The 57231-nt window shown below is 71.4% G+C and carries 52 protein-coding genes and 1 tRNA gene (1 of these 53 only partly in view); 18 read left to right on the plus strand and 35 right to left on the minus strand.

What is annotated here, in order from left to right; genetic code table 11:
- From scy to AB0917_RS08775, 6 genes are all read left to right on the plus strand, one after another.
- Positions 1–2226 (plus strand): polarized growth protein Scy (gene scy / locus AB0917_RS08750; RefSeq protein WP_366818782.1); only part of this gene is annotated, 2226 nt, incomplete at its 5' end.
- Positions 2227–2482: 256 nt separating this feature from the next.
- Positions 2483–3421 carry a cellulose-binding protein gene (locus AB0917_RS08755; protein ID WP_128851603.1) on the plus strand — a complete coding sequence of 313 codons (939 nt, stop codon included), beginning with the start codon at positions 2483–2485 and terminating at the stop codon, positions 3419–3421.
- Positions 3422–3503: 82 nt separating this feature from the next.
- Complete coding sequence (locus AB0917_RS08760; protein ID WP_366818783.1) at positions 3504–4529, plus strand: ATP-binding cassette domain-containing protein; 1026 nt, start codon at positions 3504–3506, stop codon at positions 4527–4529.
- A gap of 2 nt (positions 4530–4531) precedes the next feature.
- Positions 4532–5311, plus strand: a complete 780-nt coding sequence (locus AB0917_RS08765; protein ID WP_366818784.1) for an ABC transporter permease — start codon at positions 4532–4534, stop codon at positions 5309–5311.
- A gap of 162 nt (positions 5312–5473) precedes the next feature.
- On the plus strand, positions 5474–6670 hold the full coding sequence (locus AB0917_RS08770) for an ABC transporter ATP-binding protein (protein WP_366818785.1): 1197 nt from the start codon (positions 5474–5476) through the stop codon (positions 6668–6670).
- The gene (locus AB0917_RS08775; protein ID WP_366818786.1) at positions 6667–7527 is read left to right on the plus strand and encodes an ABC transporter permease; all 861 of its coding nucleotides are present in this window, start codon (positions 6667–6669) and stop codon (positions 7525–7527) included. Before AB0917_RS08770 ends, AB0917_RS08775 begins: the two co-directional genes overlap by 4 nt.
- 15 nt (positions 7528–7542) lie before the next feature.
- Here AB0917_RS08775 and AB0917_RS08780 read toward each other — a convergent pair whose 3' ends face one another.
- Positions 7543–7872: an ATP/GTP-binding protein gene (locus tag AB0917_RS08780; protein WP_366818787.1), complete on the minus strand. Its 330-nt coding sequence runs from the start codon at positions 7870–7872 to the stop codon at positions 7543–7545.
- Positions 7873–8097: 225 nt separating this feature from the next.
- Between AB0917_RS08780 and AB0917_RS08785 the strand changes: the two genes are divergently transcribed.
- Positions 8098–9147: an LLM class flavin-dependent oxidoreductase gene (locus AB0917_RS08785; RefSeq protein ID WP_366818788.1), complete on the plus strand. Its 1050-nt coding sequence runs from the start codon at positions 8098–8100 to the stop codon at positions 9145–9147.
- A 113-nt stretch (positions 9148–9260) separates the two neighbouring features.
- Here the strand turns inward: AB0917_RS08785 and AB0917_RS08790 are convergent, their stop codons facing one another.
- Positions 9261–9653 carry an SCO5389 family protein gene (locus AB0917_RS08790; protein ID WP_003966234.1) on the minus strand — a complete coding sequence of 131 codons (393 nt, stop codon included), beginning with the start codon at positions 9651–9653 and terminating at the stop codon, positions 9261–9263.
- 272 nt (positions 9654–9925) lie between these two features.
- Between AB0917_RS08790 and nucS the strand changes: the two genes are divergently transcribed.
- A complete protein-coding gene (nucS, locus tag AB0917_RS08795; protein ID WP_366818789.1) occupies positions 9926–10597 on the plus strand; it encodes an endonuclease NucS in 672 nt (223 codons plus the stop codon).
- Between the two features lie 69 nt (positions 10598–10666).
- On the opposite strand, the gene AB0917_RS08800 is transcribed toward nucS, so the two are convergent.
- From AB0917_RS08800 to AB0917_RS08815, 4 genes are all read right to left on the minus strand, one after another.
- Complete coding sequence (locus AB0917_RS08800; protein WP_366818790.1) at positions 10667–13228, minus strand: ATP-binding protein; 2562 nt, start codon at positions 13226–13228, stop codon at positions 10667–10669.
- A 379-nt stretch (positions 13229–13607) separates the two neighbouring features.
- Positions 13608–13931 carry an STAS domain-containing protein gene (locus tag AB0917_RS08805; protein ID WP_018492200.1) on the minus strand — a complete coding sequence of 108 codons (324 nt, stop codon included), beginning with the start codon at positions 13929–13931 and terminating at the stop codon, positions 13608–13610.
- A gap of 234 nt (positions 13932–14165) precedes the next feature.
- Positions 14166–15014, minus strand: coding sequence for a 3-hydroxyacyl-CoA dehydrogenase family protein (locus tag AB0917_RS08810; RefSeq protein ID WP_366818791.1), 849 nt, complete (start codon positions 15012–15014; stop codon positions 14166–14168).
- Positions 15015–15164: 150 nt separating this feature from the next.
- On the minus strand, positions 15165–15806 hold the full coding sequence (locus AB0917_RS08815) for a TetR/AcrR family transcriptional regulator (RefSeq protein WP_366818792.1): 642 nt from the start codon (positions 15804–15806) through the stop codon (positions 15165–15167).
- Between the two features lie 90 nt (positions 15807–15896).
- Between AB0917_RS08815 and AB0917_RS08820 the strand changes: the two genes are divergently transcribed.
- Genes AB0917_RS08820 through AB0917_RS08830 form a run of 3 tightly spaced genes read left to right on the plus strand, consistent with a single transcriptional unit; the run spans position 15897 to position 18025 of the window.
- Complete coding sequence (locus tag AB0917_RS08820; RefSeq protein ID WP_366818793.1) at positions 15897–16679, plus strand: ATP-binding cassette domain-containing protein; 783 nt, start codon at positions 15897–15899, stop codon at positions 16677–16679.
- A 10-nt stretch (positions 16680–16689) separates the two neighbouring features.
- A complete protein-coding gene (locus AB0917_RS08825) occupies positions 16690–17439 on the plus strand; it encodes an ABC transporter permease (RefSeq protein WP_366818794.1) in 750 nt (249 codons plus the stop codon).
- 13 nt (positions 17440–17452) lie between these two features.
- Positions 17453–18025 (plus strand): cob(I)yrinic acid a,c-diamide adenosyltransferase, encoded by a 573-nt coding sequence (locus AB0917_RS08830; RefSeq protein WP_366818795.1) that lies wholly within the window; start codon positions 17453–17455, stop codon positions 18023–18025.
- Positions 18026–18048: 23 nt separating this feature from the next.
- Here the strand turns inward: AB0917_RS08830 and AB0917_RS08835 are convergent, their stop codons facing one another.
- On the minus strand, positions 18049–18627 hold the full coding sequence (locus tag AB0917_RS08835) for a hypothetical protein (RefSeq protein ID WP_366818796.1): 579 nt from the start codon (positions 18625–18627) through the stop codon (positions 18049–18051).
- A 151-nt stretch (positions 18628–18778) separates the two neighbouring features.
- Between AB0917_RS08835 and AB0917_RS08840 the strand changes: the two genes are divergently transcribed.
- From AB0917_RS08840 to AB0917_RS08850, 3 genes are all read left to right on the plus strand, one after another.
- Positions 18779–19978: a histidine kinase gene (locus tag AB0917_RS08840; RefSeq protein WP_366818797.1), complete on the plus strand. Its 1200-nt coding sequence runs from the start codon at positions 18779–18781 to the stop codon at positions 19976–19978.
- A complete protein-coding gene (locus tag AB0917_RS08845) occupies positions 19975–20625 on the plus strand; it encodes a response regulator transcription factor (protein WP_366818798.1) in 651 nt (216 codons plus the stop codon). Before AB0917_RS08840 ends, AB0917_RS08845 begins: the two co-directional genes overlap by 4 nt.
- Positions 20626–20803: 178 nt before the next feature.
- The gene (locus AB0917_RS08850; RefSeq protein ID WP_366818799.1) at positions 20804–22678 is read left to right on the plus strand and encodes a glycoside hydrolase family 18 chitinase; all 1875 of its coding nucleotides are present in this window, start codon (positions 20804–20806) and stop codon (positions 22676–22678) included.
- Between the two features lie 371 nt (positions 22679–23049).
- Here AB0917_RS08850 and AB0917_RS08855 read toward each other — a convergent pair whose 3' ends face one another.
- The 25 genes from AB0917_RS08855 to AB0917_RS08975 form a co-directional block, all read right to left on the minus strand.
- On the minus strand, positions 23050–23496 hold the full coding sequence (locus AB0917_RS08855) for a DUF2550 domain-containing protein (protein WP_026241075.1): 447 nt from the start codon (positions 23494–23496) through the stop codon (positions 23050–23052).
- A 141-nt stretch (positions 23497–23637) separates the two neighbouring features.
- On the minus strand, positions 23638–24012 hold the full coding sequence (locus AB0917_RS08860) for a F0F1 ATP synthase subunit epsilon (protein WP_015611381.1): 375 nt from the start codon (positions 24010–24012) through the stop codon (positions 23638–23640).
- Positions 24013–24121: 109 nt separating this feature from the next.
- The gene (gene atpD, locus AB0917_RS08865; RefSeq protein WP_366818800.1) at positions 24122–25564 is read right to left on the minus strand and encodes a F0F1 ATP synthase subunit beta; all 1443 of its coding nucleotides are present in this window, start codon (positions 25562–25564) and stop codon (positions 24122–24124) included.
- The gene (locus AB0917_RS08870; protein WP_366818801.1) at positions 25564–26481 is read right to left on the minus strand and encodes a F0F1 ATP synthase subunit gamma; all 918 of its coding nucleotides are present in this window, start codon (positions 26479–26481) and stop codon (positions 25564–25566) included. The genes atpD and AB0917_RS08870 overlap by 1 nt, the downstream gene beginning before the upstream one ends.
- Before the next feature lie 3 nt (positions 26482–26484).
- Positions 26485–28056, minus strand: coding sequence for a F0F1 ATP synthase subunit alpha (atpA, locus tag AB0917_RS08875; RefSeq protein WP_366818802.1), 1572 nt, complete (start codon positions 28054–28056; stop codon positions 26485–26487).
- 130 nt (positions 28057–28186) lie between these two features.
- A complete protein-coding gene (locus tag AB0917_RS08880) occupies positions 28187–29002 on the minus strand; it encodes a F0F1 ATP synthase subunit delta (RefSeq protein ID WP_366818803.1) in 816 nt (271 codons plus the stop codon).
- Positions 28999–29535, minus strand: coding sequence for a F0F1 ATP synthase subunit B (locus AB0917_RS08885; protein ID WP_366818804.1), 537 nt, complete (start codon positions 29533–29535; stop codon positions 28999–29001). The genes AB0917_RS08880 and AB0917_RS08885 overlap by 4 nt, the downstream gene beginning before the upstream one ends.
- Before the next feature lie 41 nt (positions 29536–29576).
- A complete protein-coding gene (gene atpE, locus AB0917_RS08890; RefSeq protein ID WP_015611375.1) occupies positions 29577–29807 on the minus strand; it encodes an ATP synthase F0 subunit C in 231 nt (76 codons plus the stop codon).
- Between the two features lie 87 nt (positions 29808–29894).
- Positions 29895–30728: a F0F1 ATP synthase subunit A gene (gene atpB / locus AB0917_RS08895; RefSeq protein ID WP_366818805.1), complete on the minus strand. Its 834-nt coding sequence runs from the start codon at positions 30726–30728 to the stop codon at positions 29895–29897.
- Between the two features lie 200 nt (positions 30729–30928).
- Complete coding sequence (locus AB0917_RS08900) at positions 30929–31369, minus strand: hypothetical protein (protein ID WP_366818806.1); 441 nt, start codon at positions 31367–31369, stop codon at positions 30929–30931.
- Positions 31370–31636: 267 nt separating this feature from the next.
- On the minus strand, positions 31637–33028 hold the full coding sequence (locus AB0917_RS08905) for an MraY family glycosyltransferase (protein WP_366818807.1): 1392 nt from the start codon (positions 33026–33028) through the stop codon (positions 31637–31639).
- Positions 33029–33184: 156 nt separating this feature from the next.
- On the minus strand, positions 33185–34465 hold the full coding sequence (gene glyA, locus AB0917_RS08910) for a serine hydroxymethyltransferase (protein ID WP_366818808.1): 1281 nt from the start codon (positions 34463–34465) through the stop codon (positions 33185–33187).
- A gap of 149 nt (positions 34466–34614) precedes the next feature.
- Entirely contained in the window at positions 34615–35256 is a 642-nt protein-coding gene (locus AB0917_RS08915; protein WP_084749341.1) for a protein-tyrosine-phosphatase, read from the minus strand.
- Positions 35253–35900, minus strand: a complete 648-nt coding sequence (locus AB0917_RS08920) for an L-threonylcarbamoyladenylate synthase (protein WP_366818809.1) — start codon at positions 35898–35900, stop codon at positions 35253–35255. The genes AB0917_RS08915 and AB0917_RS08920 overlap by 4 nt, the downstream gene beginning before the upstream one ends.
- A gap of 52 nt (positions 35901–35952) precedes the next feature.
- A complete protein-coding gene (gene prmC / locus AB0917_RS08925; protein ID WP_366818810.1) occupies positions 35953–36798 on the minus strand; it encodes a peptide chain release factor N(5)-glutamine methyltransferase in 846 nt (281 codons plus the stop codon).
- Positions 36799–36843: 45 nt separating this feature from the next.
- Positions 36844–37920 carry a peptide chain release factor 1 gene (prfA, locus tag AB0917_RS08930; RefSeq protein ID WP_366818811.1) on the minus strand — a complete coding sequence of 359 codons (1077 nt, stop codon included), beginning with the start codon at positions 37918–37920 and terminating at the stop codon, positions 36844–36846.
- Between the two features lie 151 nt (positions 37921–38071).
- Positions 38072–38296: a 50S ribosomal protein L31 gene (gene rpmE, locus AB0917_RS08935; RefSeq protein ID WP_366818812.1), complete on the minus strand. Its 225-nt coding sequence runs from the start codon at positions 38294–38296 to the stop codon at positions 38072–38074.
- A 147-nt stretch (positions 38297–38443) separates the two neighbouring features.
- Positions 38444–39547: an LCP family protein gene (locus tag AB0917_RS08940; protein ID WP_366818813.1), complete on the minus strand. Its 1104-nt coding sequence runs from the start codon at positions 39545–39547 to the stop codon at positions 38444–38446.
- Between the two features lie 362 nt (positions 39548–39909).
- Positions 39910–41946, minus strand: coding sequence for a transcription termination factor Rho (rho, locus tag AB0917_RS08945; protein ID WP_366818815.1), 2037 nt, complete (start codon positions 41944–41946; stop codon positions 39910–39912).
- Between the two features lie 390 nt (positions 41947–42336).
- Positions 42337–43254, minus strand: coding sequence for a homoserine kinase (gene thrB / locus AB0917_RS08950; protein WP_366818816.1), 918 nt, complete (start codon positions 43252–43254; stop codon positions 42337–42339).
- Between the two features lie 545 nt (positions 43255–43799).
- Positions 43800–44870 (minus strand): threonine synthase, encoded by a 1071-nt coding sequence (gene thrC / locus AB0917_RS08955; RefSeq protein ID WP_366818817.1) that lies wholly within the window; start codon positions 44868–44870, stop codon positions 43800–43802.
- Between the two features lie 7 nt (positions 44871–44877).
- Entirely contained in the window at positions 44878–46179 is a 1302-nt protein-coding gene (locus AB0917_RS08960; protein ID WP_366818819.1) for a homoserine dehydrogenase, read from the minus strand.
- Between the two features lie 190 nt (positions 46180–46369).
- Positions 46370–47761, minus strand: coding sequence for a diaminopimelate decarboxylase (lysA, locus tag AB0917_RS08965; protein ID WP_366818820.1), 1392 nt, complete (start codon positions 47759–47761; stop codon positions 46370–46372).
- A 29-nt stretch (positions 47762–47790) separates the two neighbouring features.
- On the minus strand, positions 47791–49014 hold the full coding sequence (gene nrtL / locus AB0917_RS08970) for an ArgS-related anticodon-binding protein NrtL (RefSeq protein ID WP_366818821.1): 1224 nt from the start codon (positions 49012–49014) through the stop codon (positions 47791–47793).
- 55 nt (positions 49015–49069) lie between these two features.
- Entirely contained in the window at positions 49070–49504 is a 435-nt protein-coding gene (locus AB0917_RS08975) for a response regulator (protein ID WP_366818822.1), read from the minus strand.
- A gap of 152 nt (positions 49505–49656) precedes the next feature.
- Here AB0917_RS08975 and AB0917_RS08980 point away from each other — a divergent pair.
- Positions 49657–49728 (plus strand) — tRNA-Arg (locus AB0917_RS08980).
- A 150-nt stretch (positions 49729–49878) separates the two neighbouring features.
- On the opposite strand, the gene AB0917_RS08985 is transcribed toward AB0917_RS08980, so the two are convergent.
- Positions 49879–50358 carry a hypothetical protein gene (locus AB0917_RS08985; RefSeq protein WP_366818823.1) on the minus strand — a complete coding sequence of 160 codons (480 nt, stop codon included), beginning with the start codon at positions 50356–50358 and terminating at the stop codon, positions 49879–49881.
- Between the two features lie 304 nt (positions 50359–50662).
- Here AB0917_RS08985 and AB0917_RS08990 point away from each other — a divergent pair, with 304 nt between their 5' ends.
- The 3 genes from AB0917_RS08990 to AB0917_RS09000 all read left to right on the plus strand — a co-directional run bounded on the left by AB0917_RS08990 (position 50663) and on the right by AB0917_RS09000 (position 53617).
- The gene (locus AB0917_RS08990; RefSeq protein WP_366818824.1) at positions 50663–51253 is read left to right on the plus strand and encodes a CGNR zinc finger domain-containing protein; all 591 of its coding nucleotides are present in this window, start codon (positions 50663–50665) and stop codon (positions 51251–51253) included.
- A gap of 140 nt (positions 51254–51393) precedes the next feature.
- Positions 51394–52227, plus strand: a complete 834-nt coding sequence (locus tag AB0917_RS08995; protein WP_366818826.1) for an alpha/beta hydrolase — start codon at positions 51394–51396, stop codon at positions 52225–52227.
- A gap of 202 nt (positions 52228–52429) precedes the next feature.
- On the plus strand, positions 52430–53617 hold the full coding sequence (locus AB0917_RS09000; protein ID WP_366818827.1) for a transposase: 1188 nt from the start codon (positions 52430–52432) through the stop codon (positions 53615–53617).
- Here the strand turns inward: AB0917_RS09000 and AB0917_RS09005 are convergent.
- On the minus strand, positions 53554–55542 hold the full coding sequence (locus tag AB0917_RS09005; protein ID WP_366818828.1) for a helix-turn-helix domain-containing protein: 1989 nt from the start codon (positions 55540–55542) through the stop codon (positions 53554–53556). The two genes, AB0917_RS09000 and AB0917_RS09005, sit on opposite strands and share 64 nt — an antisense overlap.
- 1191 nt (positions 55543–56733) lie before the next feature.
- Positions 56734–57231, minus strand: partial view of a transaldolase family protein gene (locus AB0917_RS09010; protein ID WP_366818829.1) — the final stretch only. It continues 633 nt past the right edge of the window; only the last 498 of its 1131 coding nucleotides appear in the window; its start codon lies beyond the right edge, outside the window; it ends in the stop codon at positions 56734–56736.

Genomic DNA, 57231 nt, shown 5'->3' on the forward strand with positions numbered 1-57231 from the left:
CGTGTGCTCTTCCGCTCTGCCGCGCGGGCCGCGGCCGAGCTGCGTGAGGAGACCGCGCGCGCGGTCGCCGCCCGGCAGGCCGAGGCGGAGGAGGAGCTGGCCCGGCTGCACGGCGAGGCCGAGACCCGGCTCGCCGCCGCCGAGGAGGCGCTGGGCGAGGCGCGTACCGAGGCGGAGCGGATCCGCCGCGAGACCAACGAGGAGGCCGAGCGGCAGCGCGCCGAGTCCACCGAGCGGCTGCGCGTCCTCACCGAGCAGGCCGAGGCGGAGGCGGAGCGGCTGCGCGACGAGGCCGCCGCGGACGCCTCGCAGTCCCGTGCCGAGGGCGAGACCGTCGCCGTACGGCTGCGTACGGAGGCGGCAGCCGAGGCCGAGCGGCTCAGGACCGAGGCCAAGGAGAGCGCCGACCGGGTGCGGGCCGAGGCGGCGGCCGCCGCCGAGCGGGTCGGCGCCGAGGCGGCCGAGGCGCTGGGCGCCGCCCAGGAGGAGGCCTCACGCCGTCGCCGGGAGGCCGAGGAGATCCTCGGCGCGGCCCGTACGGAGGCGGGGCAGGAGCGCGAGCGGGCCCGCGAGCAGAGCGAGGAGCTGCTGGCCTCCGCCCGCAAGCGGGTGGAGGAGGCGCAGGCCGAGGCGCAGCGGCTGGTCGAGGAGGCGGACGCGCGGGCGGCCGAGCTGGTCGCGGCGGCCGAGCAGACCGCCCAGCAGGTGCGGGACTCCGTCGCCGGCCTCCAGGAGCAGGCCGAGGAGGAGATCGCCGGGCTGCGCTCGACCGCGGAGCACGTCGCGGAGCGCACCCGTACCGAGGCGCAGGAGGAGGCGGACCGGGTCCGCGCCGACGCGCACGCCGAGCGGGAGCGGGCCTCCGAGGACGCGGCCCGGGTCCGGCAGGAGGCCCACGAGGAGACCGAGGCCGCCAAGGCGCTGGCCGAGCGGACGGTCTCCGAGGCGATCACCGAGTCGGAGCGGCTGCGCGCGGACACCTCGGAGTACAGCCAGCGGGTCCGTACGGAGGCGTCCGACGCCCTCGCCTCGGCGGAGCAGGACGCGGCGAAGGCCCGTGCCGAGGCCCGGCAGGACGCCAACCGGATCCGTTCGGAGGCGGCGGCCCAGTCGGACCGGCTCATGGCCGAGTCGACGACCGAGAGCGAGCGCGTCCGCAACGAGGCGGCCCAGGCGTCCGAGCAGTTGGTCGTCGAGGCCACCACGGAGGCCAACCGGCGCCGCAAGGAGGCCACCGAGCAGGCCGACCGGATGCTGGCCGAGGCGGGCGAGGAGGCGGAGCGGCTGCGCGCCGAGGCCGCCGAGCGGCTCGGCTCCGCGCAGGAGCACGCCGCCCGCACCCGCGAGGAGGCCGAACGGCTGCGCACCGAGGCGGAGTCGGCCTCCGAGGAGCTGCGCTCCCAGGCCCGCCAGGAGGCGGACCGGGTGCTGGACGAGGCCCGCGAGGCCGCGTCCAAGCGCCGGGCGGACGCGGCGGAGCAGGCGGACCAGCTCATCAACAAGGCCCGCGAGGAGGCGCTGCGTACGGCCACCGAGGCCGAGACCCAGGCCGACACGATGGTCGGCGCGGCCCGCAAGGAGGCCGAGCGGATCGCCTCCGAGGCCACCGTCGAGGGCAACACCCTGGTGGAGCGCGCCCGTACGGACGCCGACGAGCTGCTGGTCGGCGCCCGGCGCGACGCGACCCAGATCCGGGAACGGGCGCAGGAGCTGCGGACCCGGCTGGAGAGCGAGATCGAGGAGCTGCACGAGCGGGCCCGCCGGGAGACGTCCGAGCAGATGAAGACCGCCGGCGAGCGCGTCGACAACCTGATGAAGGCGGCGACCGAGCAGCGCGACGAGGCCGAGGCGAAGGCCAAGGAGCTGATGGCCGAGGCCAATTCGGAGGCGAGCAAGGTCCGGATCGCCGCGGTGAAGCGGGCCGAGTCGCTGCTGAAGGAGGCCGAGACCAAGAAGGCCGAGCTGATCCGCGAGGCGGAGAAGCTGCGGTCCGAGGCGGCGGCCGAGGCCGAGAAGACGGTCGCCGAGGGCAAGCGCGAGCTGGATGTCCTGGTGCGCAGGCGCAAGGACATCAATACGGAGATCTCCCGTGTCCAGGACGTGCTGGAGGCGTTGGAGTCGTTCGAGACTCCGGCCGGGGGCGGGAAACCGGCGGGCGGATCATCCGGCGGCAAGGCTCCCGCGGCGGCGGGCACGCGATCGGGGGGCAAGTCCTCGGAGAGGTAGCGGTCGCACGGGGGAGGACGCGGAAGACGTACGGGGGAAGTACGGGGGACAACATCGGGACGTCCGGGGGAAGCAGGCGCACGGGGGCGTGTGCTTCGTCATGGACATTCAACCCTCCGAGTGGCAAGCGCTCCGGAGGTCAGCCACTCAAAAGGGGTGTCATTCTCCAGATCAAACCGGCATCTGCACGCTGACACGCCGCAAAGGCCCCTAGGATTCCCCTATCACCTCACCGGTCTCATTCGACAGGAACCCCATGAGTGACCCTTCCTCCCCCTTCGGCTTCGAGCTCGTGCGACGTGGTTACGACCGCGGTCAGGTGGACGACCGCATTACCAAGCTCGTCGCCGACCGTGACAGTGCTCTGGCCCGCATCACGTCTCTGGAAAAGCGCATCGAGGAACTGCACCTCGAAACGCAGAACGCCCAGGCCCAGGTGAACGACGCCGAGCCGTCGTACGCCGGGCTCGGTGCACGTGTCGAGAAGATCCTCCGCCTCGCCGAGGAGGAGGCCAAGGACCTGCGTGAGGAGGCCCGCCGCGCTGCCGAGCAGCACCGCGAGCTGGCCGAGTCGGCCGCCCAGCAGGTGCGCAACGACGCGGAGTCCTTCGCCGCCGAGCGCAAGTCGAAGGCCGAGGACGAGGGCGTCCGCATCGTCGAGAAGGCCCAGGGCGAGGCGAACACGCTCCGCACCGACGCCCAGAAGGACGCCCAGCAGAAGCGCGAGGAGGCGGACGCCCTCTTCGAGGAGACCCGCGCCAAGGCCGCGCAGGCCGCCGCCGACTTCGAGACGAACCTCGCCAAGCGGCGCGAGCAGTCGGAGCGCGACCTCGCGTCCCGTCAGGCCAAGGCCGAGAAGCGCCTCGCCGAGATCGAGCACCGCGCCGAGCAGCTCCGCCTGGAGGCCGAGAAGCTCCGCACGGACGCCGAGCGCCGGGCCCGTCAGACGGTGGAGACCGCGCAGCGCCAGGCCGAGGACATCGTGGCCGACGCCAACGCCAAGGCCGACCGGATCCGCAGCGAGTCGGAGCGCGAGCTGGCGGCGCTCACCAACCGCCGCGACTCGATCAACGCGCAGCTGACCAACGTCCGCGAGATGCTGGCCACGCTGACCGGTGCCGCGGTCGCCGCCGCCGGCTCCCCGGTGGACGACGAGCCCGCCCAGCGCGGTGTTCCGGCCCAGCAGACCCGCTGACCTGCCCCGGAACGGTTCCTTCCGCGCGCCCGGTTCCCCCTTTGTGGTGGCGCCGGGCGCGCGAGCGTTCTAGCGTGTCGGCATGATCGAGCTCGAAGGACTGACCAAACGATTCGGCAGCAAAGTCGCCGTGGACCATTTGACGTGCCAGGTCAGACCAGGCATGGTCACCGGCTTCCTGGGCCCCAACGGGGCAGGTAAATCCACCACCATGCGCATGATGCTCGATCTGGACAACCCGACCAGCGGTACGGTGCGCATCGACGGCAAGCCCTACCACGAGTTGCAGGAGCCGCTGAAGTACATCGGGGCACTGCTCGACGCCAAGTCGATGCACGGCGGCCGCAGCGCGTACAACAACCTGCTCTGTCTGGCGCAGAGCAACCGCATCCCGCGCGGCCGGGTCGACGAGGTGCTCGACACCGTCGGTCTGAGCGCGGTCGCGAAGAAGAAGTCCAAGGGCTTCTCCCTCGGCATGGGCCAGCGCCTCGGTATCGCCTCCGCCCTGCTGGGCGACCCCGAGATCCTGATGTTCGACGAACCGGTCAACGGCCTGGACCCCGAGGGCATCCACTGGATCCGCAACCTGATGAAGGCGCTCGCCTCCGAAGGGCGGACCATTTTCGTCTCCTCGCACCTGATGAGCGAAATGGCGCTGACCGCGGACCACTTGATCGTGATCGGCCAGGGCAAGCTGCTCGCCGACACCTCGATGGCGGACTTCATCCACGAGAACTCCCGCAGTTACGTACGGCTGCGCTCACCGCAGCAGGAGCGGCTGCGGGACGTGCTGCACCAGGAGGGCTTCACCGCCGTGGAGGCGGCCGGCGGCGCCCTGGAGATCGACGGCGCCACCTCCGAGGAGCTCGGCGAACTGGCGGCCCGGCACCAGGTGGTGCTGCACGAACTCAGCTCGCAGCGGGCCTCTCTGGAAGAAGCGTTCATGCAGATGACCGCCGGCTCCGTGGAGTACCACGCCCACTCCGGACCGAGCGGGGTGCAGCCTCCACCCACGGCGGGGGCTGCCTGGGGCGAGGGCTGGAACCAGCCGGCCGGCGCCCCCCAGCCCACCGAAGGCACCACCGGCACCGAGAACAAGGGGGCCTGACGATGGCTTCGGTACCCGCAGTCCTCAACTCCGAGTGGACCAAGATCCGTACGGTCTCCTCCACCACCTGGACGCTCATCTGCGCGTTCGGCGTCACGGTCGCCATGGGTGCGGCCCTGTGCGCCCTGCTGAACGCCACGTTCAACGACCTCTCCGAGGCCGAGCAGGTCACCTTCGACCCGACGCTCGTCAGCTTCTCCGGGACGGTTCTCGGCCAGCTCGCCATGGTCGTGTTCGGGGTGCTCGTGGTCGGTACGGAGTACAGCTCCGGCATGATCCGCACCTCGCTGGCGGCTGTGCCGCAGCGCGGGACGCTCCTCCTCAGCAAGATCACCGTGGCCGGGGTACTGGCCCTGGTGGTCGGCCTGCTCACGAGCTTCGTCTCGTTCTTCCTCGGCCAGGCGCTGCTGGGCGACCGGGGCACGGACCTCGGCGAGGAGAACGTGCTGCGCGCGGTGGTCGGCGCCGGTCTCTACATGGGGCTGATCGCGATCTTCTCCATGGGCGTCGCGGCGATGCTGCGCAGCTCCATGCTGTCGCTCGGCATCCTGATGCCGTTCTTCTTCCTGATCTCGCAGATCCTGATCTCGGTGCCCTACGCCAAGGACGTCGCCCGGTACTTCCCCGACCAGGCCGGGTCGAAGATCATGCAGGTCGTGCCGGGGGCCCTGAACAGCGATCCGGGGCCGTACGGCCCCTGGGCCGGGCTCGGGATCATGGCCGCCTGGGTGGCGGCGGCGGTGCTCGGGGGGTACCTGGTCCTGAAGAACCGGGACGCGTGAAGGACGCCGGGAGGCGAGCGCCGGTCCGTGTGACGGCCCGCTCGCAGGCTGTGCGGAACTTGGCCGGAACCGTGAAGGCCTGGTTATCCTCCTAACTCTTACGGGGGTGTGCGGCCAGGCGGCCCGACCCCGAACGACAGAGTGAGTCGATGGGGCTGGAGAATGATCGAGGCAGTCGGCCTGACCAAGCGCTACGGCGCGAAGACGGCCGTGGACGACCTTTCCTTCCAGGTGCGGCCGGGGGCCGTCACCGGCTTCCTCGGTCCCAACGGGTCGGGCAAGTCCACGACCATGCGCATGATCCTCGGTCTGGACCGGCCGACCGCGGGCCACGTCACCATCGGCGGGCACCCCTACCGGAGCCTGCCGAACGCCCCGCGCCAGGTGGGTGCGCTGCTGGACGCCAAGGCCGTGCACGGCGGGCGGACCGCCCGCACCCACCTGCTCTCGCTGGCCCAGCTGGCCGGCATCCCGGCCCGGCGGGTGGACGAGGTGCTGGGGGTCGTCGGACTCCAGGACGTCGCCAAGCGGCGCTCCAGCGGCTTCTCGCTCGGCATGGGGCAGCGGCTCGGGATCGCCGCGGCGCTGCTCGGCGACCCGCAGGTGCTGCTCTTCGACGAGCCGGTCAACGGCCTGGACCCCGAGGGCATCCACTGGGTCCGCAACCTGATGAAGACGCTGGCGGCCGAGGGGCGCACGGTCTTCGTCTCCAGCCATCTGATGAGCGAGATGGCCCTCACCGCCGACCATCTGATCGTGATCGGGCGCGGCCGGCTGCTCTCCGACATGAGCGTCACCGACTTCATCTCGGCGAACTCCGCCGACTTCGCCCGGGTCCGGGTCCCCCAGGACGCCTCCGAGGAGCGGGAGAAGCTGACGTCCTCGCTGATCGAGGCGGGCGGCAGCGTGATGTCCGAGCCGGACGGCGCCCTGCGCGTCACCGGCCTCGCGCTGCCGAGGATCAGCGACCTGGCCCACGGGGCCGACGTACGGCTCTGGGAGCTGTCGCCGCACCGGGCCTCGCTGGAGGAGGCGTACATGCGGATGACGCAGGGCGTCGTGGACTACCGCTCGACCGACGACGCCAAGGCCGGGCTCCTGGAGCCCCCGCCGGGGGCGTACGGGGAGGCTCAGGGCGGTTACGGGGCGGGCCCCGGCCACGGGCCGCCCCAGCCGGTGGAGGTCCCGCAGCAGAGCTGGTACGCCCCGCCGCCCCCCGGACAGAACCCGTACGCGACTCCCGGCCCGGCCACCGCACCGGCACCGGCACCGGGCCCGGCCACCGCGCCCGCCGCGCCCGCCCCCGAGCCCTCCCCCGCCTCCCCGGCCGGGGAGCAGACCAGCGAGGACCCCCGATGACGACGCCGGCCGCCCCGCAGGCCCACGAGCACCCGCGGCCGGAGCCGTCGCACGGCCTGCTGGGGTCCTACGAGTCGCCCATCCCGATCCGCCGCGCCACGCTCGGTGACGCGGTCGCGTCGGAGTGGACGAAGATCCGTTCCGTCCGCTCCACGCTGTGGACCCTCGGCGTGATGGTCGTGCTGATGGTGGCGATCGGGCTGATGTCCGCGCTGCTCGTCGCCGCCGCCGACACCGATCTGGCCGGCGAACCGGTCGTGGGCCTCGGCTTCTTCGGGGTGCTGCTGGGCTCGATCTGCGTGATCACCCTCGGGGTGCTGACCATCGGCTCCGAGTACAGCACCGGCATGATCCGTACGACCCTGACGGCCTGCCCGAGCCGGGCCCGGGTGCTGACGGCGAAGGCGATCGTCTTCTTCCTGCTCTCCTTCGTCATCACCACCGTGACGGCCACGGTCGTCGCGGTGGTCCAGACGGCGATCCTGAGCGGCGGCGTCGACGACTCCGGCTCCGTGTGGCTGCGCGCCACCGTGGGCGTCGGGCTCTACATCGCGGCCCTGGGCCTGGTCTCCCTGGCGGTCGGCGCGATCATCCGGCACTCGGCGGGCGCCATCACGGTCATGATCGCCGTGGTGCTGCTGCCGCTGGTCCTCGCGCTGTTCATGTTCTCCGACAGCCTGCGCGCCCTCCAGCGCTTCCTGTTCGAGTACTCGATCCCCAACCAGCTCGGCGCGCTGTACGGCTCGACGGTCACCCAGACCGGCCCGTCCGGCTGGGAGCCGGTGCTGCTGGTGCTGGGCGTCGCGGCCGTGGCCATGGGCGGCGCCTACCTGGCGCTGGACCGGCGCGACGTCTGAGGGGACGTACGGCTCTCAGTAGCGCGGCGCGTTCCGGGACCGCTGCACCCGTGTGGTGCGGCGGTCCTTCGCGTTCCAGCAGGCCTTGTGCCAGTGCCTGCGGTCCTCGATGCCGCCGAACTCGGGCCAGGCGACGAGGTGCGGGACGCCGGAGGGGATCTCCTGGTCGCAGCCGGGGCAGCGGTACCGCTTGCCCTGGGCGCTCGCACCGCTCACCGGGCGCACCGACCACTCCTCGCCCTGCCAGCTCTCGGTGGCCCCTCCCCCGCCGTACCGTCCCAGCGCCGTGCCGGGGTGTTCGACGGGACTCTCGCCGCCACGGGGGCGGTTGCGGCGCGGGGACACAGGACACCTCACGGGGGCGGCTCGGGCACGGTGGGAACCAAGCCTAGAGCCTGCCGCCGTGGGCCGACGCCGGGTGGGGCGGAGCGGCACGATCCGGCACGATCGGGCACGGGGGTGAGTTAGCGGAAAATCGCAACAACTTGGCCCCGGACCGTGCCTTTGGCACGTGTCAGACGTTGTTGCCAGTGGTGAAGACACGCGTCGGCCGCAAGGAGGCAACACGCGATGCGCATCGGAACATTCGTTCTGGCAGCTCAGTTCCCGGGCCAGGGGCCGGGCGAGGCCCTGCACCGGGCCGTCCGGTCCGCCGAGGCCGCGGAGGAGGCCGGACTCGACTCGGTCTGGCTGGCCGAGCACCACTTCGTGCCGTACGGGGTCTGCCCGTCCGCCACCACGCTGGCCGCGCTGCTGCTCGGCCGCACGCGCAGGATCCGGGTCGGCACCGCCGTCAGCGTCCTGCCCAACCACCACCCCGTCGCCCTCGGTGAGCAGGCCGCGCTGCTCCACCTGACCAGCGGCGGACGGTTCTCGCTCGGGGTGGGCCGGGGCGGGCCCTGGGTGGACCTGGAGGTCTTCGGCGGCGGTCTCGACGCCTACGAGAACGGCTTCCCCGAGGCGCTGGAGCTGCTGCTCGACTGGCTGCGGGAGCCGCGCGTCGCGGGGCGCGGGGAGCGGTTCGGCTTCCGCGAGGTGGCGGTGGTACCGCGCGCGGACGAGCTGCTGGAGGGGGCGGCGAAGGGGCCGGCCGGCTCGTCGGGGCCCGAGGTGATCGTGGCGTGCACCTCGCCGAGGACGGTGCGGCTGGCGGCGGGCCGGGCGCTGCCGATGCTGCTGGGCATGCACTGCGGGGACGCGGAGAAGGCGGAGATGGTTGCCCTGTGGCGTACGGCGGCCCGGGAGGCCGGCCATCCGCCGGAGGTGGTCGAGGGGGCCGCACATGTGTCCGCGGGGGTGGCCCAGATCGCGGACGGGACCGGGGACGCCGCGGAGGCGCTGGTCAAGGCGGCGCCCGGCTGGCTGCGCCAGGGGCTGGACGCCCATGTCACGGTCGACGACCGCCACCGCGTGATGCGGGACCCCGTCGCGTACACGGAAATGCTGTGCGGGCTGCACCCGGTGGGCCCGCCGGAGCTGGCCGCCGACCGGCTCGCGGCCACGGCCGAGCGGACCGGCATCACCCGCTTCGCGCTCCTGGTGGAGGGGTCGGGCGACCTCGCGGCGACCGAGGAGAACGTGCGGCGCCTGGGCGCCGACGTACTGCCGCTGCTCACCTGACCGGCGGCCGTGCGGGCGGAGTCGGCCTCGCGTGGAACGTGGTGCGGTGGTGCGGGAGCTGCCGCCCCGGAGCCAGTTGCACCTCCCGCGGCCCGAAGCGGCAGCAGAGGCGTTCAGCAGTCCCGTAGTTCGGGCGACTGGTTGAGCAACTGGCCCCTCACCGAAGTGAACTTGGCCAGTCGGTCGTCGACCGAGGCGTCCAGCGGGAACACCGCCACGCGGTGGCAGTTCTGGAAGGCGATACGCACCCCGAAGTGACGCTGGAGCGCACCGCGGATCGCATCACTCGCGAGCGCACGCAGCAGCTGGCCACGTGCCTGCTCGTCCGGCGGCGGCGTCTGGTTGTCGGCGAACTGACCGCCGTCGACCTTCAGCTGAGCCACCAGAGAGCTGATCATCTCCCATGCGAAAGGCAGGGAGGTCCGGACGCAGTCGACGAAGTCGGCTTCGTCGACCTCGCCTCGCTCGGCCTGTTCCAACAGAGCCGGTGAGACGTCGAGCGACATGGGTTCTCCTCTCGCGACCCCGGACAGTGACCGGGGCCTTACGGGCAGGGAAGAAGGGCGACGACGCAGCGTGCACGGGCGGCGACCTCCTGCTTCCACGTTAAGCGTGCGATGGGGGCCGCACCAGGAGATTGGGAACACAACCGGCCACGATCGAAGGTGCGCAAAGAGGGGCAAGCCCGCTTCGCCGCTCTCTGGTGGGGCGCGAGTGACGGGGGTTGACCGATGGGGAAATCGCGTCGGGCCCCCGTCGTCGAGTAGCGTTGCCGACCATGCGTCTCGTCATCGCCCGTTGCTCCGTCGACTACGCGGGCCGGCTCACAGCCCACCTGCCCTCCGCCCCCCGTCTGATCCTGGTGAAGGCGGACGGCAGCGTCTCGATCCACGCCGACGACCGGGCGTACAAACCGCTCAACTGGATGTCGCCGCCGTGCACCCTGAAGGAGGGCACCGGTGATGAGGCCGGTGTCTGGACCGTGGTGAACAAGGCGGGCGAAAAACTGATCATCACGATGGAGGAAATCCTCCACGACTCCTCCTACGAGCTGGGCGTCGACCCGGGGCTCATCAAGGACGGTGTGGAGGCGCACCTCCAGGAGCTGCTCGCCGACCGGATCGAGATCCTCGGCGAGGGCCACACCCTGATCCGCCGTGAGTACCCCACCGCGATCGGCCCGGTGGACATCCTCTGCCGGGACGCGGACGGGCGGACGGTGGCCGTGGAGCTGAAGCGGCGCGGCGACATCGACGGCGTGGAGCAGCTGACCCGCTATCTGGAGCTGCTCAACCGCGACCCGCATCTCGCCCCGGTCAAGGGCATCTTCGCGGCCCAGGAGATCAAGCCCCAGGCGCGTGTGCTCGCGACCGACCGGGGCATCGGCTGCGTGGTGCTCGACTACGACGCGATGCGCGGCATCGAGGACGACAAGCTGCGCCTGTTCTGACCGCCACCGCCACCGCTGGACGACCGGAGCCGGGTGCCCCTTTCCCGAGGGGCGCCCGGCTTCCGTGTGTCAGGCCGTCGCCTCGGTGGGGTCGTCGGCCTCCACCGGGGCCGCGGCACCGGCGGAGGCACTGGCATCGGCGCTGACGTCGGCACTGGCCGACGCGGCGGGGCCGCTGGCGGAGGCGGTGGTGTCCGGCGGCGGGCCCGAGGGATCGTCGGTCGGCGTCTCCGACGGGGTGGTGGGGTCCGGGTCCGGGTCCGGCTCGGTGGGCGTCACGCTCGGGCCGGTGCTCGTGGACTGCGAGGGGTCCGGCGAGCTCTCCGTCGGGGTCGGCGAACCCGGGGTGCTGCTGCTCGGCCCGCTCGACGGATCGTCCGTACCCGGCGCACTCCCGTCCGGCGACGAGGGGGACCAGGAGGGCGAGCCGGAGGTGCTGGGCTCGGCGGACTCCGAGGGGACCGGGGGCGCGGGCTCCTCGCCGACGGGTGCCCCGTCGGCCGGCGGGGGCCCGGTGTCCGGCTCGTCGGCGGGGACCCCGTCGTCGGTGGGGCCCTCGGGGGACGACTGCTCGGTGGTGACGTTGCGGCTGCCGGGCTCCTCGGGGTCGTTCGCGGTGAGGCCGAGGGTGACGACGGTGCCGAGCACGGCGATCAGCAGGGCGCCCGCGCCCGCGGCGGCCAGGTTGCGCCGGGCGCCGCCCAGGATGACGCGCCCGCCGCCCTGCTTCGGCAGGGGCGCCCGGGGGCCGGCGGGCACCGGTGAGACGAGGGTGGGGTCCCCCTCGGCCGCGTGCCGGGCGAACGGCGGCGGGGCCGGAAAGCCCGCGGGCGGCGTACCGGGAAGGAAGTCCTGGCGTACGGCGGGCACCTCGTCGCCCACCTGGGACCGGACCGGGGGGACGAGGCCGCCGGAGCGGTCCGCCACCAGGGCGAGGGCGCGGCGGCCGGCCACCGCCCCGGACTTGTCGGCGAGCGCGCCGCGCATGGAGATCGAGGTCTCCAGCTCCGTACGGGCCCGGTCGAGGTTGCCGGCGCAGAGCGCGAGGACACCCAACTCGTGGTGGAAGTACGCCTCTTCGGCGACCTCACCGGCGATCCTGGCGGCCTCCTGGCCGGCCCTGAGCGCCTTCTCCCAGGCGCCCCAGCTCAGCCCGGCGGCGAGGGCGGGAGCGGCGCTGCGGGCCAGCAGGACGGCCGCACTGGCCTGGCCGGCCTCGCCGTCGGGGACGAGGCGGCCCATCGCGGCGACGATCGCGTCGGCCTCGGCGACGGCCCGCTGCGGGGTGACCGAGGGGTGGGAGACCCACCAGGCGTAGTGCTGGGCGGCCGTACGGGCGTGGGCGGCGGCACTCTCCGCGTACCCGCCGGCCTCCAGCTGGGCGAGGACGCCGGCGGCGAGCCGGTAGCGGGGGCCCGCCGGGGAGAGCAGCCCGCAGCCCGCGAGTTCGCCGACGGCGGCGTCCGCGTGGGTGTCGCCCACGAGGGCCGGCAGATGGGCCTGGTGGGGCACCTCGCCGCCGAGTGCGACGGTGAAGCGCAGGGTCTCGCGGGCCGCCTCGCTGAGCCGGGAGGCGAGCAGGACGGCGGGCGCGGCCCCTTCGCCGAGGCTCGGCAGCGGCGCGTCCAGGGTCTCGGCGGTGGGCGCTTCGGGCACCGGGGGCGCGTCGCCGGGGCGTGGCTCGAAGTAGTCGTACTCGTCGAAGGCTTCGGGGTCGGTGTTCAGCCGGTCGCGCTGGCGCAGCAGCGATCCGGCCTGGACGAAGCGGAGCGGCAGCCCCTCGGACTCGAACCAGAGGTCACCCGCCCAGTTCCGCTCCTCCTCGGTGAGGGGGCGCTCGACGACCTTCTCCAGCAGCTCCAGCGAGGCGGAGCGGCCGAGGCCGGCGAGGAGGACCTCCTCCAGGTGGGCTTCGGCGCCGGGGGCGGCCAGGTCGGGCGTGGTGCCGAAGAGGAAGGCGCACTCGGGGGTGGCTTCCAGGAGTTCGTCGAGGGCGGCTCCCCCGATCTCCAGGTCGTCGATGACGACGACGGCGCCGATGGAGCGGACGAGGGCGAGCAGCTCCTCGGGGTCCGGTCGGTGCAGCGGGGAGCGGTGGACCGCGTCGAAGAGGCCGTGCAGCAGGTCGGCGGCGGTGCGGCGGTGGCCGCTGAGGCGGACGACGCCGTCGGGGGCGAGGTCGGCGCAGTCGGCGGCGACGGCGTCGAGCAGGGCGGTGCGGCCGGATCCGGCCTGGCCGGTGAGACGGACGCTGCGGCCGCGGGCCAGCAGGCCCACCAGCCGCTCGCGCTCCTCCTGGCGTTCCAGCAGGGGGAGCTGGGGCGCGGGCGGGCCCGCGGGGACGGGCGGGGCGCCGGCGCGCTCGTGCTCGGCGCGCTCGGCCGGGGTGCGGCGGACGGGCGGCTCGGGCTCCGAACCGGGCGGGATGGCCTCGACCTCGCTGCCGTCGACCGGGTTGACCGTGAGCAGGAGGTCGCCGACCGTCAGCTGGACGATCCGGACCTGCTGCGGGGCCGGCTGGCCGAAATCGGCGGCCGTGGACTCGCGGGACGGCCGGCGCCGGCCGTCGGAGCGGTCGGAGTCGTCGGCGTTCTGCCCGTACTCTTCCGGCCCCTGGTGTGTCGGGTCCATCAACAAGTCCCCCAGACGCGTCGCGCTCGGTTGCCCCTCCGGCCTCACACGCCCCGCTGTCGCTTCCGGTCCGGTGTCTGCCACGGGTGGGTGTCATGGGGCAGACGGCCGAACCCTAGACCTCCGCACAGTATCCACGCACGGGCGGGGTGCCGTGCAGTCCGGGACGTCACATTCCGGTGAGGATTGCGTGTCTTCTTCCGCCGCGGGCCTTTCGTTTGGGCTCGGCCGCGTGGCTTCGGGTCCGGACGTGCGGCTTCGGGTCCGAACGCGTGGCCTCGGGTCCGGACGTGCGGCGGTGGGTCCGGGCACGTGGCTTCCGGTCCGGGCACGTGGCCTCGGGTCCGGACGTGCGGCGGTGGGTCCGCGCCGCCCCGGGTCAGACGCGCGGCAGCGAGTCGGCGGCGATCCCGCCCTCGATCGCCAGGATGCGGTGCAGCCGGGTGGCCACCAGGAGGCGCTGCATCTGCGGCGGGACGCCGCGCAGCACGAGACGGCGTCCGGCCCGGCCGGCTCTGCGGTGGGCCCCCATGATGACGCCGAGTCCGGTGGCGTCCCAGGAATTCAGCTCGGTCAGGTCCAGCACCAGGTCGCCGGCTCCGTCGTCGACGGCCGAGTGGAGGACCGTACGGGCGTCCGCCGCGCTTCGGACGTCGAGGCGGCCCCCGACGACCAGCTCGGCGTGGTCGCCCCTGATATGCATATGCGCTCCCCTGCTGTTGCCGTAGCGAGGTCCGTCTGTCTGTTCTGTCTCTGCCACAACTGACTGCCGCAGCGACAGGGAAGTTGCCGTCTGTAAGCGAACCGATACCGAATTCACCCGGTGGAGTGACGCCGGTTCGCCGGTGGCCGGACTCTGCCGGGTACACTCCCCGGCCTCCCCGGCTCCCCCGGCCCTGACGGCGGCGGGTCGGCGGGCCGGGGGGTACGGCTGCCCTCAGTACGTGTAGAAGCCCTGCCCGCTCTTGCGCCCGATGTCACCTGCGTCGACCATCCGGCGCATCAGCTCGGGGGCGGCGAACTTCTCGTCCTGCGACTCGGTGTAGATGTTGCCGGTGGCGTGGAGCAGGATGTCGACGCCGGTCAGGTCGGCCGTGGCGAGCGGGCCCATGGCGTGGCCGAACCCCAGCTTGCAGGCGGTGTCGATGTCCTCGGCCGTGGCGACGCCCGACTCGTAGAGCTTCGCGGCCTCGACGACGAGCGCCGAGATGAGCCGGGTGGTGACGAAGCCCGCCACATCGCGGTTGACGACGATGCAGGTCTTGCCGACCGACTCGGCGAACTCCCGGGCGGTGGCGAGGGTTTCGTCGCTGGTCTTGTAGCCGCGTACCAGTTCGCAGAGCTGCATCATCGGGACCGGCGAGAAGAAGTGCACGCCGACGACGCGCTCCGGACGCTCCGTCACGGCCGCGATCTTGGTGATCGGGATGGCGGAGGTGTTCGAGGCGAGCACGGTGTTCTCCCCGACGACCTTGTCCAGGGCGCGGAAGATCTCGTGCTTGACCTCCAGCTTCTCGAAGACCGCCTCCACGACGACGTCCACGTCCGCGACGGCGTCGAGGTCGGTGGTGGTCGTGATGCGGGCGAGGGCGGCCTCGGCGTCGGACGCCTCCAGCTTGCCCTTGGAGACGAACTTGTCGTACGAGGCCTTGACGGAGTCCAGGCCGCGGGTCAGCGCCGCGTCGGTGACATCCCGCAGCACGACGTCCCAGCCCGCCTGGGCGGAGACCTGCGCGATCCCGGATCCCATGAGTCCGGCCCCGATGACGGCGAGCTTCCTGGCCACGTTGGCACCCCTTGTCCTCTGTCCGCGTCCGCGGTGTTTCGCAACGGCTCTTCTTATGCTCTCCGGCGGAGATTAGTACCCGTCGGGGGCGCTGGGGCCATGAAGAGATGCGCGTCACGTCTCGAATGACGGACATCACACCGGGACACGTCATTCGGCTCCGCGCCGCGCGTAGTTGAGGACCTGATCGCCGAGCAGGTCCTCGATCTCGTCGAGGACGCCCAGGGCGTCGCGGGCGACGTCGGCGGCCTTGCGGCGCTTCATCATCTCCTGGCTGATGTAGCCGACGAGGGTGTGCTCGATCCAGGCGATCTGGCCGCCGACGAGGAGCGGCAGCGGATCGTCCTCGGCCGCGCCGGTCTCCTCGCGCAGGGTCTCGACGACCGCCTGGAGCACCTCCTGCTGGAGGTACCAGAGGCGGGCCTTGAGGGTGGGGGCCTCCTCGATGACCCGCATGAAGTCGGCGAAGCCGTCCATCAGCCCGAACTCCGGGGAGACCCCGACGACGGCGGCGCGCACCTCGCGCAGGACCGCCTCGGCGGCGGACTCCCCCTTGTCGCGGGCGCGGACGTAGCGGGCGACGCGCTGGGTGACGCCCTTCATCCGGTCGAGGAAGAGGTCCTCCTTGGCCGGGAAGTAGTTGTAGACGGTATTGACGGAGACGTCGGCCAGTTCGGCGATCTCGGCGACGGTCACCGTCACGAAGCCGTGCTCGAGGAACAGCCCGGTCGCCAGGTCCGAGATGTGCTGCTTGGCCTGGCGCTTCTTACGTTCCCTGAGTCCCTCAGCCATGCCCCCATCGTAGGGCTCACAAGGGATTCATGGGGACGCAGCATTTTTGGTGTCATTGCAATTTTGGGGTGACTCTGTTTTTGTGGGTCCATGAGCGTCATCAGCACGGCCGGGCTCTCCCGGACCTTCGAGACCCCGAACGGCCCGGTGGAAGCCGTCCGTTCCGTCGACCTGACCATCCGCGCGGGAGAGATCGTCGGCCTCCTCGGCCCCAACGGCGCGGGCAAGACCACCACCCTGCGCATGCTGACCACCCTGCTCGCCCCGACCGGCGGCGCGGCCACCGTGGCCGGGCACGACCTGCTGGCCGACCCCGCGGGCGTCCGCGCGGCCTGCGGATACGTCGCCCAGTCCGGCGGCGTCGACCCGTACCTGACGGCCCGGGAGGAGCTCGTCACCCAGGGCCGCCTCTACCGGCTGGGCCGCGCTGAGGCAGCCGCGCGCGCCGGCGAGCTGGCCGCCGCGCTCGGGCTGGAGGGGCTGCTCGACCGGAAGGCGGTGAGCCTGTCCGGCGGGCAGCGGCGACGGCTCGACATCGCCATGGGCCTCACCCACCGCCCGGCCGTCCTCTTCCTGGACGAGCCCACCACGGGCCTGGACCCCGGCAACCGCGCCGACCTGTGGGAGCTGGTGCGCGGGCTGCGCGACGAGAACGGCACCACCGTCGTCCTGACCACCCACTACCTCGACGAGGCCGACGCGCTGGCGGACCGGCTGATCCTGATCGACGGCGGCACGGTGGTCGCCGAGGGGACCCCCGCCGAACTCAAGACCCGGTACGCCGGCTCCCCCGACGCCTCCCTTCAGGACGCGTTCCTGGCCGCCACCGGCCGCCCCGTCACCCCTGCCGACACCGCCCCCGTAGCCGTATAGGACCGCCTCCGTGCTCTTCCACGACACCGCGATCATCTTCGGGCGCTACGCCCGGCAGACCCTGCGCTCCCGGTTCCAGATCCTCTTCGGTCTGCTGATGCCGCTGCTCTACCTGGTCTTCTTCGGCCCGCTGCTCCAAGGCCTGCCGCTCGGCTCGTCCGCCGACTCCTGGCAGGTCCTCGTCCCCGGGCTGCTCCTCCAACTCACCCTCTTCGGGGCCTCCTTCGCCGGTTTCGCCATCATCATGGAGAAGTCGACGGGCGTGGTGGAACGTATGCGGGTGACCCCGGTCAGCCGGCTCGCCCTGCTGCTGGGACGCGTCCTGCGCGACGCCCTGCTGTTCACCTTCCAGGCCGTCCTGCTGGTCCTCGCCGCACTGCTCATGGGGTTGCGCGCGCCGCTGGCCGGCATCCTCATCGGCTTCGCCTTCACCGGTGTGCTGGCGCTCTCGCTGGCCTCGCTCTCGTACGCCCTGGCCATGCGGGTCACCACCCCGCAGGAGTTCGGGCCGGTGATCAACGCGGTGGCGATGCCGGCCATGCTGCTCTCCGGTCTGATGCTCCCCATCACCCTGGGCCCCGGCTGGCTGGACGTGCTCTCGCACCTCACCCCGTTCCGCTATGCGGTGGACGCGGTACGGGACGCCTACACGGGCTCGTACGCCACCGCGCACATGCTGTACGGGGTCCTGGTCACCGCGGGCTTCGCCCTGCTGGCCGTGACCGTGGGCACACGGGTCTTCCGGCGGGCCGGAGCATAACTAGGCTGACCCCATGGTCAATCTGACGCGCATCTACACCCGGACCGGCGACCGGGGCACCACGGCCCTCGGCGACATGAGCCGCACCGCCAAGACCGATCTGCGGATCGCGGCGTACGCGGACGCCAACGAGGCCAACGCGGTGATCGGCACCGCCGTCGCCCTGGGGCAGCTGTCCGAGGAGGTGGTGAAGGTCCTCGTACGGGTCCAGAACGACCTCTTCGACGTGGGCGCCGACCTGTCCACCCCCGTGGTCGAGGACCCCAAGTACCCGCCGCTGCGGGTCGAGCAGTCCTACGTCGACAAGCTGGAGGCGGACTGCGACCACTTCCTGGAGGAGCTGGAGAAGCTCCGCAGCTTCATCCTTCCCGGGGGTACGCCGGGCGCCGCCCTGCTCCACCAGGCGTGCACGGTGGTCCGGCGCGCCGAGCGGTCCACCTGGGCGGCGCTGGAGGTGCACGGGGAGTCGATGAACGCCCTGACCGCCACCTACCTCAACCGCCTCTCCGACCTCCTGTTCATCCTGGCGCGGAGCGCGAACAAGGAGGTCGGGGACGTGCTGTGGGTGCCGGGCGGCGAGCGCTGACACCGAGCCGGCGGGGGCCTGTCCTACTTCTCGGCCGGCTCCCGCTCGACGGCCCGCTCCGCGTGGCCCTCAGGGGCCTGCTTCGCGAACACCGTGTAGTACGCGGCGATGGCCACGTTGATGCCGATCACCCAGACCATCTTCTGCTGCCACATCCGTAGTGAGCTGATGTCCCCGTCGCCGCCGACGTACCAGGCCGCCGCCTGGAGCAGCGCCAGCGCGGTCACCCCGGCGAGGGCCCAGCGGGCGGCCAGGCGCCACTCGTGGGCGGCGCGGGCCATGCCGTACCTCGGCGGCTTCACCGGTGGCGGGCCGCCGAACCAGCGGTGGGCGACCCGGGCGTCCACCCACTTGATGGTGGAGTGGCCCAGCCCCACGGTGAAGCCGATGTAGACGGCGGCCAGACCGTGCTTCCAGTCGGGCTCGGCGCCGTTCTTCAAGTCGATGGCCGTCACCACCAGCAGGACGACCTCCAGCAGCGGCTCGCAGAGCAGCACGCCCGCGCCCAGTCGCGGCTTCCTGGCGAGGTAGCGCAGGGCGAGTCCGGCGGCGAGCAGCACCCAGAAGCCGACCTCGCAGAGCACGATCAGTGTGACGATCACGGTCCTTCTCCTCCCGTTCTCCTTCAGCCTGCCGCCCGCCGGGGCCGAAATCGTCGTCGGCGATGACGAAAGGGGACTGCATCCTTCGATGTAGTCGCACATCGGTCCGCGAAGGGAGGCCCGGCGGCGGCGGTGCGTGTTGGATGGAGAGGTGCTCACCTCGATCCGTCCCCACCGCGACGACGTGACCCTCGCCGTCTCCGGGCTGTTCGGGGGCCTGGTCCTGTGGCTGCTGGGCCTCCACACCCAGGGCGGGGTCCTCTTCCCCGCCCCCTGGGCCGCCCTCGTACCGCTGACCGTGCTGGCCTCGATGGAGCTGCTGCGCCGCACGGCACCGCGCACGGCGCTGGCCGTCGCCACGCTCGCGCTGATCGCGGACCAGCTCACCCGGGGCAATCTGGCGACCGTCCTGATGTACACGGACGTCATGTACGCGGCCGTGCTGTACGGGACCCCGGCCGCCGCCCGCCGCATCCCGGTGGCCACGCTCCTGATCACCGTCGCGGCCACGATCGGCTTCCTCGTCTGGTTCCGCAGGCCCGAGGCGCTGCTCATCGGCATCGTCACGGGGCTGGTCCTCTTCACCCCCGCCATCGCCGGCGCCGGCGTGCGCAACCACCGCGCCGCCGCCGAGGCCGCCCGGCTGGCCGCCGCCCAGACCGCGCGGCTCGCCGAGATGGACCGGGTCCAGGCGGTGGTCGCCGAGCGGGCGCGGATGGCCCGGGAGCTGCACGACATGGTGGCCAACCGCCTGTCCGCCGTCGCGATCCACTCCACGGCGGCCCTCTCCATCGACGAGCCCGACACCTCCCGGAGCGCCCTCAAGGTGATCCGGGAGAACAGCGTGGAGGGGCTCGCGGAGATGCGCCGGCTGATCGGTCTGCTGCGCGAGGGCGGCGAGGACAGCGCCCCGGTCGCCGCACCGACGCTCGACGCCCTGGACGCGCTGGTCGAGCAGGCGAACACCAACGGCGCGCCCAGCGGGCTGGTCTGCGCGCTCCGGGACAGCCGGGCGCCGGGGGCCGGTGCGCTGCCGACGCCGGTCGAGCTGGCCGCGTACCGGATCGTGCAGGAGTCCCTCACCAACGCCCTCAAGCACGCGGCACCGGGCCCGGTGACCGTGCGGCTCGACCTCGCCGACGAGGTGCTGACGGTCGAGGTGACCAGTGTGTTCGGCAGCCGCCCCGGGCCCACGGCGCCGGGTTCGGGGGCCGGTCTGGTGGGGATGCGGGAGCGGGTGGCGCTGCTCGGCGGGACGTTCGGCGCGGGGGCCGAGGCGGACGGCGACGGCAGGAAGATCTGGCGGGTGCGGGCCCAACTGCCCGTGACGGAGAGGACGATGCGGGGATGACGATCCGGGTACTGGTGGCCGAGGACCAGGCGGCCGTGCGGGCGGGGCTGGTGCTGATCCTCTCCAGCGCGCCGGACATCGAGGTCGCCGGGGAGGCGGGGGACGGCGAGGAGGCGGTGCGCCTGGCGCGTGAACTCCGGCCGGATCTCGTTCTGATGGATGTGCAGATGCCGCGGCTCGACGGGGTGTCGGCGACGCGGCAGGTGGTGGCGGAGGAGCTCGCGGACGTCCTGGTCCTGACCACGTTCGACCTCGACGCGTACGTGTTCGGGGCGCTGCGGGCGGGGGCCTCGGGCTTCCTCCTGAAGAACACCGATGCCCGCGATCTGCTGGAGGCGGTACGGACGGTGGCGCGCGGCGAGGGGCTGATCGCCCCGGCCGTGACCCGCCGGCTGATCGCGGAGTTCGCCGGAGCCGCACCCGTACGGCACGCGGCCTCGGCCGATCCGGCGGTGCTGGACTCCCTCACCCGGCGTGAGCGGGAGGTGCTCGGGTGTCTCGGCGAGGGGTTGTCGAACGCGGAGATCGCCGGGCGGCTCTCGATGGCCGAGGCGACGGTGAAGACGCACGTCAGCCGGTTGCTGGCCAAGCTGGGGCTGCGGAGCCGGGTCCAGGCGGCCGTTCTCGCACAGGAGTTGGGGGTCTGATTGCGGTCCGGTAGCGGTAACCGATCTTTGGTCCAGACCTCTTGACGATTGGTCCAGACCTTCCTAATGTCACCGAACACACACTGCGGTGAGTACGAGAGCACCCGTACTCAGGGCGGCGCAGGGTTTGCAGTCCACGAATCACCCCCGTTTGCTGGACCTCACCCGAGGAGCACCGTTGAGCACTGATACCCCCCGTCGTCGTTCCCGATTCAGATGGATCCCCACCAGGAGCGGCAGATCGAAGGTCGTCGCGGGCCTCACCGCGCTCGTCGTCCCGTTGGCCGCGATGGTGGGTCTGGCCTCCCCCGCCTCGGCCGCCGCGTCGGCCACCGCCACGTACACCAAGAAGTCGGACTGGGGCAGCGGCTTCGAGGGCCAGTGGACGGTGAAGAACACCGGCACCACGGCTCTCTCCTCCTGGACCATCGAGTGGGACTTCCCCTCGGGCACCTCGGTCGGCTCCGCCTGGGACGCCGCCGTCACCAGCTCCGGGACCACCTGGACGGCCAAGAACCTCGGCTGGAACGGAAGCGTCGCCCCCGGCGCCAGCATCAGCTTCGGCTTCAACGGCTCCGGCCCCGGCGCCCCCTCCAACTGCAAGCTGAACGGCGCTCCCTGTGACGGCTCCACCGTCCCCGGCGACAACCCGCCCTCGGCTCCCGGCACCCCCACGACCAGCGACGTCACCGACACCTCGGTGAAGCTCAGCTGGAGCGCGGCCACCGACGACAACGGCGTCAAGAACTACGACGTCCTGCGCAACGGCTCCAAGATCGCCACGGTCGTCGGCACCACGTACACCAACACCGGGCTGACCGCCGGCACCGACTACACCTACGCCGTCCAGGCGCGCGACACGATCGACCAGCTCGGTCCCGTGTCGGCCTCCGTCTCGGTCCGCACCACCGGCGGTGGCGGCGGCGAGCCGCCCGTCGGCGAGAAGGTCAACCTGGGCTACTTCACCAACTGGGGCGTCTACGGGCGCAACTACCACGTCAAGAACCTGGTGACGTCCGGCTCCGCGGCGAAGATCACGCACATCAACTACGCCTTCGGCAACGTGCAGAACGGCAGGTGCACCATCGGTGACTCCTACGCCGACTACGACAAGGCGTACACCGCCGACCAGTCCGTCGACGGCAAGGCCGACACCTGGGACCAGCCGCTGCGCGGCAACTTCAACCAGCTGCGCAAGCTGAAGGCCCAGTACCCGCACATCAAGATCCTCTGGTCCTTCGGTGGCTGGACCTGGTCCGGTGGCTTCCCGCAGGCCGCCCAGAACCCCGCCGCCTTCGCCCAGTCCTGCTACGACCTGGTCGAGGACCCCCGCTGGGCCGATGTCTTCGACGGCATCGACCTCGACTGGGAGTACCCCAACGCCTGTGGTCTGACCTGCGACACCAGCGGCCCTGACGCGCTGACGAAGATCGCCGCCGCCACGCGGGCGAAGTTCGGCGCCGACTACCTGGTCACCGCCGCCATCACCGCGGACGGCTCGAACGGCGGCAAGATCGACGCCGCCGACTACGCCGGCGCCGTGGCGCACATGGACTGGTACAACGTCATGACGTACGACTTCTTCGGCGCCTGGGCGGACAAGGGCCCCACGGCCCCCCACTCGCCGCTGACCCCGTACACCGGCATCCCGCAGCAGGGCTTCACCTCCGCCGACGCCATCGCCAAGCTGAAGGCCAAGGGCGTCCCGGCCAAGAAGCTGCTCCTCGGCATCGGCTTCTACGGCCGCGGCTGGACCGGCGTCACCCAGTCCGCCCCCGGCGGCACGGCGACCGGCGCGGCCTCCGGTACGTACGAGGCGGGCATCGAGGACTACAAGGTCCTCAAGAACACCTGCCCGGCCACCGGCACCATCGCCGGCACGGCTTACGCCCACTGCGGCACCAACTGGTGGAGCTACGACACCCCGGCCACCATCGGCTCCAAGATGACCTGGGCCAAGGACCAGGGCCTGGGTGGCGCGTTCTTCTGGGAGTTCTCCGGAGACACCACCAACGGTGAACTGGTGAGCGCGATCGACAGCGGTCTCCGGTAACCCCCACGCCATAACGGCCAGCACCACCCCGGAAAAACGCCGGGGAGACGGGTCCGCCCCCCGTCTCCCCGGTTTTTCGCTGTGTCCGTACTACGTGGCTACGCGGGGTCGTTTCCCGTACGAGGGGGAACGAGCGTGGCGGGGGGGCGTAGGCATCTGACCGCGTCGGCGGGAGCCCGGTACGGGGCGGCTCGGCGAGGGCCCCCTGCACGGGATGGCTCGGGGGCGAGGCCCCGTACGGGGCGACTCGGCGGGGTACCTCGGTACGGGACGACTTCGCATCGGACCCGGCAGACGGCGACTCGGCAACGGCCCCTCCCCCGGACCTCGTCCAGGGGGAACCCCTTCGAGCGGCAGGGCTGGATTACTTCTCAGGCCACATTGACCCGCTGGCCGGGCGGTGCCGCCTCCAGCCAGGCGAGGAAGCCGGTCAGGGCGTCCTCACTCATCGCCAGCTCCAGGCGCGTCCCCCGGTGGAGGCAGCCGAGCACGACGGAGTCGGACAGGAGCGCGAGCTCCTCCTCACCCTCCGGCAGCCGGCGGGCGATCACCTCGATCGCAGAACGCTCCAGGCCCCGGCGGGGGCGAGGAGCGTAGGAGAAGACACGGAACCAGTCGACGCGGTCGCCGCTGTAGCGGGCGACCCCGTAGACCCAGCCTTTGCCGGAGGGGTCCGGCTCTTCGGAGACGTCCCAGCGGAGGCTGCAGTCGAACGTGCCTCCGGAGCGCTGGATCAACCGCCGGCGCAGACCGAAGACGAAGAGCCCCACCAGGACCAGTACGACGACGGATACGCCCACCCACAACGCGAGGACCATCTCCACCGACCTCCTCGCATCGTCGAGTAACGGATAACGAACCGAATCGAACTGAACTGCACCTGCATCGCCTCAGCCGCGACACGGCTGGAAATTCCAGCTCGGGCCGCGGCTGAGTAAAAACATCTGTCCGTGGGGGTGCTAGTGCACCGCCACCGCGCGCAGACGGATCTCGGCGCGCCGCTCAGCAGCGGCGTCCGCGTCCGACTTCGCGCGCTCCAGCGCACGCTCGGCGCGCTGGACATCGATCTCGTCCGCCAGCTCGACGATCTCGGCCAGCAGCGACAGCTTGTTGTCCGCGAACGAGATGAAACCACCGTGCACAGCGGCGATGACGGTACCGCCCTCGCTCGTGCGGATCGTCACCGGGCCCGATTCCAGCACACCGAGAAGCGGCTGGTGACCGGGCATGATGCCGATGTCGCCGGACGTGGTGCGCGCGACGACCAGGGTGGCCTCGCCGGACCAGACACTGCGGTCCGCGGCGACCAGCTCGACATGCAGCTCAGCAGCCAAGGGGGCTCCTCGGGTCACCACCCGGCCGCCCGGCCGGGTGTCGGTTCAATTCTACGGGGCGTGGTGAGGGGGGTGGGACCACACCCACCCCCCTCGGCGAGCCGGAGGCTCAGGAGACGCCGAGCTCCTTGGCCTTCGCCTTGAGGTCGTCCAGACCACCGCACATGAAGAACGCCTGCTCGGGGAAGTGGTCGTACTCCCCGTCGCAGATCGCGTTGAACGCGGCGATCGACTCGTCGAGCGGCACGTCCGAACCGTCCAGGCCGGTGAACTGCTTGGCGGCGTGGGTGTTCTGCGACAGGAAGCGCTCGACGCGACGGGCACGGTGGACGACGAGCTTGTCCTCCTCGCCCAGCTCGTCGATACCGAGGATCGCGATGATGTCCTGGAGGTCCTTGTACTTCTGCAGGATCCCCTTGACGCGGCTGGCCGCGGCGTAGTGGTCCTGCGTGATGTAACGCGGGTCCAGGATGCGGGACGTGGAGTCCAGCGGGTCCACGGCCGGGTAGATGCCCTTCTCGGAGATCGGACGGGAGAGAACCGTCGTCGCGTCGAGGTGGGCGAACGTGGTGGCCGGGGCCGGGTCGGTCAGGTCGTCCGCGGGGACGTAGATCGCCTGCATCGAGGTGATCGAGTGACCACGCGTCGAGGTGATGCGCTCCTGGAGCACACCCATCTCGTCGGCCAGGGTCGGCTGGTAACCCACCGCGGACGGCATGCGGCCGAGCAGCGTGGAGACCTCGGAACCGGCCTGCGTGAAGCGGAAGATGTTGTCGATGAAGAGCAGCACGTCCTGCTTCTGCACATCGCGGAAGTACTCCGCCATGGTCAGGGCGGACAGGGCCACGCGCAGACGCGTCCCCGGCGGCTCGTCCATCTGGCCGAAAACGAGCGCGGTCTTGTCCAGAACGCCCGACTCGGTCATCTCGTCGATGAGGTCGTTGCCCTCACGGGTGCGCTCACCGACACCGGCGAACACCGACACACCGTCGTGCAGCTTCGCCACACGCATGATCATTTCCTGGATGAGGACCGTCTTGCCGACGCCCGCACCACCGAACAGACCGATCTTGCCGCCCTTGACGTACGGGGTCAGCAGGTCGACGACCTTCAGGCCGGTCTCGAACATCTCGGTCTTGGACTCGAGCTGGTCGAAGGCCGGGGCCTTGCGGTGGATCGGCCAGCGCTCGGTGATCTGCGCCTCGGCCTCCGGCTCGTTCAGGATCTGACCGAGGGTGTTGAACACCTTGCCCTTGGTGATGTCACCGACGGGGACGGTGATGCCCGCGCCCGTGTCGGTCACCGCGGCCTGGCGGACCAGACCGTCGGTGGGCTGCATCGAGATCGCCCGGACCACGCCGTCACCCAGGTGCTGGGCGACTTCGAGGGTCAGCGTCTTGCGGGCGCCGGCCTCGGCCGGGTCGTCCACGTCGACGTGAAGGGCGTTGTAGATCTCCGGCATCGCGTCGACGGGGAACTCCACGTCGACGACCGGGCCGATGACCCGGGCGACGCGGCCCGTGGCAGCGGCCGTCTCAACAGCGGTGGTCATTACTTGTCACTCCCCGCGGTCGCGTCGGCCAGGGCACTGGCACCGCCGACGATCTCGCTGATTTCCTGGGTGATTTCGGCCTGGCGGGCCGCGTTGGCAAGCCGGGACAGGCTCTTGATGAGGTCCCCGGCGTTGTCGGTCGCCGACTTCATCGCGCGGCGGCGGGCAGCGTGCTCGGAAGCGGCCGCCTGCAGCAGTGCGTTGTAGATACGGCTCTCGACGTAGCGCGGCAGAAGGGCGTCGAGGACGTCCTCGGCCGACGGCTCGAACTCGAACAGCGGAAGGATCTCGCCCTTGCGGGTGCTCTCCTCCGCCACCTCGTCGAGCGAAAGCGGCAGCATCCGGTCGTCGACCGCGTTCTGCGTCATCATCGACACGAATTCCGTGAAGACGATGTGCAGCTCGTCGACGCCGCCCTCGGCCGTTTCCTTCTGGATGGCCGCGATCAACGGGGCGGCGATGCTCTTGGCATCGGAGTACGCCGGGTTGTCGGTGAAGCCCGTCCAGGATTCCTCGACCTTGCGCTCGCGGAAGCCGTAGTACGCGACACCCTTACGGCCGACGATGTACGTGTCGACCTCCTTGCCCTCGCCGGCAAGGCGCTCCCGCAGCCGCTCCGCCGCCTTGATGGCGTTGGAGGAGTAGCCGCCGGCCAGACCGCGGTCGCTCGTGACGAGCAGGACCGCGGCACGGGTCGGCGTCTCGGCCTCGGTGGTGAGCGGGTGCTTGGCGTTGGAGCCGGTCGCCACCGCGGTCACCGCACGGGTGAGCTCGGTCGCGTACGGCATGGACGCCGCCACCTTGCGCTGCGCCTTGACGATGCGCGAGGCGGCGATCATCTCCATCGCCTTGGTGATCTTCTTGGTCGCGGTGACGGCTTGGATGCGGCGCTTGTAAACGCGAAGCTGAGCGCCCATCGATCAGCCCTCGCCCAGGAGCTTGCCGTCCGAGGTCTCGAACTGCTGCTTGAAGGCGGCGATCGCGTCGGCGATCGACTGCAGCGTGTCGTCGGACATCTTGCCGCCCTCGGCGATGCTGGTCAGGAGGTCCTTGCGCTCGCGGCGCAGGTACTCCAGCAGCTCGCTCTCGAAGCGACGGATGTCCTCGACCGGGACGTCGTCCATCTTGCCCGTGGTGCCGGCCCAGACGGAGACGACCTGCTCCTCCATCGGGAACGGGGCGTACTGCGGCTGCTTCAGCAGCTCGACCATGCGCTTACCGCGCTCCAGCGAGGCCTTCGAGGCCGCGTCCAGGTCGGAACCGAAGGCGGCGAACGCCTCCAGCTCGCGGTACTGGGCGAGGTCCACGCGGAGCCGGCCGGAGACCTGCTTCATGGCCTTGTGCTGGGCGGAGCCACCGACTCGGGAGACCGAGATACCGACGTTGAGCGCCGGACGCTGACCCGCGTTGAACAGGTCGGACTCCAGGAAGCACTGGCCGTCGGTGATGGAGATGACGTTGGTCGGGATGAACGCCGACACGTCGTTCGCCTTGGTCTCGACGATCGGGAGGCCCGTCATCGAACCGGCACCCATCTCGTCGGAGAGCTTGGCGCAGCGCTCCAGCAGACGCGAGTGCAGGTAGAAGACGTCACCCGGGTAGGCCTCACGGCCCGGCGGGCGGCGCAGCAGCAGGGACACGGCGCGGTAGGCGTCGGCCTGCTTCGAGAGGTCGTCGAAGATGATCAGGACGTGCTTGCCCTGGTACATCCAGTGCTGGCCGATGGCCGAACCGGTGTACGGCGCCAGGTACTTGAAGCCGGCCGGGTCGGACGCCGGGGCGGCGACGATGGTCGTGTACTCCAGCGCACCGGCCTCTTCGAGCGCACCACGCACGGAGGCGATGGTGGAGCCCTTCTGACCGATGGCGACGTAGATGCAGCGCACCTGCTTGTTCACGTCGCCCGAGCGCCAGTTGTCGCGCTGGTTGATGATCGTGTCGACGGCCAGAGCGGTCTTACCCGTCTGACGGTCGCCGATGATCAGCTGACGCTGGCCGCGGCCGATCGGCACCATGGCGTCGACGGCCTTGTAGCCGGTCTGCATCGGCTCGTGCACCGACTTGCGGACCATGACGCCAGGGGCCTGCAGCTCGAGGGCGCGGCGGCTGTCGGTCGCGATCTCGCCGAGACCGTCGATCGGGGTGCCGAGCGGGTCGACGACGCGGCCGAGGTAACCCTCGCCGACGCCGACGGAGAGCACCTCACCGGTGCGCTGCACCGGCTGGCCCTCCTCGATGCCGCTGAACTCGCCGAGGACGATGGCACCGATCTCGCGCTCCTCGAGGTTGAGGGCGAGACCGAGGGTTCCGTCCTCGAACTTCAGCAGCTCGTTCGCCATGGCGGAGGGCAGTCCCTCCACCTTCGCGATGCCGTCACCGGCAACGCTGACCGTACCGACCTCCTCGCGCGAGGCCGCGTCCGGCTGGTACGACTGGACAAAGTTCTCCAGTGCGTCCCGGATCTCCTCCGGCCGGATCGTGAGCTCCGCCATCTGGGTTCCCTGCTCTCCTTGTTGGGCCCGAAGTTTCTTAAGGGGGTCTGGGGGCCGACCCCCAGGAATCTTCTGCAATTTCTGCACGGCCCAACCGGGCCGCTGGTCTTGCTTGTTCTCTTGCGCTGTGTCAGCCGGCCATGCGCCGGGTCGCCTCTTCGAGGCGCTCCGCGACCGTGCCGTTGATGACCTCGTCGCCGACGCGCACCGAGATCCCGCCGAGGACCGCGGGGTCCACGTCCAGGTTCAGGTGCATCTGGCGGCCGTAGATCTTGGCCAGAGCGGCGCCGAGGCGCTGCTTCTGCCGGTCACTGAGCGGCACCGCCGAGGTGACGATCGCGACCGTGCGGTCGCGGCGCTCCGCGGCGAGCTTGGACAGGGATTCGAGTCCTGCTTCCAGGCTACGTCCCCGCGGCTGGGTCACCAGGCGGACGATGACCCGCTCGGTCACCGGCTGGGCCTTTCCGCCGAGCAGGCTGCGCAGCAGCTCGCCCTTGGCGGCGGTGGTGGCCGTACGGCTGGTGAGCGCGGAACGCAGCTCCGTGTCGGAGCCGACGATCCGGCCGAACCGGAACAGCTCGTCCTCGACGTCGTCGAGACCGCCGCCGCGCTGGGCGGCGGTGAGGTCCGCGGTGTTCGCCAGCTCCTCGACCGAGTCCACCAGGTCACGCGACTGCGACCAGCGGGAGCGGACCAGCCCGGAGACCAGGTCGACGGCTTCGCCGCTGACCTGACCGCTGAGCAGGCGCGCGACCAGCTCGGCCTTGCTCTCGCCGCTCTGGGCCGGGTCCGTGAGGACCCGGCGCAGGGAAACTTCGCGGTCGAGCAGCGCGGTGACCGATGCCAGATCGTCGGCGAGCTTCGCCGCGTCGACCGACGTGTTGTCGGTCAGCGCGTCGAGCCGCTCGCGTGCGGCGGCCAGTGCCTCGCGGCTCGCGCCGTTCATCGGGCAGCCTCGGCCTTCGCCTCGAGCTCGTCGAGGAAACGGTCGACGGTGCCGCTCTGCCGGGCGTGGTCCTGGAGGGACTCGCCGACGAGCTTGCCGGCCAGGTCGGTGGCGAGCTTGCCCACGTCCTGGCGCAGCGCGGAGGACGCGGCCTTGCGGTCGGCCTCGATCTGGGTGTGGCCGGCGGCGATGATCTCTTCGCGCTGCCGCTGACCTTCCGCCTTCATCTCCTGGATGATGACGGCACCCTGCTCCTGCGCCTCCTGGCGCAGACGAGCGGCCTCGTGGCGGGCCTCGGCGAGCTGAGCCTTGTACTGCTCAAGAACGCTCTGCGCCTCGGTCTGAGCCGCTTCGGCCTTCTCGATGCCACCTTCGATCGCCTCGCGACGCTCGTCCAGGGCCTTGTTGATGGCCGGGAGGAGCTTCTTGTAGAAGACGAAGAAGACAATGCTGAAGCAGATCAGACCGATGACGATCTCGGGCCAGACCGGAAACAGCGGTGACTGCGGCTCCTCAGCTGCCAGATGCAACATGGTGGACCTTTCGTCGAAAACGTATCGTCAGGTCGCCTGGACTACTTCGGGTAGATGAAGGGCGCGACGAAGCCGATCAGCGCCAGGGCCTCGATGACCGCGAAGCCGAGCAGCATGTTCTGGCGGATGATGCCGGCCGCCTCGGGCTGGCGGGCGATGGCCTGCACACCGTTACCGAAGATGATGCCGATGCCGACGCCGGGGCCGATCGCCGCGAGGCCGTAGCCGATGGTGCCGATGTTGCCCGTGACGGCTGCGAGAGTCTCAGACATTGATCTGTGATTCCTTCTCTTGATTGGCCGGTGGAGATTGCATCCACCGGACGTCTAGGGGGTGTCCGGGTGGTGACCCGGATGTCCTCAGTGCGCTTCTTCGAGCGCCTGGGACAAGTACGTGGCGGTCAGCACGGTGAACACGTATGCCTGGAGCGCCTGGATGAACATCTCGAAGACGGTCAGGGCCAGTGTCACGGCGAACGACGCGGTGGCGTACACCGTGCCGAGCACGGTGCCGAGCATGTACCAGGTCGCGATCGTGAAGACCAGGATGAGGATGTGACCGGCGAACATGTTCGCGAAGAGTCGGACCGCCAGCGTGAAGGGGCGCACGAAGATGTTCGAGACGAACTCGATCGGCGTCAGGATCACGTAGATCGGCTTGGGCAGGCCGCTCGGCACACACAGGTTACGGATACCGCCGACGAAACCGTTGTTCCGGAAGGTCACCGTCATGTAGACGACCCAGACGAGCAGCGCCAGGCCGATGGGGTACGCGATGAGCGAGGTCACCGGGAACTGCGCGAGCGGAATGATCGCCCAGAGGTTCATCACCCAGATGAAGAAGAACAACGACACCAGCAGCGGGACGAAGGGCTCGCCCTTCTTGCCGATGATCTCCTTGGCGATTCCTCGGTGCACGAAGCCGTAAAGGGCTTCGGCGACCAACTGCAGCTTGCCCGGAACGACCTTGGGCTTGGAGAAGCCGGCCCAGAACAGGCTCACGATGGCGATCGTGCCGATGATCGCGAGCAGCATCGGCTTGTTGAAATCGACCGGACCGATACTGAAGATCGGGTCGAAGATGAACGACCACGCGCTCGGGGCTGGGAAACCGCACGAGCCCTGGAACAGGTGGCAGTCAACCTCGAAGGCGAGCGTCTGGGCGTCAGCAGTCACCAGGAGCTCCTTCTGCATGGCGCATGGATACGGCTACCTCGTTGTATCGGAGCGGCTGGCAGCCGCAGGTCGGCACCGGACTGGTTCTTACGGTGAGGAGGCGGCGGCCGGGCCCGAAGCCTCGCGATGAATCAGGCGACAGCCGTGTCGTCCGCGCCCGCAGTACCGCAACCGAGACCGGACGATAGCAGCACGTCGAACAAGGCTTTATCCCGGCCCTACCGGTCACGCTCTCCCCCAGCTCCGCCCTGGCGGTTCCGGGCGTCCGCCTCGGGGTCGACGTACAGGGTCTTGCTCCGGGAATGCAGCACGGTCTGCGTGATGATCCACGTGATCACGACTGCGACCAGCGAGAGCGCGAAGGCCTGAAGGTCGAAGAGAGAGGTGTTCCTGATGCTCATGATGAAGATGAGCAGGAACACGAGCTGAGCCGAGTAAACCATCAGCCCCATGCCCTGGAGCAGCTGAGGCATGGCCCTGGCGACCCACTGGAGCGCCAGCTGTCCGAGCGCCATGAAGAGAATGACGACGACGCAGCCCACCACGGCACCGATCGCCCCCTTGCCGCCGACGACCAGGCCGCCGACAAGCGTGGCGATGGCGCCCACTGCGGCGGTGGGGGTGGCGATGCGCAGTAGTTCGCGCATGTCGGACTGCATGGCGGCAGCTCCACTGGTCTGAGGGGAGGAATGGGGCGTCGTCATGGACGAGCGTAGGCCCGGTCCGCGAGGCGGAACTCCGGGTCGATGGACCCTCTTACCAAGGTCCTTCGGCTCCGTCACCGGGTCTCGTGAACGGTATCACAAACTATTTGATGAGGTCTTTACCTGGAAAGTGTGCCAACTGTCACACATGAGGCCTACTCCGCGCGTGTGTGCACGACAAGTCGGCGCAATGTCTGGTAATGCGCTGCGGGATCCGAATCGTCAGCGCGACGAGTCGATGGAACGGCGATCGGAGAAACGCGAACGAGCGCCGATCGCGGTAGCGCCGTTGACGCCGGACACCCCGACCGCCACAGGGGCCCTCTCGGAGCCCTCCTCGCCCATCTGAGCGTCTTCCAGGCCCTGTTGGGCCCCGGAGGTCACGGGTGCCGGCTTCTCCTCGTACGAGGGGGAGGAGGCCTGCTCCGCCGCCCGGTGGCGGTAGCGCGGCGGCACGAAGCGGTTGGCCCAGTGCGGGGCGCGGGGGGTGAAGCGCGGCATCAGCAGCAGGATCAGGCCCACCGCGCTCGCCGCGATGATCACGAAGACGATCCACATCGAGGCCGAGTGCACCGAGTAGCCGACGGCGCCGAAGGCGATGAGCGCCGACCAGAAGTACATGATCAGCACGGCCCGGCTGTGCGAGTGGCCGATCTCCAGCAGCCGGTGGTGCAGGTGCCCGCGGTCGGCGGCGAACGGCGACTGGCCGTTCCAGGTGCGCCGGACGATGGCGAGGACGAGGTCGGCGGCCGGGATCGCGATGATCGTCAGCGGCAGCACCAGCGGGATGAAGACCGGGAGCATCGCGTGGGTGGCCCCGCGCTCGCTGCCCTGGAAGAAGATCTGCATGCTGTCCGGGTCGACCTGGCCCGTGATCGAGATCGCGCCCGCCGCCAGCACCAGGCCGATCAGCATCGAGCCCGAGTCGCCCATGAAGATCCGCGCCGGGTGCATGTTGTGCGGCAGGAAGCCCAGGCACATGCCCATCAGGATCGCCGCGAACAGCGTCGCGGGGGCCGCCGCCTCGATCCCGTACCCCATCCAGAGGCGGTAGGCGTACAGGAAGAACGCCGCCGAGGCGATGCACACCATGCCCGCCGCGAGCCCGTCCAGGCCGTCGACGAAGTTGACCGCGTTGATCGTGACGACGACCAGCGCCACCGTGAGCAGCGTGCCCTGCCACTGGGTGAGGGCGACCGTGCCCATGCCCGGGATCGGCAGCCACAGGATCGTCAGGCCCTGGATGACCATGACGGCGGCGGCGATCATCTGGGCGCCCAGCTTGATCAGGGCGTCGAGCTCGAACTTGTCGTCGAGGACGCCGATCAGCCAGATCAGGGCCGCGCCGGAGAGCAACGCCCTCGGTTCGTTGGAGAGTTCGAAGACGCTCTTCAGGTTGTGGAGGTGGTCGGCGACGATGAGTCCCGCACACAGTCCGCCGAACATCGCGATCCCACCGAGCCGGGGTGTCGGCTCCCGGTGGACGTCGCGCGCACGGATCGCGGGCATCGCCCCGACCGCGATGGCGAACTTACGCACCGGTCCGGTCAGCAGATAGGTCACCGCAGCCGTGACACAGAGCGTCAGCAGGTAATCACGCACGGGCTGCCCCACAGAATTCGCCGGCCATCCAAAACCCACACCCTAGTCTCTGGAACAAGGACTCCACGGTACGGGTGATGGTTGCACAGGGTTCGTCTGCCCCGGATACGGCGGAGCTCACCACCACGGACAGGGCCGGGCCGACTACCGCGGGTGGCGCGGGGCCCGCTACCGGGGGTACGGCGGATGGCTCGCGGCCAGCTCCCCGACCTCCGCCGCGATCGGGCTCACCTCGCCCGGCTCGCGCACCGCCGCCCCGAACAGGGCCGCGATCTTGGCCATGTCCGCCTCGTCCATGCCCTGGGTGGTGACGGCGGCGGTCCCCAGCCGGAGGCCGCGGGCCTCCCCGTACGGCAGCGCGCAGGTGTCCAGGACCATGCCGGCGGCGGCCAGCCGCGTCCGGGCGGTGCGGCCGTCGACGCCGAGCGGGGCCGGGTCCGCGACGACGATGTGGGTGTCGGTGCCGCCCGTGGTCACCTCGAACCCCTCGGCCTCCAGACCGGCGGCGAGCACCCGGGCGTGGGCGACGACCTGATGGGCGTAGAGCGTGTACGCCGGGGTCTCCGCCTCCCCGAACGCGACCGCCTTCGCCGCCACCGTGTGCATCTGCGCGCCGCCCTGGGTGAACGGGAAGACCGCCCGGTCGATCCGTCCGGCCAGCTCCGCGCCGCACAGGATCATGCCGCCGCGCGGTCCGCGCAGCACCTTGTGCGTGGTGGCGCAGACCACGTCGGCGTACGGGACGGGGCTCGGCGCCGCTCCCCCGGCGATCAGCCCCATCGGGTGGGCCGCGTCGACGATCAGGTACGCGCCCACCTCGTCGGCGATCTCCCGGAACGCCTCGTAGTCGGGGTGGCGGGGGTAGGAGATCGAACCGCAGACGATGGCCTTGGGGCGGCGGGCGCGGGCCAGGGCGCGGAGCCGGGTGTGGTCGATGAGCCCGGTCGCAGGGTCCACCCCGTACCCGACGAAGTCGAACCAGCGGCCGGAGAAGTTGCCGGGCGCCCCGTGGGTGAGGTGTCCCCCGTACGGGAGTCCCATCGCGAGCACCGTGTCCCCCGGCCGCAGCAGTGCGGCGTAGGCGGCCAGGACCGCGGAGGAGCCGGAGTGCGGCTGGACGTTGGCGTGTTCGGCGCCGAAGAGGGCGGTGGCCCGGCGCACCGCGATGCGTTCGGCGGCGTCCGCCTGGTCGCAGCCGCCGTGGTGGCGGGCGCCCGGGTACCCCTCGGCGTACTTGTTGGCGAGCGGGGAGCCGAGGGCGGCCAGGACCGCGGGCGAGGTGAAGTTCTCGGCGGCGATCAGCTGGAGGGTGGCGGCCTGCCGGTCCCTCTCCGCGAGCAGGACCCCGGCGATCTCCGGGTCCTGGCGGAGCAGCGCGCCGGAGTCCTGAGGCAGGTCGTCGGGCGCGGTCGGCGCGGGCAGGGGTGCGGCGGGAGAGGTGACCGGCATGGGAGGGCTCCGGGCCTGGAGGCGGGTGCGCCGGCGAGAAGTGCCGGTGTCAGCTCCAATGTAGGCCGGGGCGGGGCGGTGTGCCCGCTGTCGTGGCGCCCCGTACGCCGGTCGGCGCACCGGCGTACCGCCCGGCGCGCGTACGCCGGTCAGTGCGGGGCGCGTACGCCGGTGAGCGCCGTGACGACCGGGTCGAGCGCCTGGTTGATCTCGTCGCCGATGGAGCGGAAGAAGGTGATGGGCGCGCCGTAGGGGTCGTAGACCTCGTCCGCCTCGGCGGTCGGGGCCAGCAGCCAGCCGCGCAGCGCGGCGGCGGCGCGGACCAGGGCGCGGGCGCGCTCGACGACGCCCTCGTCGAGCGGGTCGGGCAGGGTGGCGGGGTCTATCGCCCGCACCAGCCGGGTGAACTCCTTGAGCGTGAAGGTCCGCAGACCCGCGGAGTGCCCCATGGAGATGACCTGGGCACGGTGGTCGCGGGTGGCGGTGAGGACCAGGTCGGCGCGGATCACGTGCTCGTCCAGCAGCTCCCTGCCGACGAAGCCGCTGGCGTCCGCGCCGAAGTCGGCGAGGACGACCTCGGCGTTGGCCTCCATGGGGGCGCCCTCATGGCCCCAGGTGCCCGCGCTCTCCACGATCAGGCCGCCGCTGAGCGGATCGCCCAGGCGGTCCACCAGGGCATGGCGGGTCAGCCGCTCGGTGATCGGTGAGCGGCAGACGTTGCCGGTGCTGACGTGGAGGATGCGGAAGGTGTCGGTCCGCCCCGCTATGCCACGCCCCTCGGGGGCGGTCAATTGGCCACCTCAAGGTCGGGTACCACCTTGCGCAGCTCCTCGACGGAGAGGGCGCCGGTCCGCAGGAGGACCGGGACGGGGCCGGTGACGTCGACGATCGAGGAGGGCACGATGCCGGGCGTCGGCCCGCCGTCGAGGTAGACGGAGACGGAGTCGCCGAGCATGCCCTGGGCGGCGTCGCAGTCCTCCGGCGCGGGGTGCCCGGTGAGGTTGGCGCTGGAGACGGCCATCGGGCCCACCTCGGTCAGCAGCTCGATGGCGACGGGGTGCAGGGGCATCCGGATGGCGACGGTGCCGCGGGTGTCGCCGAGGTCCCACTGGAGCGAGGGCTGGTGCTTGGCGACCAGGGTGAGGGCGCCGGGCCAGAAGGCGTCGACCAGCTCCCAGGCCTGCTCGGAGAAGTCGGTGACCAGGCCGTGCAGGGTGTTCGGGGAGCCGATGAGGACGGGGGTGGGCATGTTGCGGCCGCGCCCCTTGGCGTCCAGCAGGTCGGCGACGGCCTCGGAGCTGAAGGCGTCCGCACCGATCCCGTACACGGTGTCGGTGGGCAGCACGACCAGTTCGCCGCGGCGGATGGCGGACGCGGCCTCGCGCAGCCCGCTGGTCCGGTCGGTGGCGTCGTTGCAGTCGTATCGCCGGGCCATCAGCCGGCCTCCTCGAGCGTGTACGGATACGGGGGGTGGGGCGGGGGGCCGGTCACGGCATCGCCTTGCGGGCGGTGGCGAACCGGGGCCGCTTGTTCAGGTCGGGGTGGTCGGCCGCGTCGGCCCAGCCCCGCTCCTCGGTGAAGATCCACGGCACCTGGCCGCCCTGGGTGTCGGCGTGCTCGATGACGACGAGGCCGCCGGGGCGCAGCAGACGGTGGGCGGTGCGCTCGATGCCGCGGATGGTGTCGAGGCCGTCCTCGCCGGAGAAGAGGGCCATCTCCGGGTCGTGGTCGCGGGCCTCGGGGGCGACGTACTCCCATTCGGTGAGCGGGATGTACGGCGGGTTGGAGATGACCAGGTCGACCTGGCCGTCCAGCTCGGGAAGGGCGCTCAGGGCGTCTCCGCGGTGGACGGTGACCCTGGACCCCTCGGCGTTCCTGCGGGTCCATTTGAGGGCGTCCTCGGAGAGCTCCACGGCGTGTACGCGCGAGCGCGGGACCTCCTGCGCCATGGCGAGCGCGATGGCACCCGAGCCGGTGCACAGGTCGACGACGACGGGCTCGACGACGTCCATCGCGCGGACGGCGTCTATCGCCCAGCCGACGACCGACTCGGTCTCCGGCCGGGGCACGAAGACACCGGGTCCGACCTGGAGCTCCAGGTAGCGGAAGAAGGCGCGGCCGGTGATGTGCTGGAGCGGTTCGCGGGCCTCGCGGCGGGCGATGGTCTCCCAGTACCGGGCGTCGAAGTCGGTGTCGGCCACCTGGTGCAGCTCGCCCCGCTTCACGCCGTGGACGAAGGCCGCGAGTTCCTCGGCGTCGAATCGCGGCGAGGGGACACCGGCGTCGGCCAGCCGCTGGGTGGCCTGGGCCACCTCGGCGAGCAGCAGGTTCATCGCGGTTCTCCGTACGGGTTACGGGTGTGCGGGGCGGGCGGGCGCTTACGCGTTGGCGAGCTTGGCGGCGGAGTCTGCGTCGACGCACGCCTGGATGACGGCGTCCAGCTCTCCGTCGAGCACCTGGTCCAAGTTGTACGCCTTGAAGCCGACGCGGTGGTCCGAGATGCGGTTTTCCGGGAAGTTGTACGTCCGGATCTTCTCGGAGCGGTCGACCGTACGGACCTGGCTGCGGCGCACGTCGGAGGCCTCCTGCTCGGCGGCCTCCTGGGCGGCGGCCAGCAGCCGGGAGCGCAGGATGCGCATCGCCTGCTCCTTGTTCTGGAGCTGGCTCTTCTCGTTCTGGCAGGAGGCGACGACGCCGGTCGGCAGGTGCGTGATGCGGACGGCGGAGTCGGTCGTGTTGACGGACTGGCCACCGGGGCCGGAGGAGCGGTAGACGTCGATGCGCAGGTCGTTGGCGTGGATCTCGACGTCGACCTCCTCGGCCTCGGGGGTGACGAGCACGCCCGCGGCGGAGGTGTGGATGCGGCCCTGGGACTCGGTGGAGGGCACGCGCTGCACGCGGTGCACGCCGCCCTCGTACTTCATCCGGGCCCAGACGCCCTGGCCGGGCTCGGTGGCGCCGTTGCCGCCCTTGGTCTTGACGGCGACCTGGACGTCCTTGTAACCGCCCAGCTCGGACTCGGTGGAGTCGATGATCTCGGTCTTCCAGCCGACGCGCTCGGCGTAGCGCAGGTACATGCGCAGCAGGTCACCGGCGAACAGGGCGGACTCGTCACCGCCCGCGCCCGCCTTGATCTCCAGGAGCACGTCCTTGTCGTCGCTGGGGTCGCGCGGGACGAGGAGGAGGCGGAGCTTCTCGGTCAGCTCTTCGCGCTGCTTCTCCAGCTCCTTGGCCTCGGCGGCGAAGTCGGGGTCGTCCACGGCGTACTCGCGGGCGGTCTCGATGTCCTCGCCGGTCTGCTTCCAGGCCCGGTACGTGGAGACGATCGGGGTCAGCTCCGCGTAGCGCTTGTTCAGCTTCCGCGCGCCCGCCTGGTCGGCGTGGACCGACGGGTCGGCGAGCTTCTTCTCAAGACCGGCGTGTTCACCGATCAGTTCCTCGACCGCCTCGAACATTCGGGGGCTCCTGGTTGATGACGTCTACGGACCTGCTGGAGGGCGTGCTGCCCGATGGGGCGTCCGGGGGGCTCCCCCGGACGCCCGACCGGAAAAACGCCGGTTCCGACGCCCCCGGGAAGAGGGCGCCGAGAACCGGCGCAGTGGCTCGCTACTTGCTGGCGGAGCCGGCAGCCTTGCCGAAGCGGGCCTCGAAGCGGGCCACGCGGCCGCCGGTGTCGAGGATCTTCTGCTTGCCCGTGTAGAACGGGTGGCACTCGGAGCAGACGTCGGCACGGATGCTGCCGCTGTCGAGGGTGCTCCGGGTGGTGAACGACGCACCGCAGGTGCAGCTGACCTGCGTCTCGACGTACTGGGGGTGGATGTCGCGCTTCAAGGTGTCTCCTAGTTTCGGGAGGGCGCCGGGTCGTCCGCGCGGATTGCGCGGCCGTGAACCGGGGCCGACGTACCAGTCTGCCAGGACGGGCCGTATCTCCCAAAACCGGGGGCGGGCCGCAGGTATTCCCCGTGCCCCCGTGAGCGGCTACTCGACGAGCTTTCCTGCGTCGCCCTTGTCCCCGGCGGAGTTCTCGGTGGCGGAGGCGGGGATGGGCCGGTCCTGCCGCAGCGCCGCCCACACCTGCCGGCCGGCCTCCTCCTGCGGGAGGACCCGGTTCGGGTCGGCCGGGTCGTACTCCACCGGCAGCGTCACCATGTGCACGTTCTTCGCGCCCAGCCCCTTGAGGCCGTTGGCGAACCCGGTGAGCCGCTTGACCGAGCCGAGGCCGGAGTCGGTGGTGAGGGCCTCGGTGGCGGCGTCCGCGAGCCCGAACAGCTTCTGCGGGCTGGAGAACACCCCGACGCTCCTGGCCTGCTCCATCAGCGCCTTGACGAACGCCTGCTGGAGCTGGATGCGGCCGAGGTCGCTGCCGTCCCCGACGCTCTTGCGGGTACGGACGAGCCCGAGGGACTGCTCGCCGTCCAGGGTGTGGGTGCCCGGCTCCAGGTCGAGACGGCTCTTGGGGTCGTCGATCGCGGTCGTGGTCGTGATCTCGACGCCGCCCAGCTCGTCGATGATCCGCTCGAAGCCGGTGAAGTCGACCTCGATGTAGTGGTCCATGCGGATACCGGACATGGATTCGACGGTCTTCACCGCGCAGGCCGGTCCGCCGACCTCGTAGGCGGTGTTGAACATGGCCCGGTGGGCGGCGGCGACCGGTTCTCCCGTCGTGTCGCTCGTGCAGGCGGGGCGTTCGATCAGGGTGTCGCGCGGTATCGAGACGACGCTCGCCGACGTGTGGCCCTTGTCGACGTGCACGACCATCGCCGTGTCCGAGCGGGCGGCGCCCTCGTCGGCGCCGTACCTGCCGTTGTCGCCGGAGCGCGAGTCGGAGCCGAGCACCAGGATGTCCTGCGAGCCGTCGTCCACGTCGTCGGGGCGGTCGCTGCCGAGCTTGGCGTCGATGTCGACGCTGGAGAGGTTTCCGTCGAGCGTGACGTACGCGTATCCGAGCCCGGCCCCGCCGACGACCACCACGCCCGCCACCGTCCAGGCCGTGACGGCCTTCGCGCGGTGACGCCGTGAGGGCTTCCTCCGGCGGGTGCCGGTGCCGCGTATCCGCCCCGGGGTCCTCTTCTGCTCGCTCACGCGTCTCCCTCGTCACGGCGCTCCGCCGGCTCCCCGCCCCCGTTCCTGACGGTTCCGGGAGGGTTTGTCATCTCTTGATCAGACGGCGAAGCAGCAAGAAGGGTTGCACAGCGCCCTGTGTGGCCCCGGTGAGCGACGGCGGGCGCACCGGCCGCCGGGCGTCCTGCGGCACGGCGTCCACCTGCGGTTTCCCGCCCCGGACGGCCACCGGGGCGGGCGCTGTCCGGGGAGCCGGCGTGTGGCGAAGGTCTCGGGCGGGCGCGGGGACGTACGGGCGGGGGCGCGGAAGGGGGCACGGGCGCACGAAGGCCCCCGTCACCGGGGTGACGGGGGCCTTCCGTGGATCAACTGCCGTGGGCAGGTCAGTCGTTGCCGTTTCCGCTGCCCGGCGTCGTCTTCTGGATCTGGAGCAGGAACTCCGCGTTGGACTGGGTCTTCTTCATCCGGTCCAGGAGGAGTTCGATCGCCTGCTGCTGGTCGAGCGCGTGCAGCACCCGGCGCAGCTTCCAGACGACCGCCAGCTCGTCGGTGCCGAGCAGGATCTCTTCCTTACGGGTGGAGGACGCGTCGACGTCCACCGCCGGGAAGATGCGCTTGTCCGAGAGCTTCCGGTCGAGCTTGAGCTCCATGTTGCCGGTGCCCTTGAACTCCTCGAAGATCACCTCGTCCATGCGGGAGCCGGTCTCGACCAGCGCGGTGGCCAGGATGGTCAGCGAGCCGCCGTCCTCGATGTTGCGCGCCGCACCGAAGAAGCGCTTCGGGGGGTACAGCGCGGTCGAGTCGACACCACCGGAGAGGATGCGGCCGGAGGCGGGCGCCGCGAGGTTGTACGCGCGGCCCAGGCGGGTGATCGAGTCGAGCAGGACGACCACGTCGTGGCCCAGCTCCACGAGGCGCTTGGCGCGCTCGATGGCCAGTTCGGCGACGGTGGTGTGGTCCTCGGCCGGACGGTCGAAGGTCGAGGAGATGACCTCGCCCTTCACCGACCGCTGCATGTCGGTGACCTCTTCCGGACGCTCGTCGACCAGGACGACCATCAGGTGGCACTCGGGGCTGTTGACCGTGATCGCGTTGGCGATGGCCTGGAGGATCATCGTCTTGCCGGTCTTCGGCGGGGCCACGATGAGCCCGCGCTGGCCCTTGCCGATCGGGGCCACCAGGTCGATGATCCGCGTCGTCAGGATGTTGGAGTCGGTCTCCAGACGGAGCCGGTCCTGCGGGTAGAGCGGGGTCAGCTTCTGGAACTCGGGGCGGCCCCGGCCGGACTCGGGGGCCATGCCGTTGACCGAGTCGAGGCGGACCAGCGCGTTGAACTTCTCGCGCCGCTCGCCGTCCTTGGGCTGGCGCACCGCACCGGTGACGTGGTCGCCCTTGCGCAGGCCGTTCTTGCGGACCTGGGCGAGCGAGACGTACACGTCGTTCGGGCCCGGCAGGTAGCCGGAGGTCCGGATGAACGCGTAGTTGTCGAGGATGTCCAGGATGCCCGCGACGGGGATCAGGACGTCGTCGTCGGCCACCTGCACATCGCCGGCGAAGTCGTCGCGGCCACGGCGGCCACGGCGGTCCCGGTAGCGGCCACGGCGGCCGCGGCGGCCGCCCGCCTCGTCGTCGAAGTCGTCCTGCGGACCGTTGTCACGGTTCTGCTGGCCCTGGTTCTGCCCCTGGCCCTGGCGCTGCGGGCGCTGCCCGCCGCCGCCCTGCTGGCCACCCTGGTCGTCGCCCTTGCCCCGGCGGTCGCGCTGGCGCTCGCGGCGCTCCCCGCGCTCGCCCCGGTCGCGGTCGCCACGCCCCTGGCGGTCGTTGCGGCGGCCCTCGGCGGTGTCGGCGGCGGCCTCGGCCTTGGCGTCGCCCTTGGGCTCGCCGCGGTCCTCGGTCTTCTGCTCCGCCTGGGGCTCCGCCTTGGCCTCGGTCTTCGCCTCGGCCTTGGTCTCGGGGCTGCCCGCCTGCGCGGTGGCGCGGCGGCGACGGCGCTCGCCCGCGGGCTGCTCGTCGCTGGCCGGCTGACCGGGGATGTCGATCTGCTGCTGGGCCTCGGCCTTCTCGGCGGCCGCCGCCTCGTCCCCGGTGCGCGCCTTGGAGGTGGCACGCCGCTTGGGCTTGCTCTCCGGCTCGGCGGCGGGGGCTTCGGCGGCCTTGGCGGAGGCCTTGGGGGCGGCGGATCCGCCGCCCGCCTGCGCCTCCTTGATGACCTCGATCAGCTGGCTCTTGCGCATCCGCGCGGTACCCCTGATGCCGAGGCCGGACGCGACCTGCTGCAGCTCGGCCAGGACCATGCCCTCGAGGCCGGTGCCGGAGCGGCGGCGCCGTGCGGTGGTGCCAGTGGCAGCACCTTCGGCGGGCGCGGCGCTGTCGACGTTCTTGTCGGCAGTCACGCCCATCAGATCGGTGGTGTCGCTCACGAAGGGTCCTTCCCTGGAGCGGACGTCGGCCTTCTGGCTCGGCGACCGGTTGTGCTGTCCGACTGCGGTCTGTTGATCTTGCTGGATCGCGGACCTTGCCGGGGCGGTGGTCCGCCGGGTACGGCGGAGAGATGAACGTGCGGGGTCCGGCGCGAGATCCCCCTGCTCGGCCCACTCCTAGGACGAGCGAGGGGTGTCGTGCCGGTTCCGGAGCGTGCTCGAAACTGCTCAGGCAGGCTGCTCAGGCAGTTGGGGAGGCTCCCGGAAGAATGGCGGTCCCGGAGGGGGACACGAAGCAACGCGCCTCAAAGACGTCGGTTGCAGACTTGAGGTTAACACTACCGGCTCCAACAAACATTCCCCCTCTCGGCCACCGGTAATCACATGCGGTTACGCGGCCAGTGGCAGCACGGTGGCGCCTGCGGCGTCGAGCGCGAGCCGGTTCGCGGCCCAGCCCTCGCCCGCCAGCCGGGCGACCTTGTCGGCGGCACCCTCCTCCGCCAGCGCGAGCACCGTGGGGCCCGCGCCGGAGATGACCGCGGGCACGCCGTCGGCGCGCAGCCGGTGCACCAGCTCGACGCTCTCGGGCATCGCGGGGCCCCGGTACTCCTGGTGGAGGCGGTCCTCGGTGGCGGCGAGCAGCAGCTCGGGGCGCCTGGTCAGGGCCTCGACGAGCAGGGCCGCCCGGCCCGCGTTGAGGGCCGCGTCGACGTGCGGGACGGAGCGCGGGAGCAGGTCGCGCGCCGTCTCGGTGAGCACGGGCCGGCCGGGCACGAAGACCACCGGAACGACGGACGGCGCGGGGTCCATCCGGATCGCCCGAGCCGCTCCGCCGTCCATCCACGCGAGGGTGAATCCGCCGAGCAGACAGGCCGCGACGTTGTCGGGGTGCCCCTCGATCTCGGTGGCCAGCTCCAGCAGGGCCTCGTCGTCGAGACGGGCGTCGCCGCCGATCGTCACGGCGCGGGCGGCGACGATTCCGGCGCAGATGGCGGCGGAGGAGGAGCCGAGGCCGCGGCCGTGCGGGATCCGGTTGGCGCAGACGATCTCCAGGCCGCGGGGCTGGCCGCCGAGCAGGTCGAAGGCGGTGCGCAGGGAGCGTACGAGCAGGTGGCTCTCGTCGCGGGGCAGCGTCTCGCTGCCCTCACCCGCGATGTCGATGTGGAGCCCGGAGTCGGCGACCCGGACGACGACGTCGTCGTACAGCCCCAGCGAGAGGCCGAGGGCGTCGAACCCCGGGCCCAGGTTGGCGCTGGTTGCGGGGACGCGCACCCTGACGGCGGCGGCTCGGAACGCGGGACCGGCCATCGGTTGGACGACTCCTTGTAAGGCGGCGGGGATTGCGGTGCGGTGGCTCTGCGGCGGTGGGTGTGAATGCGGTGGGGGTCTACGGGAATGGGGCGGGGTCGGGGGGCGGAGCCGGTGGCCCGGCCCGTGCTCGCCGTCACGACGGCGCTCGCGCCGCGGCAGACCCAGGGGGCGGCTGTCGGGCGGATGGGGTACAGCTTATCGAAGGTAGGTTCTGTCGCGACATAGGGCGCACAGGAGGCGCACGATGCGTGTCGCCCGCCTCCTATGCGCCCTCCGCCCCGAAAAGAGGGCGGTTGAGCTGGGTTGTCGCGGTTGACCGGCCGCCCGGACCGGCTGTTCGCGGCCGATCGGGACGGGGCCTGTCGCGGCCGGCCCGTGCGGTCCCGCCACGGTCAAGCCGGACGATTCCGTCGCGGCCGGCCCCCGGGCAGTTCCGCCACGGCCGATCCGTACGGTCCCGTCACGGCCGGCCCGTACAGCCCCGCCACAGCCCGGGCGGGGCGCCCGGCCGGACGGTCCGCCCGCAGTCGGTCCGGGCAGGCTCAGACGAGCCCGAGCTTCTGCGCCGCGGTGGCCGCGTCGACCGGTACGGTGACCGGCTGCGGGGCGCCCGCGACGGCCCAGTCGGGGTCCTTGAGGCCGTTGCCGGTGACCGTGCAGACGATGCGCTGACCGGGGTCGACCTTGCCCTCCTCGGCCGCCTTGAGCAGACCGGCGACGGACGCGGCCGACGCCGGCTCCACGAAGACGCCCTCCTGCGAGGCCAACAGCCGGTAGGCGGAGAGAATCTGCCGGTCCGTCACCTCGTCGATGGAACCGCCCGATTCGTCCCGCGCGGCCAGGGCGAAGTCCCAGGAGGCCGGGTTGCCGATGCGGATCGCGGTGGCGATGGTGGAGGGGTCCTTGACGACCTCGCCGCGCACGATGGGCGCGGAGCCGGAGGCCTGGAAGCCCCACATGCGGGGGGCGTGCGTGGAGACGCCGTCACCGGCGTACTCGGTGTACCCCTTCCAGTACGCGGTGATGTTGCCCGCGTTGCCGACCGGCAGGACGTGGATGTCGGGGGCGTCGCCGAGCGCGTCGACGATCTCGAACGCGGCGGTCTTCTGGCCCTCGATACGGACCGGGTTGACCGAATTGACCAGCGCCACCGGGTAGTTGTCCGAGAGCGAGCGGGCCAGGGTCAGGCAGTCGTCGAAGTTGCCGTCGACCTGGAGGATCTTGGCGCCGTGGACGAGCGCCTGGCCCATCTTGCCCAGGGCGATCTTGCCCTGCGGTACGAGGACGGCGCAGACCATGCCCGCGCGCACCGCGTACGCCGCGGCGGAGGCCGAGGTGTTGCCGGTGGAGGCGCAGATGACGGCCTTCGCCCCCTCCTCCTTGGCCCGGGTGATGGCCATGGTCATGCCGCGGTCCTTGAACGAACCGGTGGGGTTGGCGCCCTCGACCTTGAGGTGCACCTCGCAGCCCGTGCGCTCGGAGAGGACCTGCGCCGGAACGAGCGGCGTACCGCCCTCACGAAGGGTGACGACCGGCGTCGTGGCCGTGACCGGAAGCCGGTCCCGGTACTCCTCGATGATGCCGCGCCACTGGTGGGTGCCCTTGCTGGTCATGGGTCCTTTACTCCCCTTCAACACGCATGATGCTGGCGACACCGCGCACGGTGTCGAGCTTGCGCAGCGCTTCGACGGTCCCGGAGAGGGCGGCGTCGGGCGCGCGGTGGGTGACGACGACGAGGGATGCCTCGCCGCCTCCGTCTGGACGTCCTTGCTGGCGGACCGTGTCGATGGACACGCCCTGCTCGGCGAAGACCGTTGCCACCTGGGCGAGGACGCCCGGCTTGTCGGCCACGTCGAGGCTGATGTGGTAGCGCGTGACGACCTCGCCCATGGGGCTGACCGGCAGGCGCGTGTAGGCGGACTCACCGGGGCCGGTGGCCTCGCCCAGTTTGTTGCGGCAGACCGCGACCAGGTCGCCCAGGACCGCGGAGGCGGTCGGGGAGCCGCCGGCGCCGGGGCCGTAGAACATCAGCTGTCCGGCGGCCTCGGCCTCCACGAACACCGCGTTGTACGCCTCGCGGACCGAGGCCAGCGGGTGGCTGAGCGGGATCATCGCGGGGTGGACGCGGGCGGTGACGGACCGGCCGTCGGCGGCGCGCTCGCAGATGGCCAGGAGCTTGACCGTGCAGCCCATCCGGCGGGCGGAGGCGATGTCGGCGGCGGTGACCTCGGTGATGCCCTCGCGGTGGACGTCGCCGATCTTCACCCGGGTGTGGAAGGCGATACCGGCGAGGATCGCGGCCTTCGCGGCGGCGTCGAAGCCCTCGACGTCGGCGGTCGGGTCGGCCTCGGCGTACCCGAGGGCGGTGGCCTCGTCGAGCGCCTCGGAGTAACCGGCGCCGCTGGTGTCCATCCTGTCGAGGATGAAGTTGGTCGTGCCGTTGACGATGCCGAGCACCCGGTTGACCTTGTCGCCGGCGAGCGACTCGCGCAGCGGCCGCACCAGGGGGATGGCCCCGGCGACGGCGGCCTCGTAGTACAGGTCGCGGCCGTACTTCTCGGCGGCGGCGTGCAGGGCCGCGCCGTCCTCGGCGAGCAGCGCCTTGTTGGCGGAGACGACGCTCGCGCCGTTCTCGAAGGCGGTGGTGATGAGGGTGCGGGCCGGCTCGATGCCCCCGATGACCTCGACGACGACGTCGACGTCGCCGCGCTGCACGAGCGCGGTGGCGTCGGTGGTGACCAGTGCGGGGTCGATGCCCTCACGCACTTTCGAGGGGCGGCGGACGGCGACGCCGACGAGCTCGACGGGCGCACCGATGCGCGCCGTGAGGTCGTCGGCGTGCGTCGTCATGATGCGTGCCACCTCTGAGCCGACCACACCACAGCCCAGCAGCGCCACCTTCAGCGGACGCGTACGCATCATCCGACCTCGTTTCTCATACCTGGACCCTCCGGCGGCTGGGGGGGCGGCGTCACGGTGCTGGGCACGCGCACCCGGCACCGCTCCTTCTCCCACCCCCCAACCGCCGGAGGGCCATGCTCATGTGTGGACCAGTCTCACTCACCGGACGGGCGTTTCTGACCCCCGTCCGGATCCTGAGATGACTATTTCATCAGCCGACATCGAGACGCAGGAGATCTTCCTCCGTCTCGCGCCGCACGATGACGCGTGCCTCGCCGTCCCGGACGGCGACGACCGGGGGGCGCAGGGCGTGGTTGTAGTTGCTCGCCATCGAGCGGCAGTACGCGCCGGTGGCGGGGACCGCGATCAGGTCCCCGGGCGCCAGGTCGGCGGGGAGGAACGCGTCCTTGACCACGATGTCCCCGCTCTCGCAGTGCTTGCCGACGACCCGGACGAGCATCGGCTCGGCATCCGAGGTGCGCGAGACGAGCGCCACGCTGTACTCGGCGTCGTACAGCGCGGTACGAATATTGTCCGACATCCCGCCGTCGACGCTGACATACGTCCGCAGCCCTTCGAGGGGCTTGATGGTGCCGACCTCGTACAGCGTGAACGCGGTGGGTCCGACGATGGCTCGCCCCGGCTCGACGGAGATGCGCGGGGTGCGCAGCTTCGCGGACTCGCACTCGCGGGTGACGATGTCGCTGAGCGCCTTGGCGATCTCGTGCGGCTCGCGGGGGTCGTCCTCGGCGGTGTACGCGATGCCGAGGCCGCCGCCGAGGTCGATCTCGGGGAGTTCGACGCCGTGTTCGTCGCGGACCTCGGCGAGCAGCTGCACCACGCGCCGGGCGGAGACCTCGAAGCCGGCCATGTCGAAGATCTGCGATCCGATGTGCGAGTGGATGCCGATGAGTTCGAGGCTGTCGAGCGCGAGCGTCCGGCGTACCGCCTCGGCGGCCTGTCCGTCGGCCAGGGCGATGCCGAACTTCTGGTCCTCGTGCGCGGTGGCGATGAACTCGTGGGTGTGCGCCTCGACGCCGACGGTGACCCGGATCTGGACGCGCTGGCGGACGCCGTGGCCGCGGGCGATGTGCGCGACGCGGACGATCTCCTGGAACGAGTCGAGCACGATCCGCCCGACGCCGGCCCGGACGGCCCGCTCGATCTCGGCGACGGTCTTGTTGTTGCCGTGGAAGGCGATGCGCTCGGCGGGCATGCCCGCGTCGAGCGCGGTGGTCAGCTCGCCCCCGGAGCAGACGTCCAGGTTCAGCCCCTCCTCCTGGAGCCAGCGCACGACGGCGCGGGAGAGGAAGGCCTTCCCGGCGTAGAAGACGTCGGCGTCCGCCCCGAAGGCGTCGGCCCAGGCCCGGCAGCGGGAACGGAAGTCGACCTCGTCGAGGAAGTAGGCGGGGGTGCCGAACTCCTCGGCGAGCCGGGCGACGGCGATCCCGCCGACGGTGAGGGCACCGTCCGCGTCGCGGGTGACGGTACGGGACCAGACCTTCTCGTCCAGGACGTTGAGGTCGGCGGCGGGGGCGGAGTAGTGCCCCTCGGTCAGGACGTCGGCGTGACGGGGGCCGGCGGGGTGCGCGGAACGACTCATGGTGAGGTCTCTCGGATTCGTCGGGTTCGTCAGAGGTGTGCGGGCGAGCCGATACCGAGCAGGGACAGGCCGCCTGCCAGCACCGTCCCGGCGGCTTCGGCGAGGGCCAGCCGGGAGCGGTGGGCGGCCGAGGGTTTCTCGTCCCCCGAGGGCAGCGGCGGACAGCTGTCGTGGAAGTCGAAGAAGGCGTGGGCGACGGCTTCCAGCTGCCGGGCGACCCGGTCGGGCGCACGGTGACGGGCTGCGGCGAGGAGGACGCCGGGGTGGTCGGCGAGGAGATCGAGGAGGGGGCGGGCGGCGCTTTCGCGGTACGAGTACGGGCCGGGGCCGACGTCCTCGTACGAAGCCGGGCCGGGCCCGGCATGCGCGGCGGATTCGGCCTCGTCGCGCGTGACGGCCTCGGCGGCGGACCCGAGTGCCGTGAACCCCAGGGCGGCGGCGCCCCGGGTGAGCGCGCGGGCCCTGGCGTGGGCGTACCGGACCCGGAAGAGCGGGTTGGCCTCGCCCTGGACGAGCAGTTCGCCGCCGAGCGGGGCGCGGTCGTGCGCGGCGGGCCGCAGCAGCCCCCAGCGGGCGGCGTCCGCGCCGAACCGCTCCAGCAGCTCACCGGCGGTGACGCCGGCGGGCACCGGGCGGATCACGGTGAGCGGGGCGGGGGGGCCGGGCGGGGCCGGGGGCGTCCCGTACACGTCAGCCGAGGCGGGGGGGCCGGGCGGCACCGGGGGCGCCCCGTACGCCTCGGCGGGGACGCCGAGGCGGCTCCACTCCGGATCGCCCGCCTCCTCGCAGTCGATCCGGACCTGGGCGCCCTGGGCCGTGAGGAGCCGGCGTACGGCATCGGCGGTGACGGCCGCGCGCACCTCCCGCGCGTGGTGGAGCCGGAGCACCTCGCCCCGGAGCGCGTCCCCGTGTCCGTACGCGATGCCCTGTTCCCGTACGGCGTCGAGCACGGCCCGGTCGTTGTCGGCGGGGGCGTCGAGGCTGAGGCTCAGGAACCCGCGCCCGGTGATCTCGACCCGCCCGATGCCGGGCTCGGCGGCGACCCGCTCGCGCAGGATGCGGGCGACCTCCAGGGCCGGCAGCCCGGCCGGGCCGGCGAGCTGGAGCGCGACCGCGCACGCGTAGTCGCCGCTGCCTCCGGGCCGGGTCCTCTCCACCCGCACGCGCGCGGGCACGGGCGCGCGCAGCGCGTTCTCGTCGACCGCGCGGCGCACGGCGTGCAGCACGGTCCGGGAGAGATCGGCGGGGGTCACGGGACAAGCGTAGGGGAGGAGGAGGGGCACTCCGCGACCCGGTTTCGCCATGCGGTCAGCCGGTGGCCGTCCCCGCGCACCCGGCCCCGCTCCGCCCGTCGACCGACGGCCGCTCCTCCCCGGCCGCCAGCCGGTGCACCATCCGCACCAGCTCGCTCGGCTCGAACGGCTTCGCCAGGAACGCGTCGACCCCGGCCGAAGCGCCCGCGTCCACCTCGTGAGGCGTGCAGGCGCTGATGACGGCGATGGGCACATGGCGGGTGCGGGGGTCGGAGCGGAGTCGGGACGCGGTCTGCAGGCCGTCAAGGCGGGGCATCACGACGTCGAGAGTGATCACATCGGGACGGATCCGGTGGGCCAGGTCCAGGCACTCGACACCATCGGCCGCGGCCACGACCTCGAAGCCCTCCAGCTCGAGATTGACCCTGATCAGCTGCCGGATGACCTTGTTGTCGTCGACAACAAGCACGCGGCCGTACGCCCCTGACACCCTTCGAGAGTAGGTCGGCCCCCATGACCGCGTCCGGCGTTTGGACACTTCCGCCCCGGACGGGGGACGGGCTGAGGCGACGGAATACCTGTTCACGGACACCCGGTGGGAGCTGGTAGTGTTTCACCCGTCGCAGAGCAACACCGCGATTCGCCCCCGTAGCTCAGGGGATAGAGCATCGGCCTCCGGAGCCGGGTGCGCAGGTTCGAATCCTGCCGGGGGCACATTCCGGAAAAGAGGGTCTGAACCGCGTGGGACGCGGTTCAGACCCTCTTTCGCGCCCTCCGCCGAGATGAGAGGCACCCCGGGGTGGAGGCCGCTCTGCGGCGGGCCGGGTGCCGCGGGTCACCGCGGAGCGATGACGCCGCCCCGGCTCAGGCATCCTTCCCCTCGGCACTCTCCGCTCCGTCCGTCCAGAAGGAGTCCAGCGGCCGGGGGCTGCTGGCGGCGATCAGTCGGCGGGCCACCCGGTGAGCCGTGCCCACGGGGTCGGCGACACTGCCCAGGGAGTGGTTGGCGACGGCCCCCTCGTACACCAGGAGCAGTTGATCGGCCAGGAGTTCCGGGTCGACCGCACCGGTCGACCGGGCGAGTTCCAGTACGTCGGCGCGGAGGCACCGCTTGTGCTCGGCGATCACCGTTCGGCACAGGCCCCGTGGCTCGCCCAGCTCGAACTGGGCGTTGATGAAGGCACCGCAGCGTAATCCGTCCGCAGCCAGAGACCTGAGCGCGTCGAAGACCGCCAGCAGCCGTCGGCGCGGGTCCGGGCCTGCCGACCGGAGGCACTCGTCCAGCGCGATCCGCCAACGCACCTGGCGCCCTTCGAGATAGGAGAGAAACGCTCCGGTGTCCATGGATCTCCTCGTGGATTCTCAGCGGATGCGGGGGGACCGGCGGGCGGGGGGTGTCAGGCCCAGCCGGATCGCGTTGCCGGCACTGACGCCGTACGCCAGATCACCGACAGCCCGAAGCAGGTGGCGAAGCAGTGCACGCATGAGCACGGTCCCTTCCCGGCGGGTGGTACGCGGCGAGCGACCCGGGAGCCCGTACGGGTACATGCGCAGAACCGCCTGAGCGATCGCCCGGCCACGCGAGAGCCACCCCTGAGAGCTAAGGGGTACAATGAGCTTTCTCTTCTTACACTAGCAGAGGTAAGGCTTGAAGGTATCTTTTTCCGATTACGCCTGGGGGGCCGGTGCAGCCACCGACCTCGTGAACACGTCTGCCCTCGTGCGTACCTCCACGGGGGAGGTCCTGACCGACCCCGCCGCCCTCGCCGCGTTCCTCGCAGAACACAGGATGCACGCCGGATACGGTGCCGTACCGCCGTCCGAGGCAGACCTCGCCCGGGTGCTCGCCCTCCGTCAGGAGACACGCACGCTGCTGGAGGCGGAGGACGAGGACGAGGTGGTCGACGGCGCGAACGGGCTCGTCACCCGGGCGGCCCCCCGTACGATCCTGCTCAGGGACGACGCGGGCACGTGGCAGTGGTTCCTCGTCACCCCGCCGGAGTGCTCCGTCGCCGACGAACTCGCCGCCCTCATCGGCACGGGCCTGCTCGGTGCCCTGCGCACCTTGAGCCACGACCGCTTCCGGCCCTGCTCCTCGCCGGTCTGCCACGGTCTCTTCGTCGACACCAGCAAGGCAGGCCGCCGCCGCTACTGCATGCCCGGCCTGTGCGGCAACCGCCTGAACGTCGCCAGTCACCGCGCCCGCCGACAGGCCGCGGAGCGCCCGGCGGACAGCTGAGGTGGCGCCGGACGAGGTCCGGGCGCGGCCGAACCCTGCGCGGCCCCGCCCTCGTTGAAGCAGGGCACGAGCGGCGCACACCCGGGACAGCGCCGGGGAGCCGCTCGCCGGAACGACCGCACACGAGAGAGACGACAGAAGTGACCGACTGGCAGTTGCGCAAGACCCTCCCCACCACGTCCGGCACGGTCCGCTGGGACAGGTGGGGACAGGATGGCGGGGAACCCGTCGTCCTGCTCCACGGGACTCCGTTCTCCTCCTTCGTCTGGCGGGAGGTGGCCCAGGCCCTGGCGCAGCAGTACCAGGTCTTCCTGTGGGACATGCCGGGATACGGCGCCTCGGAGAAGCACGCGGGACAGGACGTGTCCCTGGACGCACAGGGCCGGGTCTTCGCCGAACTGCTGGACCGGTGGGAGCTCACCGAACCGGCCGTGGTGGCGCACGACTTCGGCGGCGCCGTGGCCCTGCGGGCCCACTTGCTGCACAAGGCCGCCTACCGCGGCCTGGCCCTGGTCGACCCCGTTGCCCTCGCCCCCTGGGGATCGCCGTTCTTCCGGCTGGTGGGAGGCAACAGCGAGGTATTCGAACAGCTTCCTCCCGCCCTGCACCGCGCTCTGGTACGCGAGTACGTCCGCTCGGCCAGCTTCGCCGGGCTGCGCTCCGACGTGGCCGACCGGCTGACCGCGCCCTGGTCGGACGAGGAGGGCCAGGCCGCCTTCTACCGGCAGATCGCCCAGGCCGATCAGCGATACACCGACGAGGTCCAGGAGCTCTACCCCGGGATCGAGCTGCCGGTAGCCGTGTGCTGGGGGGCCGAGGACGCCTGGATTCCGGTGTCCAGGGGGCACGAGCTGGCCTCCCTCGTCCCCGGAGCCACGCTCGACGTGATCCCGGACGCCGGACATCTCCTACCGCTGGACGCGCCGGCCGCGCTGACCGCCTCGCTCCTGGCCTTCCTCCGCCGGCTCCCCTGACGCGTCGCCGGCACCGGATGGTGACCGGACCACCGCCCCCTGACCGCCCTCTCCCGCCGCCCCGGCACGGACGACGGCGGCCGGATGTGGTGCGGTCACCGTCGGGCAGTCACGTGGTGTGCCCGGTGCACCTCCTGCACGTCCCGCCCCACGGCCACTCTGTTGTACGGACGGCGAGCGCCCCACGACAGGAGGTACTGACATGGCCGGCGAAACGGCCCCCCTCGGGCCTGCCCGCGTCTGCCGCCTTCCCCCGCCCGGGGGCGCCGAGGAGCGCGTCACCGAGCTGTGCACGGCTCTGCTCTCGGGATTCCAGCGGTACGAGCAGCGCATCCGAGCACGTCAGTACATGGACGGCCTCCTGCGTACCCAGGGGCGCAAGTCGATCGCCAACATCGCCACCACGCTCGGTGCCCCCGGTGACGAACACCGGTTGAGGCACTTCGTCAGCAGGTCGCACTGGGCCGTGGAGACGGTCCGGCAGGCCTTGACCGCGTTCCTGGAGGAGAGCGGGCCGGCCTCCGCCTGGGTGGCTCTGCCGGTGTCCATCCCCAAGGGCGGTGAGCACACCGTGGGGGTCTCCCGGCACCTCTCGCCCGACAGAAGCCGCGTGGTGAACGGCCAGCGCGCCCTCGGCGTCTGGTACGCATCGGAGCGTGTCGTCGCCCCGGTCAGTTGGCGCCTGGAGCTGTCCGACGACCCGCCGACTGCCGGCCGGAGCACCGGCGGCGGCCCGGCTCAGGAGGGCGTACCGGCGCCCCAGGACTGTCTGCGCGAGCTTCTCGACGACGTCCGCCGGTGGGGCACTCCGGGGCCTCCGGTACTGATGGACGGCCGGGGTGAGGACGAATCGGGGCGGCTGGCGGCGCTGTTCGCCGGGCAGGTCCCGGCAGCCGCGCGTATCAACGGGTGGACACCGCTGGCGGGCGGCCACCGAACCGTTCACGGCAGGCAGGCTGTCGCGGCCCTCGACGCGCTGAGCCCCACGCTCCGGACGCACCGCAGAGGGCGGGACGGTTCGCCCGACCGTCGGCCGGTGGCTACGGCGACGGCGACGGTACGGCTCGCGGGGACCGGGAACCGGTCCCGGCAGGAGAACCGCCGGCTCACGCTGCTGGGCGTCTGGCACGAAGCACGCCGGGAGCCGGGCGAGTTGTGGCTGACGAACATGGACGAATCGGCGGCGGACTCCCTGCTGTCCTCGGCACGACTGCTGCACGCCGTCGGTGACGGCTGGCGCACACGGGGCGCGGCGGTGGGGCTTCGCGACTACGAGGGGCGCTCCCTCCACGGCTGGCACCGGCACATGACGCTGGCCTCCGGCGCCTACGTCATGTCGGCAATCTCCTCCTCGTCCGACCAGGCAAGGAGCTCGGGCCGGTCGCCCTGATCCGGGCCGTGGTGGCGCTTCTGCCGCAGGAGCCTGTGGGTCAGGTGCAACCGCAGTGCCACCTGAACCTCCAGCGCCCTCTCGGGCTTGAGCCAGTCGGAGCCCAGCAGTTCGGTGATCCGCTCCAGTCGCCGGGAGACGGTGTTGGGGTGGACGTGGAGGGCTCCCGCGGCGTGGGTCGGGCTTCCGCCCGCGGTGAAGTACGCGTGAAGCGTGCGGGTGAGCTCTGTCGTCCGCTGTGCGTCGTAGTCGAGGACCGGGCCGATCGTGGCGGCGATGAAGTGCGCGGCGTTACGGTTGTCGGAGAGCAGCATGCCGAGGAACCCGAGGTCCCCAGGGGAGGCGTGGGCCCCGGCGCTGCCGAGCGAGATCAGCGCGTCCAGGCAGTGCCGCGCCTCCTGGTGCGTCTGCCGGACCAGATCGGGGCCGGACACCGGTCCGGCCGCACCTACGGTCACCGGGTGGGTGAGCAGCGGGCTGAGTTCGGCGAAGACCTTCGCCGCCGATGCGCTGGAGTCGACGGCGGGCAGCAGCAGGGCCACACGGCCCTGCTGGACGCTCCGCAGTCCGTCCATCCGCCGGGCGTAGGAGGCCGCCCAGCCGGCGGCTCGGGCCAGTTCGCCGGCTTCCGGAGCGATGACGACGACCGCGTGCGGCCGTTCGAGATCGACGTTGAGCCGGGTCGCCCGCTGGAGTACCTGCCTGGACGGGCGGGGTGAGGCGAGCAGGTCGTCGAACAGCTCGTCCCGGAAGGTGCTCGCGACGGCCGCCTCACCGCTCTGCAGGCGGAGCAGTACGGAGACGGACTGGGCGGCCAGGAGCAGGAGTTGCTCGTCGGCTTCGTAGTCGGGCGCGTGCGGATGCAGCAGGAGGGCACCGAGCTGCTCGTCCCCAGCCGTCACCGGCATCATCCAGGTGCCGGTGGACAGCACGACCGGGAGGCGGCGGGCCAGGGCGGCCCGGGATGCCTCCAGTGCCTCCTCGGCGTCGATGTCGGGCACGTCACCGGCAGCCCCGAGGGTGCGCTGCTCAGGGTCCTTCACCTGCACCGCACCGCACAGCGCGTCGGCCAGCTCGGCGACGAGTCCCTTCAGGCTGCGGCCTGCCAGCGCGTGGTCGACGAGCCCGTGGTGCAGGCGGACCAGCTCACGGGCCCTGACCAGTTGGGACTTCGCCCGGGAGATCCCCGACCGCAGGGCGGCGGCCTCGGCACGTCCGCGTTCGAGGAGACAGGCCTTCTCGATGGCCACGGCGGCGATGTCTCCCAGCAAGCTCATGAGGGACACTTCGCCTATGGTGAAGTGGCGTATGCCCCGGTCGCCCGCGTACAGCACGCCATACGTCTCGTCGCCGAACCTGAGCGGAGCCGCGATCATCGCCCGCAGCCCCTCCGCCCGAACGGCCTCGTCCAGCGCGCCGGTGCGGCGTAATCTGTCGTCGGACAGATAGTCGGGGGTCCAGAGCGGCACGGACCGGGCCATCGCCTCGTCGCCGAGTCCGTGCGAGCCCGGCACCAGCAGACCGACGGTCATCGCGGAGGCGTGACCGTCCGCGGCGCGTACGAGGCATCCTCCCGCCTCGGGCTCCCCGAGACTGACACAGGCCATGTCGAGGCCGAGCAGCGTCCGGGCGCGCCGGGTGATGGTCTTCAGCAGTGCGTCCAGGCCGTGCGAAGCCGACAGTTCACGAGCCGTGTCCAACAGCGAGGCGAGTTCGGCCTCGCGCTGCTGACGGTGCGAGAACAGCGCGTGCACGCGCTGGGCCAGACGCTCCGCCCGTTCCCACTGCGCCAGTGTCGTGGGATCCGCTCCATGGCTCCGGACGCGTTGGAGGAGATCTGCGACCTCTGCGGGCGGAGCCTCCGCGGCGAGCAATTCGAGAATGCCGATCATTTCGCCGATATCCGACCATTCGGCTGAACCCATCAGTCCTGTGCCTCCCCGTAGGAACGAACGCGAATCGACTCATGTCTCTCGGACATCCCTCACGTCTGCGCAGCTTCCCCTCGAACATTCCCTCACCGCACCGGATGGATGTGAGAGGCACCACGGCACGGAAGGTGATGGCACGACCCTGCGCCCGCTCTGCACGGCCTTCGGGACACCGTCACCCCTCTCCGCACGGCCGAGAACTTCGACAGTCAAGAGAATCAGTGCTCCACAGGGCATCGAAGAAACCATGCCGGGCGCGCGGAAGTCGCCCGCACTCCGGAACACAGCGGACGCTCCGCAGGCCTGCGCCGGCGACTGCGCGCACCTCATGAACTGCTCGACCAGGGCCCCGTACGAGGCGAGGCACCGCCCTCCATCCGCCGCCGATGGAACTCAGCCGTCAATTCCGGACTCGACGCTGCCGGAGCGCAGCCGGCCTCATCACCTTCGGAGACCGGATGTGGCATCGAAGAAGCCACCGTGACGGCAATTCTCGCGATTTTCCGGATACCTGCACCCTTTCGACCGATGGCTGCATCAGGGCGCCGGATGCCCTACACCAGAGCTGTTGCGAGTTCTCTGCGGACATTGTTCGTCAAGCCACTGTTCCTCCTCTCGGCACCCGCCCGGCCATCGGTCATCGCTTCGCCGGGCGGAGCTGCGGCCGGTCCGGTGACGGTGACGGTCGGATGTGGCAACGACGAAGCCGGCGCGGCCCTCGCGGTAGGCAATTCCCTCCGGAATCCGACGGGACGGATCACGGAATCCGGGGCCGTTCGGCCTCCGCCCGAAGAGCAGCGGCTCGGCCGCTTCGCCGTCGCGGGGGCCCGGCCTGCCCGACAGGTCCCCGCCCGGCCGTACGACGGTCCTCGGCCCACGAGCGAGGGCCACGCTCACGCCCCGGGCACCGGCCGTCGGACGGGGGGCCGGTTCGGTACGGGGCCTGCGGGACGGTCACCACGCGCTCGGCCCCCGGGAGGCCTCGCCCGAGAAGGCGGTCCGGCGGGGCGACCAGCCCGCGTCGTCGGCCCCGAGGCCCGGAGGCGGGGCCCCAGGGGGGGGGAAGTTCCGCGGGCGTCCCTGTCCACGACGCCCGAAGGGGCTCCACCGCTCCCCGGACCCCGCTCCCCGGTCCGGCCGGCGAGCACGGCGTCCGGCGCCCTCCCCGGCAGGGCGGACGGCCCATCACCCCCGGTCGCCGTTACAGGAGTCGCTCACCGCGGCAGCGGCCTCCCGACGGCTCTCCAGGCCGCGCTCACGCAGCGTCCGGGCCAGCTCGGCCCCCGTACGCTCGATGTCGACACCTGCCCGCCGCAGGCCCGACAGGACCGACTCCGCCGCCTCGGACTCCCCCGATAGCGTGTCGCCGCGCAGCTGTCCTCTCCGGGTCAACGCGTCGAGGGCCGGTGACGGCAACACGTGGACCGTGCTCCACGCCACCAGGTCCTCCACCTGCCGGACGGCGAGATCGCTCCCCGGGGCGTCACCCGCCGCCCACGCGAGGCGCTGCGGGCATGCCCCGAAGGACCGCAGCCGCCGCCAACGGGCGGAGCCCAGCTGTCCGTCGTACAGCTGGTAGGCGGCACGGGCGAGGGCCTGCGCCGTCCGTCCAGCGAGCGGTGTGCCGTCCACGCCTGCCGGTTCCAGGCACCGGTCCACCGCCGCTTCCATCCGGGCCGCCTC

It is taken from the genome of Streptomyces sp. NPDC007346, assembly GCF_040703535.1.
Taxonomy (GTDB): Bacteria; Actinomycetota; Actinomycetes; order Streptomycetales; family Streptomycetaceae; genus Streptomyces.

Coding starts and splice junctions, on each gene's coding strand:
- AB0917_RS08765 (WP_366818784.1), top strand. CDS start 4,532: ATGGCTTCGGTACCCGCAGTCCTCAACTCCGAGTGGACCAAGATCCGT.
- atpE (WP_015611375.1), bottom strand. CDS start 29,807: ATGTCTGAGACTCTCGCAGCCGTCACGGGCAACATCGGCACCATCGGC.
- AB0917_RS08785 (WP_366818788.1), top strand. CDS start 8,098: ATGCGCATCGGAACATTCGTTCTGGCAGCTCAGTTCCCGGGCCAGGGG.
- AB0917_RS08870 (WP_366818801.1), bottom strand. CDS start 26,481: ATGGGCGCTCAGCTTCGCGTTTACAAGCGCCGCATCCAAGCCGTCACC.
- AB0917_RS08760 (WP_366818783.1), top strand. CDS start 3,504: ATGATCGAGCTCGAAGGACTGACCAAACGATTCGGCAGCAAAGTCGCC.
- AB0917_RS08770 (WP_366818785.1), top strand. CDS start 5,474: ATGATCGAGGCAGTCGGCCTGACCAAGCGCTACGGCGCGAAGACGGCC.
- AB0917_RS08880 (WP_366818803.1), bottom strand. CDS start 29,002: ATGAACGGCGCGAGCCGCGAGGCACTGGCCGCCGCACGCGAGCGGCTC.
- AB0917_RS08805 (WP_018492200.1), bottom strand. CDS start 13,931: ATGCATATCAGGGGCGACCACGCCGAGCTGGTCGTCGGGGGCCGCCTC.
- glyA (WP_366818808.1), bottom strand. CDS start 34,465: ATGCCGGTCACCTCTCCCGCCGCACCCCTGCCCGCGCCGACCGCGCCC.
- atpB (WP_366818805.1), bottom strand. CDS start 30,728: ATGCAGAAGGAGCTCCTGGTGACTGCTGACGCCCAGACGCTCGCCTTC.
- AB0917_RS08755 (WP_128851603.1), top strand. CDS start 2,483: ATGAGTGACCCTTCCTCCCCCTTCGGCTTCGAGCTCGTGCGACGTGGT.
- AB0917_RS09005 (WP_366818828.1), bottom strand. CDS start 55,542: ATGGGTTCAGCCGAATGGTCGGATATCGGCGAAATGATCGGCATTCTC.
- lysA (WP_366818820.1), bottom strand. CDS start 47,761: ATGAGTCGTTCCGCGCACCCCGCCGGCCCCCGTCACGCCGACGTCCTG.
- AB0917_RS08845 (WP_366818798.1), top strand. CDS start 19,975: ATGACGATCCGGGTACTGGTGGCCGAGGACCAGGCGGCCGTGCGGGCG.
- AB0917_RS08855 (WP_026241075.1), bottom strand. CDS start 23,496: ATGGTCCTCGCGTTGTGGGTGGGCGTATCCGTCGTCGTACTGGTCCTG.
- prfA (WP_366818811.1), bottom strand. CDS start 37,920: ATGTTCGAGGCGGTCGAGGAACTGATCGGTGAACACGCCGGTCTTGAG.
- atpA (WP_366818802.1), bottom strand. CDS start 28,056: ATGGCGGAGCTCACGATCCGGCCGGAGGAGATCCGGGACGCACTGGAG.
- AB0917_RS08790 (WP_003966234.1), bottom strand. CDS start 9,653: ATGTCGCTCGACGTCTCACCGGCTCTGTTGGAACAGGCCGAGCGAGGC.
- AB0917_RS09000 (WP_366818827.1), top strand. CDS start 52,430: ATGGCCGGCGAAACGGCCCCCCTCGGGCCTGCCCGCGTCTGCCGCCTT.
- nucS (WP_366818789.1), top strand. CDS start 9,926: ATGCGTCTCGTCATCGCCCGTTGCTCCGTCGACTACGCGGGCCGGCTC.
- thrC (WP_366818817.1), bottom strand. CDS start 44,870: ATGACCAGCAAGGGCACCCACCAGTGGCGCGGCATCATCGAGGAGTAC.
- prmC (WP_366818810.1), bottom strand. CDS start 36,798: ATGAACCTGCTGCTCGCCGAGGTGGCCCAGGCCACCCAGCGGCTGGCC.
- AB0917_RS08830 (WP_366818795.1), top strand. CDS start 17,453: ATGGTCAATCTGACGCGCATCTACACCCGGACCGGCGACCGGGGCACC.
- thrB (WP_366818816.1), bottom strand. CDS start 43,254: ATGGCCGGTCCCGCGTTCCGAGCCGCCGCCGTCAGGGTGCGCGTCCCC.
- AB0917_RS08775 (WP_366818786.1), top strand. CDS start 6,667: ATGACGACGCCGGCCGCCCCGCAGGCCCACGAGCACCCGCGGCCGGAG.
- AB0917_RS08820 (WP_366818793.1), top strand. CDS start 15,897: ATGAGCGTCATCAGCACGGCCGGGCTCTCCCGGACCTTCGAGACCCCG.
- AB0917_RS08815 (WP_366818792.1), bottom strand. CDS start 15,806: ATGGCTGAGGGACTCAGGGAACGTAAGAAGCGCCAGGCCAAGCAGCAC.
- AB0917_RS08885 (WP_366818804.1), bottom strand. CDS start 29,535: ATGTTGCATCTGGCAGCTGAGGAGCCGCAGTCACCGCTGTTTCCGGTC.
- atpD (WP_366818800.1), bottom strand. CDS start 25,564: ATGACCACCGCTGTTGAGACGGCCGCTGCCACGGGCCGCGTCGCCCGG.
- AB0917_RS08900 (WP_366818806.1), bottom strand. CDS start 31,369: ATGCAGTCCGACATGCGCGAACTACTGCGCATCGCCACCCCCACCGCC.
- AB0917_RS08920 (WP_366818809.1), bottom strand. CDS start 35,900: ATGGCCCGGCGATACGACTGCAACGACGCCACCGACCGGACCAGCGGG.
- AB0917_RS08960 (WP_366818819.1), bottom strand. CDS start 46,179: ATGATGCGTACGCGTCCGCTGAAGGTGGCGCTGCTGGGCTGTGGTGTG.
- AB0917_RS08800 (WP_366818790.1), bottom strand. CDS start 13,228: ATGGACCCGACACACCAGGGGCCGGAAGAGTACGGGCAGAACGCCGAC.
- AB0917_RS08985 (WP_366818823.1), bottom strand. CDS start 50,358: ATGGACACCGGAGCGTTTCTCTCCTATCTCGAAGGGCGCCAGGTGCGT.